General features: G+C 64.0%; 58 protein-coding genes (2 of these 58 only partly in view). 20 read left to right on the top strand and 38 right to left on the bottom strand.

All coding sequences use genetic code 11. From position 1 onward, the window contains the following. The 5 genes from AC0L3C_RS22585 to AC0L3C_RS22565 form a co-directional block, all read right to left on the bottom strand. Positions 1-124: the start of an ABC transporter ATP-binding protein gene (locus AC0L3C_RS22585; RefSeq protein ID WP_473281924.1), read on the bottom strand. The gene continues 662 nt to the left of window position 1, outside the view; 124 of the gene's 786 nt are visible here — the first part of the coding sequence; it begins with the start codon at positions 122-124; the stop codon falls past the left edge of the window. Further along, a complete protein-coding gene (locus AC0L3C_RS22580; protein ID WP_473281922.1) occupies positions 121-894 on the bottom strand; it encodes an ABC transporter permease in 774 nt (257 codons plus the stop codon). Before AC0L3C_RS22580 ends, AC0L3C_RS22585 begins: the two co-directional genes overlap by 4 nt. Positions 895-967: 73 nt before the next feature. Further along, a complete protein-coding gene (locus tag AC0L3C_RS22575) occupies positions 968-1912 on the bottom strand; it encodes an ABC transporter substrate-binding protein (RefSeq protein WP_473281920.1) in 945 nt (314 codons plus the stop codon). A 106-nt stretch (positions 1913-2018) separates the two neighbouring features. Then, the gene (hutC, locus tag AC0L3C_RS22570; RefSeq protein ID WP_473264972.1) at positions 2019-2747 is read right to left on the bottom strand and encodes a histidine utilization repressor; all 729 of its coding nucleotides are present in this window, start codon (positions 2745-2747) and stop codon (positions 2019-2021) included. Beyond that, positions 2744-4102 (bottom strand): formimidoylglutamate deiminase, encoded by a 1359-nt coding sequence (locus AC0L3C_RS22565; protein ID WP_473409014.1) that lies wholly within the window; start codon positions 4100-4102, stop codon positions 2744-2746. Before AC0L3C_RS22565 ends, hutC begins: the two co-directional genes overlap by 4 nt. A 99-nt stretch (positions 4103-4201) precedes the next feature. Here AC0L3C_RS22565 and hutI point away from each other — a divergent pair, with 99 nt between their 5' ends. The 3 genes from hutI to hutU are packed head-to-tail and all read left to right on the top strand — an operon-like array spanning position 4202 to position 8653. Continuing rightward, on the top strand, positions 4202-5416 hold the full coding sequence (hutI, locus tag AC0L3C_RS22560) for an imidazolonepropionase (RefSeq protein ID WP_473409013.1): 1215 nt from the start codon (positions 4202-4204) through the stop codon (positions 5414-5416). Continuing rightward, positions 5413-6972: a histidine ammonia-lyase gene (gene hutH / locus AC0L3C_RS22555; protein ID WP_473409012.1), complete on the top strand. Its 1560-nt coding sequence runs from the start codon at positions 5413-5415 to the stop codon at positions 6970-6972. Before hutI ends, hutH begins: the two co-directional genes overlap by 4 nt. 13 nt (positions 6973-6985) lie before the next feature. Then, on the top strand, positions 6986-8653 hold the full coding sequence (gene hutU, locus AC0L3C_RS22550; protein ID WP_473264968.1) for a urocanate hydratase: 1668 nt from the start codon (positions 6986-6988) through the stop codon (positions 8651-8653). Between the two features lie 7 nt (positions 8654-8660). Here the strand turns inward: hutU and AC0L3C_RS22545 are convergent, their stop codons facing one another. After that, on the bottom strand, positions 8661-10670 hold the full coding sequence (locus AC0L3C_RS22545) for a putative bifunctional diguanylate cyclase/phosphodiesterase (RefSeq protein ID WP_473264967.1): 2010 nt from the start codon (positions 10668-10670) through the stop codon (positions 8661-8663). A 402-nt stretch (positions 10671-11072) separates the two neighbouring features. On the opposite strand from AC0L3C_RS22545, the gene AC0L3C_RS22540 reads away from it, so the two are divergent. Continuing rightward, the gene (locus AC0L3C_RS22540) at positions 11073-12389 is read left to right on the top strand and encodes an alpha/beta hydrolase (RefSeq protein WP_473409011.1); all 1317 of its coding nucleotides are present in this window, start codon (positions 11073-11075) and stop codon (positions 12387-12389) included. A 17-nt stretch (positions 12390-12406) separates the two neighbouring features. On the opposite strand, the gene AC0L3C_RS22535 is transcribed toward AC0L3C_RS22540, so the two are convergent. Together AC0L3C_RS22535 and AC0L3C_RS22530 are read right to left on the bottom strand one after the other, a co-directional pair. Continuing rightward, positions 12407-13474 (bottom strand): hypothetical protein, encoded by a 1068-nt coding sequence (locus AC0L3C_RS22535; RefSeq protein ID WP_473409010.1) that lies wholly within the window; start codon positions 13472-13474, stop codon positions 12407-12409. Positions 13475-13756: 282 nt separating this feature from the next. Beyond that, positions 13757-14029, bottom strand: a complete 273-nt coding sequence (locus AC0L3C_RS22530; protein ID WP_473264964.1) for a hypothetical protein — start codon at positions 14027-14029, stop codon at positions 13757-13759. A 172-nt stretch (positions 14030-14201) separates the two neighbouring features. On the opposite strand from AC0L3C_RS22530, the gene AC0L3C_RS22525 reads away from it, so the two are divergent. Then, a complete protein-coding gene (locus tag AC0L3C_RS22525) occupies positions 14202-15011 on the top strand; it encodes an ABC transporter substrate-binding protein (protein WP_473409009.1) in 810 nt (269 codons plus the stop codon). Here AC0L3C_RS22525 and AC0L3C_RS22520 read toward each other — a convergent pair. Continuing rightward, positions 14985-15683: an ABC transporter permease gene (locus tag AC0L3C_RS22520; RefSeq protein ID WP_473264962.1), complete on the bottom strand. Its 699-nt coding sequence runs from the start codon at positions 15681-15683 to the stop codon at positions 14985-14987. The genes AC0L3C_RS22525 and AC0L3C_RS22520 overlap by 27 nt on opposite strands. Before the next feature lie 175 nt (positions 15684-15858). Further along, positions 15859-16911, bottom strand: coding sequence for a histidinol-phosphate transaminase (gene hisC / locus AC0L3C_RS22515; protein WP_473409008.1), 1053 nt, complete (start codon positions 16909-16911; stop codon positions 15859-15861). Between the two features lie 224 nt (positions 16912-17135). Between hisC and AC0L3C_RS22510 the strand changes: the two genes are divergently transcribed. The 5 genes from AC0L3C_RS22510 to AC0L3C_RS22490 all read left to right on the top strand — a co-directional run bounded on the left by AC0L3C_RS22510 (position 17136) and on the right by AC0L3C_RS22490 (position 23091). Continuing rightward, positions 17136-18614, top strand: coding sequence for an FAD-binding oxidoreductase (locus tag AC0L3C_RS22510; protein ID WP_473264960.1), 1479 nt, complete (start codon positions 17136-17138; stop codon positions 18612-18614). Positions 18615-18874: 260 nt separating this feature from the next. Then, entirely contained in the window at positions 18875-19726 is an 852-nt protein-coding gene (locus tag AC0L3C_RS22505; protein ID WP_473409007.1) for a 3-hydroxybutyryl-CoA dehydrogenase, read from the top strand. 136 nt (positions 19727-19862) lie between these two features. After that, positions 19863-20327, top strand: a complete 465-nt coding sequence (locus AC0L3C_RS22500; protein ID WP_473264959.1) for a group III truncated hemoglobin — start codon at positions 19863-19865, stop codon at positions 20325-20327. Positions 20328-20593: 266 nt separating this feature from the next. After that, on the top strand, positions 20594-21247 hold the full coding sequence (locus AC0L3C_RS22495; protein ID WP_473281893.1) for a QcrA and Rieske domain-containing protein: 654 nt from the start codon (positions 20594-20596) through the stop codon (positions 21245-21247). Between the two features lie 116 nt (positions 21248-21363). Next, the gene (locus AC0L3C_RS22490) at positions 21364-23091 is read left to right on the top strand and encodes a methanol/ethanol family PQQ-dependent dehydrogenase (RefSeq protein ID WP_473264957.1); all 1728 of its coding nucleotides are present in this window, start codon (positions 21364-21366) and stop codon (positions 23089-23091) included. A 297-nt stretch (positions 23092-23388) separates the two neighbouring features. Here AC0L3C_RS22490 and AC0L3C_RS22485 read toward each other — a convergent pair whose 3' ends face one another. The 8 genes from AC0L3C_RS22485 to xoxF5 all read right to left on the bottom strand — a co-directional run bounded on the left by AC0L3C_RS22485 (position 23389) and on the right by xoxF5 (position 31288). Then, complete coding sequence (locus AC0L3C_RS22485) at positions 23389-23649, bottom strand: hypothetical protein (protein ID WP_473409006.1); 261 nt, start codon at positions 23647-23649, stop codon at positions 23389-23391. Between the two features lie 57 nt (positions 23650-23706). Further along, positions 23707-26019, bottom strand: coding sequence for a xanthine dehydrogenase family protein molybdopterin-binding subunit (locus AC0L3C_RS22480; RefSeq protein ID WP_473409005.1), 2313 nt, complete (start codon positions 26017-26019; stop codon positions 23707-23709). Position 26020: 1 nt separating this feature from the next. Further along, positions 26021-26473: a (2Fe-2S)-binding protein gene (locus AC0L3C_RS22475; protein ID WP_473281884.1), complete on the bottom strand. Its 453-nt coding sequence runs from the start codon at positions 26471-26473 to the stop codon at positions 26021-26023. Positions 26474-26506: 33 nt separating this feature from the next. Next, on the bottom strand, positions 26507-26677 hold the full coding sequence (locus AC0L3C_RS22470) for a hypothetical protein (protein ID WP_473264953.1): 171 nt from the start codon (positions 26675-26677) through the stop codon (positions 26507-26509). A gap of 439 nt (positions 26678-27116) precedes the next feature. Next, entirely contained in the window at positions 27117-27680 is a 564-nt protein-coding gene (gene gfa, locus AC0L3C_RS22465) for an S-(hydroxymethyl)glutathione synthase (RefSeq protein ID WP_473281880.1), read from the bottom strand. A 33-nt stretch (positions 27681-27713) separates the two neighbouring features. Further along, the gene (locus AC0L3C_RS22460; RefSeq protein ID WP_027566533.1) at positions 27714-28823 is read right to left on the bottom strand and encodes an S-(hydroxymethyl)glutathione dehydrogenase/class III alcohol dehydrogenase; all 1110 of its coding nucleotides are present in this window, start codon (positions 28821-28823) and stop codon (positions 27714-27716) included. Positions 28824-28884: 61 nt separating this feature from the next. Further along, a complete protein-coding gene (locus AC0L3C_RS22455; RefSeq protein ID WP_473264977.1) occupies positions 28885-29373 on the bottom strand; it encodes a c-type cytochrome, methanol metabolism-related in 489 nt (162 codons plus the stop codon). Positions 29374-29482: 109 nt separating this feature from the next. Further along, positions 29483-31288, bottom strand: coding sequence for a lanthanide-dependent methanol dehydrogenase XoxF5 (gene xoxF5, locus AC0L3C_RS22450; protein ID WP_473264951.1), 1806 nt, complete (start codon positions 31286-31288; stop codon positions 29483-29485). A gap of 512 nt (positions 31289-31800) precedes the next feature. Between xoxF5 and AC0L3C_RS22445 the strand changes: the two genes are divergently transcribed. Further along, positions 31801-32769 (top strand): helix-turn-helix domain-containing protein, encoded by a 969-nt coding sequence (locus AC0L3C_RS22445; RefSeq protein ID WP_007601369.1) that lies wholly within the window; start codon positions 31801-31803, stop codon positions 32767-32769. Positions 32770-32828: 59 nt separating this feature from the next. Here the strand turns inward: AC0L3C_RS22445 and AC0L3C_RS22440 are convergent, their stop codons facing one another. The 6 genes from AC0L3C_RS22440 to AC0L3C_RS22415 all read right to left on the bottom strand — a co-directional run bounded on the left by AC0L3C_RS22440 (position 32829) and on the right by AC0L3C_RS22415 (position 38579). Continuing rightward, positions 32829-33254, bottom strand: a complete 426-nt coding sequence (locus AC0L3C_RS22440) for a hypothetical protein (protein ID WP_473409004.1) — start codon at positions 33252-33254, stop codon at positions 32829-32831. A 130-nt stretch (positions 33255-33384) separates the two neighbouring features. Next, entirely contained in the window at positions 33385-34374 is a 990-nt protein-coding gene (locus tag AC0L3C_RS22435; protein ID WP_473409003.1) for a Bug family tripartite tricarboxylate transporter substrate binding protein, read from the bottom strand. A 109-nt stretch (positions 34375-34483) separates the two neighbouring features. Beyond that, the gene (locus tag AC0L3C_RS22430; protein ID WP_473409002.1) at positions 34484-35494 is read right to left on the bottom strand and encodes an FUSC family protein; all 1011 of its coding nucleotides are present in this window, start codon (positions 35492-35494) and stop codon (positions 34484-34486) included. Between the two features lie 127 nt (positions 35495-35621). Next, on the bottom strand, positions 35622-36551 hold the full coding sequence (locus tag AC0L3C_RS22425; RefSeq protein ID WP_473409001.1) for a substrate-binding periplasmic protein: 930 nt from the start codon (positions 36549-36551) through the stop codon (positions 35622-35624). Further along, positions 36548-36904 carry a c-type cytochrome gene (locus AC0L3C_RS22420; RefSeq protein ID WP_473264945.1) on the bottom strand — a complete coding sequence of 119 codons (357 nt, stop codon included), beginning with the start codon at positions 36902-36904 and terminating at the stop codon, positions 36548-36550. The genes AC0L3C_RS22425 and AC0L3C_RS22420 overlap by 4 nt, the downstream gene beginning before the upstream one ends. A gap of 10 nt (positions 36905-36914) precedes the next feature. Continuing rightward, positions 36915-38579 carry a methanol/ethanol family PQQ-dependent dehydrogenase gene (locus AC0L3C_RS22415; protein ID WP_473264944.1) on the bottom strand — a complete coding sequence of 555 codons (1665 nt, stop codon included), beginning with the start codon at positions 38577-38579 and terminating at the stop codon, positions 36915-36917. A 341-nt stretch (positions 38580-38920) separates the two neighbouring features. On the opposite strand from AC0L3C_RS22415, the gene AC0L3C_RS22410 reads away from it, so the two are divergent. The 4 genes from AC0L3C_RS22410 (at position 38921) to AC0L3C_RS22395 (ending at position 40848) form a co-directional block, all read left to right on the top strand. Next, positions 38921-39313, top strand: coding sequence for an EF-hand domain-containing protein (locus AC0L3C_RS22410; protein ID WP_473281872.1), 393 nt, complete (start codon positions 38921-38923; stop codon positions 39311-39313). A 171-nt stretch (positions 39314-39484) separates the two neighbouring features. Beyond that, complete coding sequence (gene pqqA / locus AC0L3C_RS22405) at positions 39485-39565, top strand: pyrroloquinoline quinone precursor peptide PqqA (protein ID WP_018460299.1); 81 nt, start codon at positions 39485-39487, stop codon at positions 39563-39565. Positions 39566-39601: 36 nt separating this feature from the next. Then, entirely contained in the window at positions 39602-40507 is a 906-nt protein-coding gene (locus tag AC0L3C_RS22400; RefSeq protein ID WP_473409000.1) for a hypothetical protein, read from the top strand. 131 nt (positions 40508-40638) lie between these two features. Continuing rightward, complete coding sequence (locus tag AC0L3C_RS22395; protein WP_027566545.1) at positions 40639-40848, top strand: hypothetical protein; 210 nt, start codon at positions 40639-40641, stop codon at positions 40846-40848. 11 nt (positions 40849-40859) lie between these two features. Here the strand turns inward: AC0L3C_RS22395 and AC0L3C_RS22390 are convergent, their stop codons facing one another. The 4 genes from AC0L3C_RS22390 to AC0L3C_RS22375 are packed head-to-tail and all read right to left on the bottom strand — an operon-like array spanning position 40860 to position 43680. Further along, on the bottom strand, positions 40860-41213 hold the full coding sequence (locus AC0L3C_RS22390) for a hypothetical protein (RefSeq protein WP_085350566.1): 354 nt from the start codon (positions 41211-41213) through the stop codon (positions 40860-40862). Between the two features lie 47 nt (positions 41214-41260). Continuing rightward, on the bottom strand, positions 41261-41971 hold the full coding sequence (locus tag AC0L3C_RS22385; RefSeq protein ID WP_473281870.1) for an ABC transporter ATP-binding protein: 711 nt from the start codon (positions 41969-41971) through the stop codon (positions 41261-41263). Further along, positions 41961-42698, bottom strand: a complete 738-nt coding sequence (locus AC0L3C_RS22380) for an ABC transporter permease (protein WP_473281868.1) — start codon at positions 42696-42698, stop codon at positions 41961-41963. Before AC0L3C_RS22380 ends, AC0L3C_RS22385 begins: the two co-directional genes overlap by 11 nt. A 1-nt stretch (position 42699) precedes the next feature. Continuing rightward, a complete protein-coding gene (locus tag AC0L3C_RS22375; protein WP_473408998.1) occupies positions 42700-43680 on the bottom strand; it encodes an ABC transporter substrate-binding protein in 981 nt (326 codons plus the stop codon). An 87-nt stretch (positions 43681-43767) separates the two neighbouring features. Between AC0L3C_RS22375 and AC0L3C_RS22370 the strand changes: the two genes are divergently transcribed. Together AC0L3C_RS22370 and AC0L3C_RS22365 are read left to right on the top strand one after the other, a co-directional pair. Continuing rightward, entirely contained in the window at positions 43768-44127 is a 360-nt protein-coding gene (locus AC0L3C_RS22370; RefSeq protein WP_007601391.1) for a hypothetical protein, read from the top strand. A gap of 90 nt (positions 44128-44217) precedes the next feature. Next, positions 44218-45225, top strand: coding sequence for a transporter (locus tag AC0L3C_RS22365; protein ID WP_473408997.1), 1008 nt, complete (start codon positions 44218-44220; stop codon positions 45223-45225). Between the two features lie 19 nt (positions 45226-45244). Here AC0L3C_RS22365 and AC0L3C_RS22360 read toward each other — a convergent pair whose 3' ends face one another. Further along, complete coding sequence (locus AC0L3C_RS22360) at positions 45245-46063, bottom strand: quinoprotein dehydrogenase-associated SoxYZ-like carrier (RefSeq protein WP_473408996.1); 819 nt, start codon at positions 46061-46063, stop codon at positions 45245-45247. A gap of 50 nt (positions 46064-46113) precedes the next feature. Beyond that, positions 46114-47040, bottom strand: coding sequence for a quinoprotein relay system zinc metallohydrolase 2 (locus AC0L3C_RS22355; protein ID WP_473408995.1), 927 nt, complete (start codon positions 47038-47040; stop codon positions 46114-46116). A gap of 130 nt (positions 47041-47170) precedes the next feature. Between AC0L3C_RS22355 and AC0L3C_RS22350 the strand changes: the two genes are divergently transcribed. Beyond that, positions 47171-48052 (top strand): substrate-binding domain-containing protein, encoded by an 882-nt coding sequence (locus AC0L3C_RS22350; RefSeq protein ID WP_473408994.1) that lies wholly within the window; start codon positions 47171-47173, stop codon positions 48050-48052. Between the two features lies 1 nt (position 48053). After that, positions 48054-48611 (top strand): PQQ-dependent catabolism-associated CXXCW motif protein, encoded by a 558-nt coding sequence (locus tag AC0L3C_RS22345; RefSeq protein ID WP_473264935.1) that lies wholly within the window; start codon positions 48054-48056, stop codon positions 48609-48611. A gap of 180 nt (positions 48612-48791) precedes the next feature. On the opposite strand, the gene AC0L3C_RS22340 is transcribed toward AC0L3C_RS22345, so the two are convergent. The 6 genes from AC0L3C_RS22340 to AC0L3C_RS22315 all read right to left on the bottom strand — a co-directional run bounded on the left by AC0L3C_RS22340 (position 48792) and on the right by AC0L3C_RS22315 (position 53660). After that, positions 48792-49091 (bottom strand): copper-binding protein, encoded by a 300-nt coding sequence (locus AC0L3C_RS22340; RefSeq protein WP_063995428.1) that lies wholly within the window; start codon positions 49089-49091, stop codon positions 48792-48794. Positions 49092-49228: 137 nt separating this feature from the next. After that, entirely contained in the window at positions 49229-49843 is a 615-nt protein-coding gene (locus AC0L3C_RS22335; protein ID WP_473264934.1) for a hypothetical protein, read from the bottom strand. Continuing rightward, positions 49840-50688 carry an ABC transporter permease gene (locus AC0L3C_RS22330; protein WP_473264933.1) on the bottom strand — a complete coding sequence of 283 codons (849 nt, stop codon included), beginning with the start codon at positions 50686-50688 and terminating at the stop codon, positions 49840-49842. Before AC0L3C_RS22330 ends, AC0L3C_RS22335 begins: the two co-directional genes overlap by 4 nt. Next, positions 50685-51491 (bottom strand): ABC transporter ATP-binding protein, encoded by an 807-nt coding sequence (locus tag AC0L3C_RS22325; RefSeq protein ID WP_473408993.1) that lies wholly within the window; start codon positions 51489-51491, stop codon positions 50685-50687. The genes AC0L3C_RS22330 and AC0L3C_RS22325 overlap by 4 nt, the downstream gene beginning before the upstream one ends. After that, complete coding sequence (locus tag AC0L3C_RS22320) at positions 51488-52468, bottom strand: YVTN family beta-propeller repeat protein (protein WP_473408992.1); 981 nt, start codon at positions 52466-52468, stop codon at positions 51488-51490. Before AC0L3C_RS22320 ends, AC0L3C_RS22325 begins: the two co-directional genes overlap by 4 nt. 10 nt (positions 52469-52478) lie before the next feature. Beyond that, a complete protein-coding gene (locus AC0L3C_RS22315) occupies positions 52479-53660 on the bottom strand; it encodes an ABC transporter substrate-binding protein (protein WP_473281852.1) in 1182 nt (393 codons plus the stop codon). 126 nt (positions 53661-53786) lie between these two features. On the opposite strand from AC0L3C_RS22315, the gene AC0L3C_RS22310 reads away from it, so the two are divergent. After that, on the top strand, positions 53787-54290 hold the full coding sequence (locus AC0L3C_RS22310) for a DUF3280 domain-containing protein (protein ID WP_473264930.1): 504 nt from the start codon (positions 53787-53789) through the stop codon (positions 54288-54290). A 26-nt stretch (positions 54291-54316) separates the two neighbouring features. On the opposite strand, the gene fghA is transcribed toward AC0L3C_RS22310, so the two are convergent. Together fghA and AC0L3C_RS22300 are read right to left on the bottom strand one after the other, a co-directional pair. Next, entirely contained in the window at positions 54317-55162 is an 846-nt protein-coding gene (fghA, locus tag AC0L3C_RS22305; RefSeq protein WP_473408991.1) for an S-formylglutathione hydrolase, read from the bottom strand. A gap of 69 nt (positions 55163-55231) precedes the next feature. Beyond that, positions 55232-55574 carry the 3' portion of a response regulator gene (locus tag AC0L3C_RS22300; protein WP_473281848.1) on the bottom strand. It continues 278 nt past the right edge of the window, so the window shows 343 of its 621 coding nt (coding positions 279-621); its start codon lies off the right edge, out of view — the gene reads right to left on this strand; the stop codon is at positions 55232-55234.

Here is a 55574-nt window from a genome sequence, read left to right as displayed (position 1 = left end):
CGAGGATGGTGACGAAGTCGTTGTTGCCGATCACGAGATCGGTCGGCTCCAGCGCCCTCGTCGGGGCGTTGCCGTGACGCGCGGGGAAGGTCCGCGAGACTTGTTCGATCTTGAGGATCGTCATGCGAGCCTCCAGGGAAACAGCCACGCGTTGAACGCCTTGAACAGGAAGTCCGAGGCGAGGCCGATCAGCCCGATCACGATGATGCCGAAGATGATCTGGCCGGTGTTGAGCAGCGCCTGGCTGTCGGTGATCATGTGCCCGATGCCGGAGGAGGAGCCGATCAGTTCGGCGACGATGACATAGGTCCAGGCCCAGCCCAGCACCAGCCGCAGGATCTCGGCGATCTCCGGGGCGGAAGAGGGCAACAGCACGCGGCGGATGATGCCGCGGTCGCTGGCACCCAGCGTATAGGCCGCCTCGACCAGGTCGCGCCGCGTGGTGCCGACGGTGACCGCGATCATCAGGATGATCTGGAACACCGAGCCGATGAAGATGACGAGCAGCTTCTGCAGTTCGCCGATGCCAGCCCACAGGATCAGGAGGGGAATGAAGGCGGACGCCGGCAAATAGCGCGCAAAGGAGACGAACGGTTCGAGGAACGCCTCGACCGGCTTGTATGCGCCCATCAGCACGCCGAACGGCACGGCGATGATGGCGGCCAGCACGAAGCCGCCGACGACGCGCCAGATCGTCATGCCGATGTCGAATAGGAAGCCCTGTTTGATGATCAGATCGACGCCTTCCTGCACCATGGTCAGCGGATTGGCGAGGAACACCTTCGACACGTGGCCGCCGAAGGTCGCCCAGGACCACAGGGCAACGAACACCACGAAGAACGCAAGGCCGTAAGCCACGCGCTGCCTTGACGTCACGGGATCGAGGGGACGCATCTAAATGTCTATCCGGACGGTGAACAAGTTTACCGGCCCCGTCGCGAGACGGGGCCGGCGGCTCCTGGGAGATTTACTTGATGTAGCTCGCGTCGAAGAGATCCTCGACCTTCGGCGCGGCCTTGATGATGCCGATCTCCAGCAGGAGGTCGGTGGCTTCCTTGTTGAAGGTCAGGAAATCGCCGGCGAAGAATTTCTGGTTGGCGGCCTTGTCCTGCCAGCGCAGATACTTCGCCGAGTTGCCGAACGCCTCGCCGGTCTGCTTCACGTCGGCGCCCATGATCTCGTAGGCCTTGGCTTGGTCCTTGGCGATCATGTCGAGGGCCTCGAAATAGCTGTCGGCGAGCGCCTTGGCGGCCTTCGGGTTCTCGGTGAGGAATTTCGGCGTGCAGCCGAACGTGTCCATGACCATCGGATAGTCGAGCGTGGTCGCGATGATCTTGCCCTTGTCGGGTGCGGCACGAACCGTCGACAGATACGGCTCATAGGTCATCGCGGCATCGTTCTGGCCGGAGACGAAGGCCTGTGCGGCCGCCGCCGGCTCGAGGTTCACGACGGTGACGTCCTTCACCGACAGGCCGTTCTTCTTGAGCATCCAGGCCAGCGCGAAATAGGGCGAGGTGCCGGGCGCGGAAGCCGCAACCGTCTTGCCCTTCAGATCCTTGATCGAGGCGAGCTCGTTGCGCACGGCCATGCCGTCGGCGCCGTAGCTCTTGTCGAGCTGGAAGATCTGCTTGGTCGCGACGCCGTTGGCGTTCCAGGAGATCCAGGTCTCCACGGTCGTTGCCGCGCACTGGACGTCACCGGACGCGATCGCGAGATGGCGATCCTTCTGCGGTATCTTCTTGATGGTGACGTCGAGGCCGTTCTTCTTGAAGATGCCGGCTTCCTTCGCCAGCGTCAGCGGCGCAAAGCCGGTCCATCCGGAGATGCCGACGCCGACCTTGACGTCGTCGGCGAGCACGGGGGTGGAGACCGTAAGCGCAATGACTGCCGCAAATACTTTCGAACTACGCATGATAGTCGTCCTCTTGCCGATCGATGGATTGACGTCCTGTTGATCTTGGTCGGTCCTCATGGACCGTTGCCCGAAGCGTTGCACGATTTGTGCCGACATCGTCCTCTCAGCCTCCCTTGAATCGGGCGACAAGGCGGTGAGAGTCACCGGGATAGAGCAGCCGCACCGCGGTGATCGTGCGCGTGCTGCGCCAGGTATAGCGGTCGATCACGAGGCAGGGTGCGCCGACGGCGATGTCGAGCGCTTCCGCCGTGCGATCGTCCGCGACGATAGCGCTGATCGTATGCTCGGCCTCGGTCCATGGAACATGGTGAAGCAGCCACGAGCCGGGCGGCTCACGCGAAAAATCCGCGGTCGCCGCATCCGGCACCGACGCGAGATCGATCAACCTGTCCTCGACTGCGAAAGGCACGTTGTCGGCGCTGTGGCGGCAGGTGATCGCGATCACCTTGCCGGCCTTCTTGACGCCGAGGCGGTCGCGGTCGGCAGCGGTTGCGGTGCGGAGCTTGCGGCCGATCAGCTCGTAGCCGTAAGCGCGCCCGAGCCCGGTGATCTCGGCGCGCATGTCGGCGATCTTGAGCACGGCCGACTGGTGTTGCGGCCGGCGGACGAAGGAGCCGGCACGTCGCCGCCGCTCGATCAGGTCGGCTTGCGCGAGCTCCGACAGGGCCTTGTTCACGGTCATGCGCGAGCAGCCGTAACGCGCAACCAGCTCGTGCTCGAATGGGATGCGATGCCCGGGCGGCCACTCGCCGGTCAGAATGCGGTTCTCGATATCGGCGCGGATTCGCTTGTACAGCGTCGGCTGGTCGGTCGTATCAGTGGCGAGACTCATGCAACGAGCCTCCGCACTGATGCGTTGAAGCGTTCGCGCGCGGCCTGGCGCAGTCTGTGCTGGCCGCCTTCGACCACCTTGTCGCCGCCGACCCAGACGCAATCGATCGCACCGCTGCCCGCAGCAAAGATCCAGCCGTCGATGACGGAGTCGTGCGCGCGCCCCGCCAGCGAGGGATGCGTGATGTCGAGCGTGACGATGTCGGCGCGCGCACCGGGCGTGAGACTGACTGACGTCTGTGCCAAGGCCCGGGCACCGCCTGCAAGCGCATGATCGAACAGGGCGCGCCCCGTCGAGCGGCCTGGGCCAGCGGAGAGCACGTTCCGCTCGCGGTGCTTGAGCCGTTGGCCATATTCGAGCTGGCGCAGCTCGTCGGCGACGCCAACGAGCACATTGGAATCCGTGCCGATGCCAAAGGCGCCGCCGGCACCGACGAATTCGCGGGCCGGGAAAATGCCATCGCCAAGGCTTGCCTCGGTGATGGGGCAGAGTCCGGCGATCGCGCCGATCCTGGCGAAGGCAGTGACTTCTTCATCCGTCGTGTGGGTCGCGTGGATGAGGCACCAGCGTCGGTCGACGGGCGCGTGCTCCAGCAACCATTGCACTGGACGTCGTCCGGACCACGCCAGGCAATCCTCCACTTCCTTCACCTGCTCGGCGGCATGAATGTGCACCGGTCCCCCGTCCGCGAGCGGAACGATCGCTGCAAGCTCGTCCGGCGCCACCGCGCGCAAACTGTGCGGCGCGATGCCAATATTCGCGTCCGGCAATCGTGCAATCGCCTTGCGCGAGGCCGCCATCAGCGCGGAAAATTGATCAACCGTACATATGAAGCGGCGCTGGCCGGCGTGCGGCGCCGCGCCGCCGAAGCCGCCATGCGCATAAAAACTCGGCAGCAGCGTCAGCGCGATACCCGAGGCCTCTGCCGCCTGCGCGATGCGTGCGGCCATTTCGCCGATGTCGGCGTAGGGCGAGCCGTCGCGATCATGATGCAGATAATGGAATTCGCCGACGCGGGTAAAACCCTGCTCCAGCATCTCGACATAAAGCAAGGTCGCGACCGCTGCGACGTCGTCAGGCGTCATCGCCAGCGCGAAGCGGTACATCGTCTCGCGCCAGGTCCAGAAGGTGTCGGCGCTATCGCCGCGTAGTTCTGCGAGCCCCGCCATGCCGCGCTGGAACGCATGGCTGTGCAGGCTCGCCAATCCCGGCAGCGCGATCTGGTGGCGTTCGTCGCCGAAGGCCGGGGTCACGCCCGGCGTCACCTCGGCGATCGCGCCGGCGGCGATCACCACCTGCACGTCATTGGCCCAGCCCGAGGGCAGGAGCGCGGAGGCGAAATGCAGTCGTGTCATGTTTCCATGCCGGCTGGACAGAACCGCGACACGATTATATGTCTAGACATATAAGTCAAGCATCCCAGGGCGCAGGGGCATCCACGAAGGGACAGTTGCATGGCAGAGCGCTTCGACCGGATCTGGCATAACGGCCGGCTCGCCACGATGCGGGCCGACCGTCCCGATCTCGGCGAGATCGAGCACGGCGTGATCGCTGCGCGCGGCGGCCGTATCGTCTATGCGGGTTCGCAGGCCGATTTTCCGGCGAGCGCCGATGCAGCCGACCGGATCGATTGCGAGGGGCGTTGGATCACGCCTGGTCTCGTCGATTGTCACACCCATCTGGTCTATGGCGGCAACCGCGCCCATGAATTCGAGCTGCGCCTGAAGGGCGCGAGCTACGAGGAGATCGCGCGCGCCGGCGGCGGCATCGTCTCGACGGTGGCCGCGACACGCAAGGCAAGCGAGGCCGAGCTCGTAGCACACGCGCTGCCGCGGCTCGATGCGCTGATTGGCGAGGGTGCCACCACGGTCGAGATCAAGTCCGGCTACGGCTTGGACACCGAGACCGAGATGCGGCAGCTGGCCGCCGCGCGAAGCCTGGGTCGTCAGCGGTCGGTCGCGATTCGAACCTCGTTTCTTGGTGCGCATGCGCTGCCGCCGGAGGCCGACGGCAACAAGGATCGCTACATCGATCTCGTCTGCAGGGAGATGTTGCCGGCGGTCGCGCAGGCGGGCCTGGCTGATGCCGTCGATGCCTTCATGGAGGGTATCGCATTCTCCGGGGAGCAGACGGCTCGGGTGTTCGAGACGGCGAGCCGGCTTGGACTGCCGGTCAAGCTGCATGCCGACCAGCTCTCGAATCTCGGCGGCGCTGCGCTCGCCGCAAAATTCTCGGCGCTATCGGCCGATCACCTCGAGCACACCGACGAAGCCGGTGCAGCGGCAATGGCAAAAGCTCAAACGGTGGCCGTGCTGCTGCCCGGCGCCTTCTACTTCATCCGCGAGACGCAAAAACCGCCGGTCGAGGCATTCCGCAAGCACGGCGTTGCCATGGCGCTGGCGACCGACTGCAATCCGGGCAGCTCGCCGCTGACATCGCTCCTGCTCGCCATGAACATGGGCGCGACGCTGTTCCGAATGAATGTGACCGAGTGCCTTGCCGGTGTCACTCGTGAAGGCGCGCGAGCGCTCGGCGTGCTCCATGATACCGGCACGCTCGAGGCCGGCAAATGGTGCGACCTTGCGATCTGGGGCATCGAGCGCCCTGCCGAGCTGGTCTACCGCATCGGCTTCAATCCGCTGCACCGCCGGGTGTGGAGGGGACAGTGACGGAGCCGCGCGCGCCGATCGTCGTCAAGCCGGGAACGGTCAGCCTCGATGATCTCGCGTGCGTGCTCGAAGGCACATCTGTCGTTCTCGATCCCTCGTTCTGGCCGCGGGTCGACGCGGCCGCGGAGATCGTGGCAAGGGCCGCGCGAGCGGATGCTCCCGTCTACGGCATCAACACCGGCTTCGGGAAGCTGGCGTCGAAGCGCATCCCGCCCGATCAGACCGCGCTGCTCCAGCGCAATCTCATCGTCTCGCATTGCTGCGGCGTTGGCACGGCGACGCCCGAACCGATCGTCCGTCTGATGATGGCGCTGAAAATCATCTCGCTCGGGCGCGGCGCCTCCGGCGTGCGCCGCGAGGTGATCGAGCAGCTGCAGGCCATGCTGGCGCAGCGCGTCTCACCGCTGGTGCCGCAGCAAGGTTCGGTCGGCGCTTCTGGCGATCTCGCGCCGCTCGCGCATATGACCGCGGTGATGATCGGCGAAGGGCAGGCGATCGTCGACGGCAAGACCGTGTCGGGCAGCGACGCGCTCGCCGCGGCCGGCCTGACTCCACTGACGCTCGGTCCCAAGGAAGGGCTCGCGCTGATCAACGGCACGCAATTCTCCACCGCTTACGCCATCTCCGGCGTGCTGCGCGCATTTCGCCTGGCCCGCGCCGCGCTCGTCACCGGCGCGCTGTCGGTCGATGCGGCGATGGCCTCGACGGCGCCGTTCCGCCCCGAGATCCAGGCGCTGCGCGGCCATTCCGGACAGGCCGCGGCGGCGGCAACCCTGATGGCGCTGCTCGACGGCAGCGACATCCGCCTATCGCATCTCGAAGGCGACGAGCGCGTGCAGGATCCCTATTGCCTGCGCTGCCAGCCGCAGGTTGCGGGCGCGGCGCTCGACCTGATCGTGCAGGCGGCGCGGACGCTTGTCGTCGAGGCCAATGCCGTCACCGACAATCCGCTCGTGCTGGTCGAGACCGGCGAGATCGTCTCCGGCGGCAATTTCCATGCCGAACCGGTGGCCTTTGCCGCGGATACCATCGCGCTCGCGCTCTCGGAGATCGGCGCGATCAGCGAGCGGCGCATCGCGACGCTGGTCGATCCCGCGCTCAATTTCGGCCTGCCGCCGTTCCTCACTCCCGATCCCGGTATCAATTCCGGCTTCATGATCGCCGAGGTGACGGCGGCCGCGCTCTATGCCGAGAACAAGCAGCGCGCGGCCGCCTGTTCGACCGACTCGACGCCGACCAGTGCCAACCAGGAAGACCATGTCTCGATGGCCGCGCATGCTGCACGGCGCCTGTCCGACATGGCGGACAATCTCGCCACAATCCTGGGCATCGAGTTCTTGGTGGCCGCCCAAGGCATCACACTGCGCGCGCCGCATGCGACCAGCGCGCCGCTCGCCGCCGTCATCGCCGCACTGCGCGAGCAGGTGCCGCAGCTCGGCGCCGACCGCTACATGGCCGGCGATCTCGCCAAGGCTGCTGCGCTGGTCGAGGCCGACGCGCTGCCGGCTGCGGTGCTCGCCGTACTTTCAACCGACCCGTTTCCGACGCTTGCCTGACGAGGTGCTCCGCATGAACCGCCGACTGGACAATGAACGCACCATCCGCGCGCCCCGCGGCAGCGAAATCAGCGCCAAGAGCTGGTTGACGGAAGCTCCCTTGCGCATGCTCATGAACAATCTCGATCCCGACGTTGCAGAACGTCCGAGCGAGCTGGTCGTCTATGGCGGCATCGGCCGCGCCGCGCGCGACTGGGAGAGCTTCGACCGGATCGTTGCTTCGCTGCGCGAGCTCGAGGACGACCAGACGCTGCTGGTCCAGTCCGGCAAGCCGGTCGGCGTGTTCCGCACCCATGCCGACGCGCCGCGCGTGCTGATCGCCAACTCCAACATCGTGCCGCACTGGGCGACGCTCGATCATTTCAACGAGCTCGATCGCAAGGGCCTGATGATGTACGGCCAGATGACGGCGGGTTCCTGGATCTATATCGGCAGCCAGGGCATCGTGCAGGGCACCTACGAGACGTTTGTCGAGGTCGGGCGTCGCCATTACGGCGGCAGCCTCGCCGGCAAATGGATTCTGACGGCCGGTCTCGGCGGCATGGGCGGCGCGCAGCCGCTGGCAGCGACCATGGCCGGGGCTTCGATGCTGGCGGTCGAATGCCAGCCGAGCCGCATCGAGATGCGTCTGCGCACCGGGTATCTCGATCGCCAGGCCGCAACGCTCGACGAGGCGCTTGCGATCATGGCGGAGGCGGCGAAGACGAAGAAGGCGGTCTCGGTCGGCCTGCTCGGCAATGCCGCCGAGATATTTCCCGAGCTGGTCCGCCGTCGTGTCAGGCCCGACATCGTCACCGATCAGACCAGCGCGCACGATCCGATCAACGGCTATTTGCCGAAGGGCTGGACGCTTGCGGAGTGGGAGACCAAGCGCGCCGCCGACCCCAAGGCCGTGGAGCGCGCCTCGAAGATCTCGATGGTCGAGCACGTCCAGGCCATGCTGGATTTCCATGCGCAAGGCATTCCGACGCTCGACTACGGCAACAACATCCGCCAGATGGCGCAGGACATGGGCCTGAAGAATGCCTTCGATTTCCCCGGCTTCGTCCCCGCCTATATCCGTCCCTTGTTCTGCCGCGGCGTCGGGCCTTTCCGCTGGGCTGCGCTGTCGGGCGATCCCGAGGACATCTTCAAGACCGATGCCAAGGTCAAGGAGCTGATGCCTGACGACAAGCACCTGCACAATTGGCTCGACATGGCCAAAGAGCGCATCAAGTTCCAGGGCCTGCCGGCGCGGATCTGCTGGGTCGGGCTCGGCGATCGCGATCGCCTGGGCCTTGCCTTCAACGAGATGGTGGCGCGTGGCGAATTGAAGGCACCCATCGTGATCGGCCGCGACCATCTCGACAGCGGCTCGGTGGCGAGCCCCAACCGCGAAACCGAAGCGATGAAGGACGGTTCGGACGCTGTGTCCGACTGGCCCTTGCTCAACGCGCTGCTCAATTGCGCCAGCGGCGCGACCTGGGTGTCGCTGCATCACGGCGGCGGCGTCGGCATCGGCTATTCCCAGCATGCCGGCATGGTGATCGTCGCCGACGGCACGCCGGAAGCGGCGAAGCGGATCGCGCGCGTGCTCTGGAACGATCCTGCCAGCGGCGTCATGCGCCACGCCGACGCGGGCTACGACACCGCGATCGACTGCGCCCGCGACAAAGGGCTCGATCTGCCGAGCCTGCGCTAGGCGCGACTCAGGCCACGACCCTGGCTCCGGCGCCGCTGAGGCGTTGGCGTTCCTTTGCGAGATACTCGTCGATAGCGTCGCCGTGCATGGGCTTTGCGAAGTAGTAGCCCTGGATGAAGTCGCATCCCAGCCGGCGCAAGGTGTCGAGCTGAGCGCGGGTCTCGACGCCCTCGGCGACGCAGGCGATCTCCATGTCGTCACAGAGGCCCGTGAGAGACTTGATGATCTTGTGGCTCACTGGATTGTCGTTGACGTCGGCGATGAAGCTGCGGTCGATCTTGATTTTGTCGAGCGGCAGCCAGTGCACGTGGCTCAGCGAGGAGTAGCCGGTGCCGAAATCGTCCAGCGAAATGCCGCAACCCATCGCCTTCAATGCCGCGATCGACTGTTGCGCGCGTACGAAATCGAAGGTGACGGCGGTCTCGGTGATCTCGAAGTCGATCCGGCGCGGCGGCAGCCCGCTCGTCTCCACGATGGTGATCAGCGGCAGGATGCCCTCGGGCGAGCAGACGTCGTGGGCGGACAGGTTGAACGACAGGCGGATGTGGTCGGGCCAGGTCCTGGCCGTCGCGAGCGCACGTACCAGCAGCGCCTGCGTCAGCGGCCGGATCAGGCCGATGCGCTCGGCGGCCGGAATGAAGTCGGCCGGCGAAACCAGGCCAAGGCGGGCGCTGTGCCAGCGCGCCAGGACCTCGAAGCCGGCGGTGTGCTCGCTCATGGCGTCTACGATCGGCTGGAACACCAGGTCCATCTCGGTGCTGAAATCGGCGGTGCGCAGCAAATTCTCGATGACGCCGCGGCTGCGGATCTCGGCCTCGAGCTCGCTCGAGAAGATCACGGTGCGGCCGCGCAGATGGCGCTTGGCGTGATAGAGCGAATAGTCGGCGCATTCATAGAGCGCTTCCGCCGTCGTTGCCGATTGCGGGAATAGCGCGAAGCCGATCGAGCAGGACAGCCCGGTATGGGCGGTGTCGAGCTGGTAGGGCAGCTTGACCTGGTCACCAACGCGTTCGCCGAGCCGCATCAGATCCGTATCGTCAGGGTCGCCGCACACGACGAGACCAAACTCGTCGCCGCCGAGCCTGGCGAATTCCACCCGCTGCGGACCGAAGCCCTCGCAGACCTCGCGGATGCGCCGGCCCGCCTCGATCAGAACGCGGTCGCCGACGGAGTGGCCGTAATTGTCATTGATCGGCTTGAAGCCATCGAGGTCGATGATCCCGACCGCGACTCGAACGTTCCTGCGCTCGGCATCGGTGAACGCGCTCGACAACTCGGCGAAGAAGCGGCGGCGGTTCGGCAACTCCGTCAGGGAATCGAGGTTGGCGAGGCGGAAGTTCTCGTCCGAAAGGGCCTGGGTGGCGGCCTGCTGCGCCAGCAGCGATTTGCGGCTCGCGACGAGATCGGCGAAGTCCCGATAGTAGATGAACAGCACCGTCACCATCGCCCCCGACACGAGCAGATTGTTGACGGCGATCGCCTTCAGCGTCGGCTCGCCGGTGGCCCAGAAGAACAGCACATAGGGCACGTCGACGACCAGCGTCACGATCAGTGCCGCCGAGCGCAGATGCATCAGCGAGAAAATGCAGCCGATCACGGTCACCGCCATGTAGAAGGCCACCTGACTCTTGGCGAAAGCATCGCCGTAAGGGTAGAGTGCGAAGGACCATGCTGTGAAGCCTGCGCCGATCGGCGCCGCGATCCAGTTGGTAAAGCGCAGATTGCGCAGGATGTCGGCATCGGTGCGCACGACGCGGCGCTGGCGCAGCCACCAGAATGTGCGAAAGCCTGTGATCGCGATCAACAGGGCGGGCACGATCATACTGAGCGAGGGCGGTGCCAGCGGCACATAGGTATAAGCCACCGCGATCGTGTTTGTGATCAGGATGAAATAGAGCAGCGGGATTTGTTTTGAGAACGCGTCGAATTGCGCGCGCATCAGTTCCGGATTGTCGGCCGGCACCCGAAACAGCTCCACAACGGCAGCTAGATGAGACTTCAAGTTGGTGACAGGCATTGCAATTTCAGCCCTGGATTCCTTCGAAACGCGGCCGATCTTGCACGGCGAGGGTAAAGGGCGCGTTAGATTGGAGCCTTTCGCGAGAGGTCCGACGCGCCGCTGATCTTCTCGATACGCGCACCGGTGAGGCTGCGTTAACGATATCCGGCGGCGGAAGTGCGGGGATTGGCTGAAAGAGCCTGCATAAGTAGCGGCTAGGCTCCGCTAACCATGTGCGCCAGCGCAACGTATTGTCGCACCGACGATTTCGTGGCAATGCGCGGAATAACCGTGCCTGTCCGTTTTGACCATGGCGGCCATCGCTGCAACGCGGCCGGCTGAGGTTTGACCGCGCGCAGTCGGCTCGCCATACCTTGCCCCAAGGCGAGCCAGAAAGACTCGTCGGCATCGGGAGCTGAAATGACCAAATCATTCTCCGTCCTTACGGGGACGCTGATTTCCCTCGTCTCCTTCACTTCGATTGCCTTCTCGCAGCCGGCCTGCGTCACCCAGAATATGGCTGTGCCGCCTGGGGCCAACACCGCCGACAAGGCGGGCCCGTTCTTCATCGATACGACGGGTCTCGACTTCAAGACGGCGCCTCCGACGCGCGATCCCTCCAATCCCAATTACCCGCGCGCCACCGAGCTTCCTGACGGAACGCTGCCGCCACCGGGCGCCGAGGGCAATTTCATCATCGGTCCCACCCACAATCCTGCGCCGGAGACGATCGCGAAGGAGGGCGTGCCGCGTGGGACGACAAAGTCCTTCACGTTGTCGTCGAAGGAGAGCACCATCTACAATCCGGGCCTGATCCGTGACGATCTTGCCGGTTGCACCAATTCCTCGATCATGACGACCATCACGGCGCCGAACGACAAGTCGCACATGATCGTCACCACCAGCCATCCAGGGATCTGGTCGCGCACCATCGACGTCTACGTGCCGGCGCAATATGTGCGCGGCACCGAGGCGCCGTTCATCGTGGTCGGCGACGGCGGCTCCAATGCCTACAAGGATCTCACCGTCACGCTCGACAATCTGATCGCGCAGCGCCGCGTGCCGCCGATGATCGCGATCCAGATCGGCAATGGCGGGCAGGACGCGCAGGGCAGTCAGCGCGGCCGCGAATATGACGCGGTGTCAGGCGCCTACGCGCAATTCGTCGAGCGTGAAGTGCTGCCGCTGGTCGAAAAGAACGCCGAGGTCAGGCTGACCAAAAATCCCGATGGGCGTGCGACCATGGGGCTGAGTTCGAGCGGCGTGGCAGCCTTCACCATGGCGTGGTTCTATCCCGATCTCTATCACCGCGTGCTGGCGTTCTCGCCGACTATGGTCAACCAGCAATGGCCGCATGACCCGTCGCTGCGCGGTGGCGCCTGGGAATATCACAGCGCATGGACGGGGCCGGCCACACCCAATCTCATCTCCAAGGCGGGCGTGCTCACGCCGGCCGGGCCGCCCGGCGTGCCGCTGATCGTCGCTGCGCCGGCCAAGCCGATCCGCTTCTGGTTCTTCGGCGGCGACCAGGACCTGTTCTATCCGAACCCCACCATTCCCGACGGCATGCACGACTGGACCCTCTCCAACGCGCTGATGGCCAAGGTGCTGGCGGAGAAGGGCTACCACTATCAGTTCCTGTTCGTGCGCAACGCCAAGCACGTCGACCGTCCCACGATCGCGCAGACGCTGCCGTCGGCGCTAGAGTGGGTCTGGAAGGGCTATCCTATCCCTTGAGCGCAGGGAATAAAGGGTCAGGCGAGGGCGGCCTGGCGTTCGCGCATTGGCTCGCGGACACGGTCGGGTTTCCCCGGCTCGGCGAGCCGCGTAAAACTGCGCTGGCTTGCATGCGCGGGTGCTTCGACAATCACGCCTTCGCAAACGATCTGTCCGCCGAGCATCCTGAATTCCAGCTTGTCGTAGCGCGGCATCGTCTCGCCGGGCGCGGGCGGCAGCAGCCCGACGCTCCCCTGGATGTTCAGCGTGGCATCGCCGGCGCCGTGAAGCCGCGGATTCCACATCCTGATCCCGGTCTCCGCCCAACGCTGCCGGATCAGCGTGGCCCGGTCGGCGGGTTCTACGGCTCTCACGCGAGCTTTCGGTGCACTCGGGATCTCCGGAGCGGGAGACACAAGGGCCGGAGCTGGCTCGATAGTTGTGACGACGCCGGGCGTCTCGGTGGAATCTTCCAGTTCGCCGCCGGAGGGATCGCTGTCGATGCTCTCCTCGGGGACATGCTCCAGCGAGATGTCGCGATCCGCGAACGCGACGCACGTGTCGTCGAGAGTCGAGAAAGTATCCACGTCGACGACGGGCGCGATCGCGTCAACCGGGACGACCTCGACATCGACAGACGAGGCCTTCTCCGCGACAACGGGCTCAACGTCGGCCGCGAGTTCGGAAGTTGGATCTCTGTTGATGATGAGTTCGGGGATGTCGATCGCTTCGCGCAGGATGTCGATGGTCGCGACCGAAGCTCCTACGGCGACCGGCTCGACTTCCGCCGCCGTCTCCGGGGATGATTCGCCGCTGCCGCTGACATCGGCTGGCGCTTCCGACGTGCTCTCCGCGACGACAGGGCTGGCGCTGTCGTCTTCGGGGGCTGAAGCTGCGACCGCGGGGTCGCAGTGCGTCGGATCCGCGCCGATGCTGGTGTCGAGAACCTCCGCGGCTTCTGCGAAGTCAGCAACAAGGGCGAGCGAGGCGTCTGCGGTATCAGGCGCGACGTCGATGCTGCCGCCGTGCGGCGCGGGCCGAAGCCGCTTGAACGCCCATTTCACCGCGGGGATGCGGCGCAGCAACGATATCAGTCTCGAAAGCACTGGGAGTTGTCCAAGAGGTACTCGGCTTAAGGCATCGCTGATTCGCCAGCAATGTAAAAATCCCCGGCTGTCACACTGATGTCAATGTAGATGGGACCAATTGCAGAACATCCACGCTTTCAGTTTTGCCGCGTGACTGTAGTCAAGGTGCCGCCCGCCAATACTCTTCGTTCGACAGCAAACCCTTCACGCATAACATCGGTGACGACATACTTGAGCCGCACGAAGGCGTCTGGGGAGAGGGGGGCGATCGCCCCCTCAGAATTTCCGACCGATGCCGGCCTACTTTCCGGAGCCAGCGCCGCCGCCGGCCTGGCTGCCCATGTTATTGGTGTTGCTGCCGCCCGCCGACGGAGTCTGCTTGCCCTTGCTGTCGGCGGCCTCGTTCTGCATGTTCGACGATGCGCCGGTCGTCATGCCCTTGGTCGCGGGGCCCCGCGACGAGGGGCCAACGTCGCCCTGGCCGGATGCGCCTGGGGCGGGTTGTGTCTGCGCAAAGGCGCTGCCGGTCGCCAGCGCCATGATGCATGCGGATGCCAAAATGATCTTCTTCATCTGGTTTCCTCCTGGGTTGACGCGAGGACAACTTGCGCGCGGAGCGGACGTTCCTCACGGGGAGACGTCGCGAGGATCATGACCAAACGCCTTGGGGCGCTTGTCGCGTTCCCTGTAGGGCTCTATCGACGGTAGAGTTTGGAACATCGGGCATCTGGTGTAAGGACGAGGCATGAAAAGGATACTGACTCTCGGAGCGGTTCTGCTCTGGTCCACGATCGCAGTCGCGCAGGAGCGCGCCATCACTGTGGCCTCGACGACGTCGACGGAACAGTCGGGGCTGTTCGGCTATTTGCTGCCGCTGTTCTCGAAGGCCGCGGGCATAGACGTGAAGGTCGTGGCCGTCGGCACGGGCCAGGCGCTCGACATCGGACGGCGCGGCGATGCAGACGTCGTGTTCGTCCATGACAGGCCTGCCGAAGACAAGTTCATGTCCGAAGGCGAGGGTGTGAAGCGCTTCGACGTCATGTACAACGACTTCGTCATTGTCGGGCCGAAGAGCGATCCCGCGAAGATCGCCGGCGGCAAGGACGTGGCCGAGGCGCTGCGCAAGATCGCGGCCGCGAAGGCGCCGTTCATCTCGCGCGGCGACAAGTCCGGCACGCACGCCGCCGAATTGCGTCTTTGGAAGGAGGCTGGCGTCGACCTCCGTGCCGCCAAAGACGGCTGGTATCGCGAGATCGGTCAGGGCATGGGCCCGGCACTGAACATGGCGTCGTCGTCGAATGCCTATCTCCTGTCGGACCGCGGCACCTGGTTGTCATTCAAGAACCGCGGCGAGCTCGCCGTCCTGACCGAAGGCGACAAGCGGCTGTTCAACCAGTACGGCGTCATGCTGGTCAATCCGGCCAAGCATGCAAACGTGAGGGCGCGGGACGGGCAGGCCTTCATCGACTGGCTGATCTCTCCTGGGGGGCAGGAGGCCATCGCCGGCTACAAGGTCGGGGGCGAGCAGCTATTTTTCCCCAACGCGCCCCACTAGCAGGAAGGCGACGGTCGACACTGCGACGCTGAGTGCGAGCAGGATCAGCCCGAGCCCGAGCGCCAGCGGTAGGTCGCCCTTGCTGGTCTCCAGCGCGATCGCGGTCGTCATCGTGCGCGTGAAGCCGCGGATGTTCCCGCCGACGATGAGGATGGCGCCGACCTCGGCGATCGCGCGCCCGAAGGCTGCGAGAAAGGCCGTCAGCAGCGAGGTCCGGCCCAGCGCGAACAGCAAGCCGATGCTGCGTAGCGTTGACAGCCCGTCGATCCGCGCCAGGTCGCCATACTCCGCCCACAGCAGGCTCGCCGGCCGGTGCACCAGTGCGACCACGATCGGTGTCGCGAGCAGCGTCTGCGCAACCACCATGGCCGCCGGCGTGAACAACAGGCCGGCGGGCCCGAGCGGGCCGGAGCGCGACAGCAGGAGATAAAGCGCGAGCCCGACCACCACCGGCGGAAGACCAAGCAAGGCATTGGTGAGGACGATGATGACCTGCCGTCCGCGGAACCGGGTGATCGCAAGCAGGGCTCCGAACGGCGCCCCAATCAGAAGCGCCAGGATGCTGGCGGTCAGGCTGACGCGAACCGACAGTCCGACGATGCGCAGAAGCTCTGCGTCGGCCTCGCCGATCAGCGCGAATGCGGCGCCGATGGATCGCGCGAAGTCGTTCATCCGTGCCCGAGCTTCGGCGCCCGCCGCCATGGCTGGGGTGCGTCGATTCCGGGGCTGCGGAGGTGATTCACGTATATTTCCCTGAGGGCATCGTCGTGCAAGGCGACGGCGGAGCGGTTTGGTAACCCGAATTTGACCGGAATCAAAGCCCCGTGCGGCATGGCACCGTCGAGGCTCAGATCAAGCCGCGCAGCACTTCAACAAGCCGGGCACACTCGGCCTCCGTTCCGACCGTGATGCGGAGGAAGTCCTCGATGCGCGGCTTTCCGAAATGACGGACCACAACGCCACGCTGCCGAAGCGCTGCCGCGAGATCTGCTCCGCTCCGGCTTCGATGGCGTGCGAAGACGAAGTTGGCGAGCGACGGCAACACTTCGAAGCCGAGCTGTCTGAGATCGCGGGCCAAGGTTTCGCGGCTTGCGATGATGCGGGCACGGCTGTCTCGGAACCAGCCGTCATCCTCGATCGCGGCGACGGCGCCGGCGATCGCGAGGCAATCGAGCGGATAGGAGTTGAAGCTGTCCTTCACCCGTTCCAGCGCTTCGATCAGCGGTCGTTGGCCGATGGCAAAACCAACCCGCAGGCCAGCGAGCGAGCGCGACTTCGAGAAGGTCTGGATGACCAGCAGATTGTCGTGGCGTGCAACCAGCGGCACGGCGCTCTCGGCGCCGAAATCGACATAGGCCTCGTCCACCACCACCAGCCGGTCCGGCTGTTCGGCCAGCAGCGATGCGATTGCGTCGCGCTGAAGCGCGATGCCGGTAGGAGCGTTCGGGTTGCAGAGGAGGATGGCACTCGATGGTCGCCTGTAGTCGGAGATATCGATCCTCATCGCAGCATCGAGCGGCACCTCGTCGTGCGTTATTCCATAGAGGCCGCAATAGACGGGGTAGAAGCTGTAGGTGACGTCGGGGAATAGAAGCGGTGGTTCGTGCTTCAGAAGCGCCTGGAAGGTGTGGGCCAGAACCTCGTCGGAGCCGTTGCCGACGAACACTTGCTCGGGCGCCACATCGCAATGGGCCGCGATCGCCTCGCGCAGGCGCGTCGCGCGAGGATCGGGATAAAGGCGCAGCCGCTCCGCGGCCGATGCGATCGCCGCCAGCACGCGCGGCGAGGGCGGGTAGGGATTCTCGTTGGTATTGAGCTTGACGATGCCGTCCTGCTTGGGCTGCTCGCCGGGGACGTACGGCGAAAGCGTGTGGACGACCGGACTCCAGAAGCGGCTCATGATCTCCAATCCGAACTTGATCGGGGCACAGTACGGTATGCGGGACCTCGGCGGAAGTGCGCCTGCATTCAGCATTCCAGGCAAATCCGCACGACGTTTACTGCCGGAGACGTTCCCGCAAGCGCGACCCTTATGCTAGGGTCATCGCACCACCGCCCAGAATGAAAACAAGAACGAAGGCTGGCGCGCCCCAAGGCGCCGAACGGCCGAAAAGAGAGGAACACATGCCGGGTGCAGCCCTTCCCAGCGCTCCCTCGATTCCGACCGCACCCGTCGCCTCAGCCGTTCTCGACCGCTTGCGGGCCATCGTCGGCGACAAAGGCCTGATCCTCGACGAACCAGACAAGCTGCCCTTCGTGACCGACTGGCGCGGCACGCTGGCGGGGCAGGCCGCGGCGGTCGTGCGTCCGGCCAGCACCGCGGAAGTCTCCGCTGTCGTCAAGCTCTGCTACGACAACGGCATTGCCATCGTTCCGCAAGGTGGCAACACCGGCCTGATGGGCGGCGCTACGCCGTGGCCCATGCACCGCGGCATCGTGCTGTCGCTCGGTCGCATGAACCAGGTGCTGGATGTCGATCCCGTCGGCTACGCCATGACGGTGGAGGCAGGCTGCATCCTCGAGACGCTTCAGGACACAGCCGCGCGCCACGACCGCCTCTTTCCGCTCAGCCTCGGTGCTCAGGGCTCGTGCATGATCGGAGGCAATCTGTCCACCAATGCCGGCGGCGTGCAGGTGCTGCGTTATGGCAATGCGCGAAATCTGGTGTTGGGTCTGGAGGTCGTGCTGGCTAATGGCGATGTCTGGGAGGGCCTGCGCGCACTCAAGAAGGACAACACCGGCTATGACCTCAAGCATCTGTTCATGGGCGCCGAAGGGACGCTCGGCATCATCACCAAGGCGGTGCTGAAACTCTGGCCGGCGCCGAAAGACGTATGCACGGCATGGCTTGCAATCCGCGATCCCAAGGCCGCCATCGACCTTCTGTCGGAGGCGCATGCCGCTTCCGATGACAATGTCGGTTCCTGCGAGCTCATCAGCCGTGCGTGCACCGACATGGTGCTGCGCCACATTCCCGGCACCCAGGATCCTCTCAAGGCTGAGACCGAATGGTATCTCCTTCTCGAATGGTCGTCGGCCCGGCCACGGCAGGACGGCGGCACGGGCATGTCGGACAGGATGGAGCAGTTCCTGGCCGACCACCTCGAGGCGGGCCGGGTGCTGGATGCGGTGATCGCGCAAACCGAAGCGCAGTCGCGCAACATGTGGCGAATTCGCGAGAGCGTGGCCGAGGCATCGCGCACAGAAGGGCCGGGCTTGAGCTACGACGTGTCCGTCGCGGTCTCCAGGATCCCCGAGTTTATCGACAGCGGTCTTGATGCCGTGCTCGCCATCCTGCCGACGATCCGCCCCTATCCGCTCGGCCATATCGGAGACGGCAATGTGCACTTCTCCTTCATGGGTCCGAAGGGCATGGACCTCGATACGCTGTCCCAGTATTCCGCGGCAATCACACGGGCCGTCAACGACCTCGTCACCTCCATGGGCGGCTCGATCTCGGCGGAACATGGCATCGGCATCGAGAAGCTCGACGAGCTCCAGCACTATCGCTCCCGGACCGAGCTCGACATCATGCGCACGATCAAGCGAGCGCTCGATCCCAAGAACATCATGAATCCGGGCAAGGTACTTCGTCTCGATTGAGCCGCTACCGCCTCGAGCTCGGTGCTTCCGAACGCTCGGCGCTTCCAGAGACGGGTGCCGCAGATTGGCCGGGCCAAACAGGCCCGGGAGCGCGAATCATGCCGTTTCGCGGCCGAAAGGCAGCTTTATTCCCGCCTTGGATGCTTTAAGGAAGGGACAGGATCAGGTCGCACCCGCCCGGGAGCGGTGCTAGACCCTGATCCAGGAACAATGGGACGGGGCCGGTATGGCACGTCCACAAGGATGAAGGATTTGAGGCAATGATCCAGACCGTTGGCATCATCGGGGCAGGGACCATGGGGAACGGCATCGCGCAGATTTGTGCCGCGGCCGGGCTTTCGGTCGTGATGGTCGATATTTCCGATGCGGCAGTGAACCGCGGGATTTCGACGGTTGGCGGCAGCCTCGAGCGCCTGGTCAAGAAGGAGAAGATGTCGGCGGCCGATCGCGACGCCACGCTCAAGCGCATCACCGGCACCACGGACCGCGCCAAGCTCGTCGATTGCGATCTCGTCATCGAGGCCGCGACCGAGAACGAGGACCTCAAGGTCAAGATCCTGAAGGATCTCTGCGCGACGCTGTCACCGCGCACGCTGCTCGCCACGAACACCTCGTCGATCTCGATCACGAAGCTCGCCGCGGCGACCGACCGCCCCGACCGCTTCATCGGCATGCACTTCTTCAATCCGGTTCCGGTGATGGCGCTGCTGGAGCTCATCCGCGGCTTGCAGACCTCCGACGACACCCACGTCAAGGCGCTCGATTTCGCCAAGCGCGTCGGCAAGGTGGCAATCACGGCCAAGAACAGCCCCGGCTTCGCCGTCAACCGCATCCTGTGCCCGATGATCAACGAGGCGATCTTCGCGCTGCAGGAGGGGATTGCGACGGCGGAAGAGATCGATGCCGGCATGAAGCTCGGCTGCAACCATCCAATCGGGCCGCTGGCGCTCGCCGATCTCGTCGGACTCGACACCATGTTGTCGGTGATGGAGGTCTTTTACAAAGGCTTCAACGACCCCAAATACCGTCCGGCGCCCTTGCTCAAGGAAATGGTCGATGCCGGCCATCTCGGCCGCAAGACGGGGCAGGGCTTTTACACCTATAGCGCCTGACGATGGCGCAGGCGGCGGGCGTTGGTACCTGCCGCCGGACCCCGCGATTTGCGCTGCGACAAAGACGCCGCGCGCAATCGGCCCGACAATGTCGAACGGGCGGCCTGCGGGAACAACGGAACGGATAACAAGGGACATGTCGGATCGACTGAAGGCCGAGCGCGAGGCGGCGGCCGCGCGGCGGAATTTGCTGACCCAGGATGCAATCGAGCGCACGGGGATCACCGAAGAGATGATCGGGGAACTCGTGACCCGTTTCTACGGGCGCGTGCGCGAGGATGAGTTGCTGGGGTCGGTGTTCGTGATCGTTCAGAATTGGGACGAGCATCTGGCCAAGCTCCGGGATTTCTGGTCGTCGGTCGTGCTGATGAGCGGCCGCTACCATGGTTCGCCGATGCGGGCGCATATGCCACTGAACTTGGTCGGGGATCATTTCGACCGCTGGCTAGATCTGTTCGAACAGACCGCGCGCGAGGTCTGCCCGCCGCAGGCAGCCGCGCTGTTCATCGACAGAGCGCGCCGCATCGCCGACAGCTTTGAGATGGCATCGGCAACCTTGGCCGGCCGTATCGCGTCGCCGCGTCACGTGCTCCGCTCCTAGAATACAAAATGCCTGCCTGAGAAACGCGCAAGCCGCACTGATGGCGCTATGGTTCGCGCCGAGCGTCGGCGCATTGCACCAATACCAATAGCATTAACCTGATCTGCAAAATCATCATGCCGGTCGCGCAGCGTGACGTTGCAATTAAAAAAATGCGCGAAAATGCGGGTGTTCGAGTTCAATCAGTGCGAGCATAACCGTGTGATGCACTGCGGGAAAAAATCTTTGCCTTTTTTTCGGCAGAGTTCCAGCGCCTGCTTGTGAACATGTCGCGTGCATCGTTCAACCCATCCTCTTCATCCTCCGACAACACAGCGGAATCCGAAGCTGACGCGTGCACGGAGCAAACCCGGCGGGCGCTGTTGATGAGCGCGCTGGCCACGACGGCGTGCCTCGCCTGTTCCACGCAGGTCCACGCGAGCGAGGATGCGCCCGGCTCCGACGAGCGGCCTCAGAAGGGCGATCTGCTCGTATTCTCCGAAGGCGATCAGGAGGGAAAGCCCGTCACCGCGGCCGCTCTGTCGGCCGGCGGACCGCCGGTGCATGCCTGGCCGAAAGATCCGAAGACATCGGTCGTGCGCAGCGCCTCGCGCCTCAACGAGATCCTGATTATCCGGCTCGACCCCGCGGAGCTCGACGAGCAGACGAAAGCGCGCGCCGTCGACGGCATCATCGCCTATTCGGCAATCTGCTCGCATGCCGGCTGTCCCGTCACGGCGTGGGTGAAGAGCGATGTCGGTGACAAGGAAGTGCTCAAATGCATGTGCCACAACTCCGAATACGATCCTCGCGCGGGCGCACAGGTCGTGTTCGGGCCGGCGCCGCGACGGCTCGCTGCGCTGCCGCTGGCGCTGGCTGACGGCTCGCTCAGCGTCGCCGGAAATTTCGTCGGAAAGGTAGGTGGCGCGCAGCCGGGATGATGGGCGTGCGGGTTGTGCCCGCGTCATGAGAGACCGCATCCGCCGATGGGCGGACGACGGGACGAACGACAAGAATTCAAAACAAGAATTAAAACGAATGAAAAAAGGGGAACGCCATGACCAGGAAGCAGTGGTTACTGTCCGGCTTCGTCGCCTTCACATGTCTTGCCTCGACCGCCGCCATATCAGGCCCGGTCGAGAACTACGCGCCGGTCACGGCGCAGCGGTTGGAAAACCCGGAGCCCGCCAACTGGATGCTTTACCGGCGGACCTATGACGGGCAGGGCTACAGCCCGCTCGACCAGATCAACACCTCGAATGTGAAGAACCTCACCCCGGTCTGGACCTTCGCGACCGGCGTCGTCGAAGGTCACGAAGCGCCGCCGATCGTCAACAACGGCGTGATGTTCGTTGCGACCCCGATGGGGCAGGTGATCGCGCTGAACGCCAAGACCGGTGACGAGTATTGGCGCTACAAGCGGCAGCTCCCCGACGATCTATTCCAGCTGCATCCGACCAGCCGCGGCGTCGGCCTCTGGGAGGACAAGCTCTATCTTGCCACCACCGACGACCATGTCGTCGCGCTCGACGCCAAGACCGGCAAGGTGGTGTGGGACACCAAGGTGCAGGACTACAAGAAGGGCCAGTACATGACCCTGATGCCGCTGATCGTCGACGGCAAGGTCATCGTGGGTGGCTCCGGCGGCGAGTTCGGCGTGCGCGGCTATGTCGCCGCCTATGATGCCAAGGACGGCAAGGAGCTGTGGCGGACCTATACCATTCCCGGCGAAGGCGAACCCGGCCACGACACCTGGCAGGGCGAGGATTGGAAGAACGGCGGCGGCTCGGCCTGGATGACCGGCAATTACGACAAGGACACCAAGACGATCTATTGGGGCGTCGGCAACGCCGCGCCGTGGCCCGGCGAGATGCATCCCGGCGACAATCTCTATACCTCCTCCGTGCTCGCGCTCGATCCGAACACCGGCAAGATCAAGACCTATCACCAGTATCACCAGAACGATTCCTGGGACTGGGACGAGGTCGAAGCGCCGATGTTGATCGACCTGCAACGCGACGGTCGCAACATCAAGAGCCTGGTCCATCCGGGACGCGATGCGATCTTCTGGATACTCGAGCGCACACCGACCAAAATCAACTACGTCGCCGGCTGGCCGTTCGTCTCCACCGACGTCTGGAAGGGCATCGACGCCGAGAGCGGCAGGCCGATCGTCGATCCCGCGCACAAGCCGATGGTCGGCAAGCGCGTGGAGTTCTGTCCGTCGCTGTGGGGCGGCAAGGATTGGCCGTCGGCGGCCTACAGCCAGAAGACCGGCCTCGTCTACGTGCCCGCCAACGAGAATTTCTGCGGCGGGTTCACCGGCGAGAAGGTTCCGCTCAAGCCCGGCGAGCTCTGGCTCGGCACCAAGCCGGAGGACATCGGCCTGAAGACGAAGCCGGGTGCCGATCATTTCGGCGAGCTCCAGGCTTGGGATCCTGCCACGGGCAAGAAGGTGTGGCAGCACAACTTCCCCAAGTCGCAGCTGTTCGGATCGGTGACGGCGACCGCAGGCGATCTCGTCTTCGTGGGCGGCACCAACGACCGCAACTTCCGCGCCTTCAACGCGAAGTCCGGCGAGCTGCTCTGGGAGCAGAAGACCAACTCCGGCATCATGGGCATGCCGGTGTCCTATGAGATCGACGGCACGCAATACATCGCGATCCAGTCGGGATGGGGCGTGGATGCGCAGCGCATCCAGGATGCACTCGTGACCAACGATATCGGCATCGAAGCCAACGTGCCGCAGGGCGGCGTGATCTGGGTGTTCGCGCTGAAGAAATAAGCTCCGCTGGCGGATCGAAAGAAGCGGAGTGTCAGGGGGCAAATGCGGCGGACGGCAACGTCCGCCGCATTTTGCGTCGGCGTTGTCCCTTCTCCCCTTGCGGAGAAGGTGGCGCGAAGCGCCGGATGAGGGGTTCTATCCGCGCATCACAAGGTGCAAGACTCGCGCAGGCATACCCCTCACCCAAGCGTGATCGTGGCCACCGGCGTCGCTGCCCTCTCCCGCAAGCAAGGGGAGAGGGCTCGGCGAAGAACTAGAGCCGATAATCACGGCGTCAAAACGCAGATGCGCAGATCGCTACTTCCCCTCGCGCTCGACCTTGTCCTTTGCCTTCTGGTTCATCTCGCGAACCTTGGGATCGGGATTGTGCTGCCCGGTGGTCTGGCTGGTCGAGGGCGGCGTGGCATTGGTGTTAGGGAGAGAGTTCTGGTCCGGCGTGCTGGGGCGCGTCGCGGTGGTCGGCGGCGCGGTGTTGCTCTGGGCGTATACGCCAGTGGCCGTCAAAAGAAAGGCGCTCGACAGCAACGGGACTGCGAGCGCCTTTGAGATATGGGTCATCGATCTGCTCCTGTCAGATCGATGCAAACGGCGCGAGGCCGCCTTGTGTTCCCGCCTTTACGCTTCCAATTGCTTGCCGAGCGGAAGGCTGCGGACGCGCTTTCCGGTCGCGGCGAAGATGGCGTTCATCAGCGCCGGCGCGAATGGCGGGACGCCGGGCTCGCCCACGCCGCTCGGCGGCGTGTCGGGTCCTGGCGGCACGATGTAGACGTTGGTCACCGCAGGGGATTCGTCGATCCTGAGGACCTGGAAGTCGTCGAAGTTCTTCTGCTGCACCTTGCCGTCCTTGAAGGTGATCTCGCCGTATTTGGCGAGACTGAGCCCCATGATCGCCGCGCCCTCGATCTGGGAGGCGATGCGCTCGGGGTTGACATAGGTGCCGCAGTCGATGGCGGTGTCCACCCGCGGCACCGTCAGCTTGCCCTTGTCGTCGATGGCCACCTCGACGATGGTCGCGATATAGCTGACGAAGCTGCGGTGCACGGCGATGCCGAGGCCATGGCCTGTCGGCACTTGACGGCCCCATTCGCCCTTCTCGGCGACCAGCTCGACCACCTTGCGCAGGCGCGCGGTGTCGATCGGATAGCTGTCCAAGGGCTCGCCGTAGTTCCACATGTCCTTCACAGCAGGCTTGACGATGCGCGGGCTGCCGATCAGCGCGAGCAGCGTCTCCTTCTGGTCGCGGCCGGTCGCATGGGCGATCTCGCCCACCATCGACTGGACCGCGAAGGCGCGCGGGATGTTCGAGACCGAGCGGAACCAGCCGATGCGGGTGAACGCCGCAGCCTCGGGGTTCTCGCAGGAGATGTTGGCGATCTCGAACGGCATGTCCACGAGGCCCATGCCGAGCTCGAAAGGCGCCTGGTGCTTTGCACCTGCCGCAAACGTCGAGCCGATGCTCGGGGCCACGCTGCGATGGCGCCAAGCGATCACTTTTCCGCTCTTGTCGAGCCCCGCCTCGATCCGTTCCACGGAGACCGTGTGCAGGAAATCGTGGCGGACGTCGTCCTCGCGCGTCCACTGCACCTTGACGGGCACGCCGAGCTCCTTCGACAGCAGCGCGGCCTCGAGCGCGAAGTCGCATTTCGACTTGCGGCCGAAGCCGCCGCCGAGCAGCGTGACGTTGACCGTGACGTTGCCCTCGGGAATGCCGAGCGTCTTCGCGACGTCCTCGCGCGTACCGCCCGGGCTCTGCACCGGCGCCCAGATCTCCGCCTTGTCACCCTTGACGTCGGCGACTGCCACCGGCGGCTCCATGCTGACATGGGCAAGATGCGGCAGATAATATTCGCCGACGACGACCTTGTCGGCGCCCTTCAGAGCAGCCTCGGCGTCGCCTTCCTGGCGCACCACAAGACCCGGCTTGCGCGAGGCCTCCTCGAGCTCCTTACGGTAGGCGACGGAATCGTATTTGCCGTTGGCGCCGTCGTCCCAGGTCAGCTTCAGCGCGTCGCGGCCCTTGATCGCCGCGCCGGTGTTGCGCGCGATCACGGCAACGCCGCCGAGCGGCTGGAATTTCGACGGCCACGGCCAGCCGCGCACCTGCATCACCTTCTCGACACCGGGGACCTTCAACGCCGCGTCCGGATCGAACTTGACCAGCTTGCCGCCGGTCACCGGCGGGCGCGCGATCACGGCATACTTCATGCCAGGCAGCCGCACGTCGGCGCCGTAACGCGCCTTGCCGGTGGTGATGTCGTGGAGATCGACGATGCCGATCTGGCCCTTGCCGAGATAGCGGAAGTCCTTGGGGTCCTTCAGCTTGAGCCCTTCGATGCTCGGCACCGATTCCTTGGCGGCATCGGCTGCGAGCTCGCCGAAGCCAAGCTTGCGGCTCGTCGCGCTGTGGACGACCTCGTGATTGACGGCCTTGACCTCGGTTGCCGGCACACCCCAGCGTTTCGCGGCGGCTTGCTCCAGCATGGTGCGGGCGGAGGCACCGATCTGGCGCATCGGCATCAAATAGTGCCGCGTGCTGCGCGAGCCGTCGGTGTCCTGGTTGCCGAACTTGACCTCGTCGCCATGGGCCTGTTCCACCTTGACCCGCGACCAGTCGGCTTCCATCTCCTCGGCCACGATCAGCGGCAGGCTGGTGCGCACGCCGGTGCCCATTTCGGCGCGGTGGGCGAGGATGGTGACGGTGCCGTCGGGTGCGACCGCGACGAATACGCGCGGATCGACCACGACGCCGTGCGGCATCTTGCCGGCGCCGGTCTCGTAGGCGAACGCCTGGCGCGACATCACGGGCGCCGCGAGCACGAAGCCGCCGGTGATGCCGAGCCCCTTCAGGATGCTGCGGCGCGAAACCTTCTCGACCTTGATGTTCTTCTCGAAGCCACGAAGCTTCTTCGGGTTGTCGATGAAATTCATGTCACACTCCCGTCGATGCGAGATGGACCGCATTCTCGATGCGCTGGTAGCAGCCGCACCGGCAGATGTTGCCGGACATCGCTTCGCGGATCTGGTCGTGCGACGGCTTTGGGTTCTCCATCAGCAGCGCAGCCGCCTGCATGATCTGGCCTGCCTGGCAGAAGCCGCATTGAGGAACGTTGACCTGCCGCCAGGCCTTCTGCACCGGGTGATCGCCGTTCGGATGCAGTCCCTCGATCGTCGTGACCTCGCGGCCGGCGACGTCGTTGATCGACGTGATGCAAGCGCGCACGGCTTCCTTGTCGACGATGACGGTGCAGGCGCCGCACAGGGCCTGGCCACAGCCGAACTTGGTGCCGGTCAGCCCGGCCTCATCGCGCAGGAACCAGAGTAGCGGGAGATCCGGGTCGCCGTCCCAGCTCTGTTCCTGGCCGTTGATCTTCACCTTGATCATGATCGTCCCTCGCTCTTCATAAGCTTGTTGATTTCAGATTTTCCAGATGCCGGTCGGTGCAATGTCCGCTGCGCGGCGTCGCATTCCAGCGGTCATCCCGCGCGGGCAGATCCCGGCAGGAATCAGGAATGCCAATGTCATGTCCGGATGTGTTCGATACCTCCCGTCTTGTTCTTGATTATTGAATTCGCGCGGCATCGTCACGTCGCGATCTTAGCAAGGATCGCTTCGGTCTAGCATTCACAGCCAAGTGTTCTCTAGTCAGCTGTTCTCGATGGGAAAAGATTGCAACGAAGGTTTGTCAAAAGCAGGGCGCCGCATCACGCCGCGCGCCTATCGAGATGGGCCCACCAAAAAAAGCTTCGTCCGCCAGAAGACCTGTGCGGACGAAGCAGGATGCCTCAGTCGAGGGAGGGAGAAACGCAGGCGCAGCGGACTTCAAGCAGGAAGCCGGCAGCCCTGCGCAGTCATTCAGAGACCAGGACTGAGGGAGCTCGCGGCCCCCACACAAGCGCAATCGAGAAGCGGCGGCATCGCCGCGATTGTCCCGGGCCGGCTCCGTCCGCTCGCTGGGTGTGGTGGAACCAGCGAGCGGGCGGGGCGCGGCAAACGTCAGGCGGCCTTTTGCCTAGGCGGCCTTTGCTCAGGCGGCCTTGGCCTTCGCTACATGGGTTGCGATCGCGTCCATTAGCGCCGGCGACAGGCAGTCATAGGGCTCAAGTCCGAGCTCTTTGAACCGAGCCCGTATTGCGCCCATCTGCTCCGGCTTCACGCCCGATTCGATCACCGACGAGACGAAGGCGGCGAATTGCGGCGCCTGCGAACCCTGTTCCTGGAACAGTTCAGGGTGGATGAAGTCGAGGCCGTAGAACGGGTGACCCTTGTTCTCAATGCGGCCGTACATGTGCGTGCCGCAGGCCTTGCAGGCGTAGCGCTGGATCACCGCCGACGGATCGACGATCTGGAGCTTGTCGCCGTTCTCGAGCACGGTGACGTTCTGGCGGGGTACCACGGCGACGACGGAGAAATTCGCGCCCTGCGGTTTCCAGCACTTGGTGCAGCCACAGGCATGGTTATGCGCGACGTCGCCCTTGACGGCGACCTTGACCTGATGGTCGCTGCATTTGCAGGCGAGTGTGCCGCCGGCGAAGCTGCCGCTGCCCTGTTTGATGCCGTTATCGATCGAGGGATGGAGTGCAACAGTCATGGGTCGATCCTCCTTGGGGTGACGCTTTTCGAGCTAGAACACGACGACTGAACGGATCGATTTACCCTCATGCATCAAGTCGAAGCCTTTGTTGATGTCTTCGAGCTTGAGCGTGTGGGTAATCATCGGGTCGATCTGGATCTTTCCGTTCATGTACCAGTCGACGATCTTCGGCACGTCGGTGCGGCCCCGCGCGCCGCCGAAGGCGGTGCCGCGCCAGTTTCGTCCGGTGACGAGCTGGAACGGGCGGGTCGCGATCTCCTTGCCGGATTCGGCAACGCCGATGATGATCGAGGTGCCCCAGCCACGATGGCAGGCTTCCAGCGCCTGGCGCATCACTGTGGTGTTGCCGGTGCAGTCGAAGGTGTAGTCGGCGCCGCCGTCGGTCAGGGTCACGAGATGCGGGACGATGTCGCCGGTGATCTTCTTGGGATTGACGAAATCGGTCATGCCGAACCGGCGTCCCCATTCCTCCTTGGAGTCGTTGATGTCGACGCCGATGATCTTGTCCGCGCCAGCCATCTTGGCGCCCTGGATCACGTTCAGGCCGATGCCGCCGAGGCCGAACACGACCACGTTGGAGCCCGGCTCGACCTTGGCGGTGTTGACGACGGCACCGACGCCGGTGGTGACGCCGCAGCCGATGTAGCAGCTCTTGTCGAACGGCGCGTCCTCGCGGATCTTGGCGACCGCGATCTCCGGCAGCACAGTGAAGTTCGAGAAGGTCGAGCAGCCCATGTAGTGGTAGATCGGCTTGCCCTTGTAGGAGAAGCGGCTGGTACCGTCGGGCATCACGCCCTTGCCCTGCGTCGCGCGGATCGCGGTGCAGAGATTGGTCTTCTGGCTAAGACAGCTTTTGCATTGCCGGCATTCCGGCGTGTAGAGCGGGATGACATGGTCGCCCGGCTTCACCGAGGTCACGCCAGGACCGATCTCGCGGATGATGCCCGCGCCCTCATGCCCCAGGATCGACGGGAAAATTCCCTCGCTGTCGAAGCCATCGAGCGTGTAGGCGTCGGTATGGCAGATGCCCGTCGCCTTGATCTCGACCAGGACTTCGCCGACCTTTGGTCCTTCCAGATCGACTTCGACGATCTCGAGCGGCTTCTTGGCTTCGAAAGCGACGGCGGCACGTGTCTTCATCTTAAACTCCTCAAATTCCAGCAGGGCGCCAGGAATCAGGTCCTGGTCGGGCTCCGCACGTTCACTTCTTGCCCATGCACGAATCTTCGTTCTTGGTATAGGCGTCGTTCTTGTCCTCGTGCTTGCCGGGTCTTGTGCGGCCCCAGGCCTCGTTGGAGCGGGCGCGCAGATAGACGTAGAGATCGTCCATGTAGCAGGCGACGTTCGGGTTATCGCCGAAGGCCGGCATCACGTTCTCTGCAGCAGTCGAGATGTTCTTGCGGCCGGAGGCGACGACGCCGAGAAAGTCGGCATAGCTCATCGTCTTCAGCGAATCCTTGAGCGCCGGGGCGTAGGTCGAGCCCATGCCATCCGGGCCGTGACACACATGGCAGTCCGAGTGATAGCGGCGGTATCCGGAATAGGTGTACCAATCGACGGATCCGTCAGTGATCTTGTAGGTCGGGTTGCCTTCCTTGTCGGACCATTCGCCGGTTTCGTTCTGCTTGACGGCGGTCGGGTCACCTGAGCCGTCCGCGACGGCAATTTCCCCGGACGCGACCAAGAACATCGCAGCAATGGCAGAGCAGATTTTACGCAAGAGATTTTCCTCGGAAGGCCTTCGGTGAGACGAGCCGGCGCGTGGAGTTGATCCACGCGCCGGAGCGATGCTGAGAGGTCTAGTTGGGCAGCGAGAACACGGTCAGCGTACCGCCAAGTGCCGTGTAGTTGCTGAGCGCCGCGTAGCCACCGACTGCGCCGAGACCGGCGGTCGGATCGGTCAGGCCTGCGGCCAGACCGATGCCGGCCCAGCCACCCACGCCGGAGAGCACTGCGATATACTGCTTGCCGCCGTTCTCATAGGTGGTGACGTTGCCGATGATGCCGGAGGGAGTCTTGAACTTGTAGAGCTCCTTGCCGGTCTTGGCGTCGACTGCCTTCAGGTAGCCTTCGAGCGTTCCGTAGAACACCACGTTGCCTGCGGTTGCGAGCGCACCCGACCAGACCGAGAACTGCTCCTTGTTCGACCAGACGATCTTGCCGGTCTTGCCGTCCCAAGCGATGAAATTGCCCATGTGGGTTTCACCCTGCGGCGGATACATCGAGAGCGTCGCACCCACATAGGGCTGGCCTGCGGTGTAGCTCACCTTGAACGGTTCGTAGTCCATGCAGACGTGGTTGGTCGGAACGTAGAACAGCTGCGTGTCCGGCGAGTAGGCTGCCGGCTGCTCGTCCTTGGTGCCGAGCGCGGCCGGGCAGATGCCCTTCACGTTGTGGTCCTCGCCCGCCTTGTCGGTCGAAGCTGCGTCGAGCACCTTCGGGCGGCCGTAGGTCGGCGAGTTCTTGTCCATGTCGACGCCGGAGGTCCAGTTCACCTTCGGATCGTACTTTTCAGCGACCAGGAGCTCGCCGGTGACGCGATCGAGCGTGTAGCCGAGGCCGTTACGATCGAAGTGCGTCAGCAGCTTGCGCGGCTGGCCGTTGATGGCCTGGTCCGAGAGGATCATCTCGTTGACGCCGTCATAGTCCCACTCGTCGTGGGGCGTCATCTGATAGACCCACTTGGCAACGCCAGTATCCGGGTTGCGAGCCCAAATCGTCATCGACCATTTGTTGTCGCCGGGACGCTGTTTGGGGTTCCAGGTCGAGGGATTGCCCGATCCGTAGTAGACGAGATTCAGCTCGGGATCGTAGGAGATCCAGCCCCAGGTGGCGCCGCCACCGATCTTCCACTGATCGCCTTGCCAGGTCTTGAGACTGGAGTCCTTGCCGACCGGCTTGCCGAGCGCGGTGGTCTTCTCGGCGTCGACCAGAATCTGGTTATCCGGCCCTTCCGAGTAGCCACGCCACGCCAGCTTGCCGGTTTTGATGTCGTAGGCGGTCATATGCGCCTGAACACCGAACTCGCCGCCAGAGATACCGATCAGCACCTTGTCCTTGACGACCATGGGAGCCGAAGTGCCGGTCTCGCCCTTGCTGGCGTCGCCGTTCTTCGCGGTCCATGCCACCTGACCGCTCTTGGCATCGAGCGCGACGAGCGTGGTGTCGGCCTGATGCAGGAAGATCTTGCCGTCGCCATAGGCCAAACCGCGGTTGACCGTATCGCAGCACATCACCGGGATGACATTCGGATCCTGCTTCGGCTCGTACTTCCAGACGATCTTGTTCTCGTTGGAAAGGTCAATAGCATAGACCTTGTTCGGGAACGGCGTGTGGACGTACATCATGTTGCCGATGATCAGCGGGCCGCCTTCGTGGCCGCGCAGCACGCCAGTCGAGAAGGTCCAGGCCACCTGGAGCTTGCCTACGTTTTGTGCGTTGATCTGGTTCAGCTTGGAATAGCGGGTGTTGGCATAGTCGCCCGTCGGCATCACCCAGTCTTTCGGGTTCTGCGACATCTTGAGCACTTCGTCGTTGGCCGACGCGCTGCCGACGGCGAGAGCCGCCGCGGAGCCGAGATAGGCCGCGAGTAGTACCTTGCGCATAGTCATTCCTCCATTGGTCTCGTTTATTTTTTCCGAAGCATTGCTAATCGCCGGGCTTTTCGTCCGGCGTCTGCTCGTGCAGGGCGGTCACGATTGGGACCAGAAACGATGCTGTGGTGTTTCCTCCTCCTGATGAGAGCCACGGGTCCACGTGCGGAGCGGCCCGTTCTTGTTGTTCCTGATACAATCCCTAACGACTTCGTTATCGGGAAACTTGCCCAAGAGAGAAGCTGGTTTGCTTGACAGCGCACGGGTCGGAAGTTTTTGATTTTGCAGTAGCGAATTCAGCGGCTTCCTCAACGCTTTGGGAGCGCCTTCAACGCTCAGGTTCCCCTTGACGGCGCTGCAACTAAGGCGGAGGATTAACTTTCAAGGGTGGCAATGGAACGATGGCGCTCGTTCTAGAAGATCGCTCAAAATCGAGGTAAACGTCACGCAATCACGGTTCAGGGCTCCGGCAGCGCGGCTCGCGATTCGCGTCAAATCTCCGGATCAAACCAGTGGCTGGATTAATGTCCGACACGATTCACACGCTCTCGACGACGGGAATGACGCCGAAACGTCAGATCCAAAGCTGGATCGACGGGCTGACCAGCCTGTGTGGGCATTTCGACGTCGATCCGCTCGAAGCGTCCTCGCTCGAGGGCCGCATCGACTACACCAGCGTCTCGCGCCTGAAGCTCTGCCAGATCGAGGTCAGCCAGCATCGCATCGCGCACACGCTGGCGCGCGCCAAGGCCAATGAACACCCTTATATCAAGATCCACTTCCAGACTTACGGTGTGTCTTATTTCGAGCAGGAAGGCCGCCACATCGAGCTGAACCCGGGCGACATCATTGCCTATGACGTCTCCTGTCCACATTCGATCATCAGCCCCGCTTTCACGCGCCACGACGTGGTGATCGTGCCGAAGGCGCTGCTGCGCGACCGCGGATTCCCGTCGCAGCGAATGCCCGCCTGCAAATTGACCTCACGCACGGGGACGGGGCGCATCGCCCATGATTTCGTGCATGCGACCTTCGACGAGGCGGCCAAGCTGTCGGCGAACAGTGCGGTCGGCGTGGCCGATTCGCTGATCGACCTCTTGCTGCTGCCGCTGCGTGAGGCCGACACGATGCTCGATCGCGTTGGGCCCGAAGCGACCTATGTGCGCGCGCAGTTCTTCATCCGCGAGCATTTGCGCGATCCGGATCTGTGCATCGACCAGATTTCCGGCGAGCTCGGCTGCTCCAAGCGCTATCTGCACATGCTGTTTTCGGAGCGCGGCACCACGGTGAGCGACTACATCTGGCAGGCGCGTCTTCAGAATTGCCGCCAGGAGCTCGAGGCCCACGCCGGCAAGACCATAACCGACGTCGCGTTCTCCTGGGGCTTCTCCAGCTCATCGCATTTCAGCCGGGTGTTCCGGAAATATTTCGGCGTGGTGCCGTCCTCGATCCACAAGGCGCAACAGGGCGCGGTTGCGGCGGACGAGCACTAGGCAAACGCCAGGTTCGGCGTCGACGACGACGGTTGACCCTCACGCGCCCGCGATGTCTCTCACGCCGATATGGCGATGTAGGGAATGCTTGTCAGGAGAGCGGCGAGCAGCACCGCATTGCCCAGCATTCCGCTCCAATGGAGCCGGCGCAGCCGGCGCGGGGCCTCGGCATCGCCGGCGTCCCTGGCGCTGAGCTGTTCGTCCATCCGTTGCATGAACCTGCGGCGTCCGTAGATCGCCAAGGCTGCAAGGAGGCCGACGCCCATTGCGGCGACCAGACGACCGTCGAGCAGGAAAGCGACCGCTCCGATGATTCCGGCAACGCGCATCACCAGAAAATGGGCATTGAACATTCCGCGCAAAAGCTGGGCGACGGGCTGGATATCTAGCCTCACCAGCAGGAAGGCCGGAGACGCCAGCGTGAAATAGCCCATCGGAAAGAGCAGGATGATCATGACGGCTACGGCGACGCCATCCGGTGTCATGGGATCGGCCTTTCTCGTCCGCGCCGGCGAGACCTTCCCGCCAGCGTCGCACAATCATAGCGGGAAAATACGTTTCCGGCACTAGGCTTTGATCGGATGCCGCGCCGCGAAGGGCGTCTTGCCTCGCGGTTCAGGCGGGTTCAAGGCCGAGCGACCGCGCGCTCTCGATCCAGATCGGCAGCTCGCGCCGATACAGCGCGTTGGTTTCGTTGAAGCCGATCGCGGGTTCGAGCACGAACGTGTTGAGCACCTCCTTCACCTTCGGATCGCCGTTGGCAGCCACGCAAAGCTCTGCCAGGCGGTCGACAACCGGCTGCGGTGTCGCTTTCGGCACGGCCCAACCGGAGAAGCCGCTGACGGTGAAGAATTTCGACGTCGCGCCCTGCTCGGGGAGGGTCTTGATATCAGGGATCGCGTCGACCTTCTTCGAATGCACCGCGAACACGGTGCCACGGTCGCTCTGCAAAACCGATTGCGCTGCCGTGTAGCTGCCCATGGCCACATCGAGCGTACCTTCCAGCATGCCCGTCCACATCGGGGCTTCGCCGCGATAGTGGATCGGCTCGATGGCAAGACCATACTGCTTGTTGAGCTCGTGGACCGTCATATGCGGGGCCGAGCCCGCGCTATAGGTGCCGAAGTTGACCTTGCCGCTCTGGCGCGCGAAGGCGACGAAATCCTCCAGCGTCTTGACGCCGGTTTTCGGGTTCGCCACCAGCAACAGGCCGGCGCCCGGAATGACGCTGACGAGCGTCAAATCCTTGTCCATGTCGTAGCCGGGAGTCTTCATCACCACCCGGTTCATGATGTAGGTGGTCGAGATCGAGCACAGGATGGTGTGGCCGTCGGGCTCCGCGCGGGCGACTTCCGCCGTCCCGATCGCGCCCGCGGCGCCGGGCTTGTTCTCGACGACGACGGTCTTTCTGACCTGCTTGGCAATGAATTCACCATAGGCGCGCGCGAGCAGATCGGTCTGTCCGCCGGCGGGATAGCTGCAAATCATGCGGATCTGCCGCGATGGCCACGCAGCCTGCGCCGAGGCGCCGCGCGAGACGAAAGGCGTCGCGAGTGTGGCGGTGCCGGCGGCAATGAAGTGGCGGCGATCGAGTTTTGGGGACATGATTCTCTCCCGGGTTGTCGCCGACGGTACTGCATCGGGTCGCCTCTGCCATGGGTAGCAGGCGAGACAGATTGGCGCATTCGAAGCCCGCGCTGTGCCTATTCGGGCGTCATCCGGACAATCGCACTTTTCGCATGACACGTAGCCAGACGATTTCGGTCAGCGCTACCGCAAGCAAGCCGAAGGTGCCGCCGATCAGCACGTTGAGGATGCGTTCCTCCGCGATGCCGCTGGCGCTGCCGGCGAAAGAGGCGGCCAGCGCGATGAAGAAGCAGCGCAGGCCGAAGCCGATGATGTAGCGGGAGAACGAGATCAACGTGAGGGTGGCCGCGAGAACCGCGAGGGCATAGCCGACCCGGCTTTGCGGCAGCACCATGCCGGCAAGGAAACCGAGCGGCACGCCGGCGACGGCGCCGATCGCCCGCTGCTTCAGCTTGCCGGTCGAAGCGGCGAGATCGCCGACCACGACGCTTGCGGCCGACCACATCACCCATTGGCCCTGCGCGAGATCGAAGATCTCGACCAGCGCCGCCGCAGTGAACACCGCAAGGGCGGTTGCCCCCGCGGGCGCAAACCACTCGGCCGCGGGTGGTCCGAACGAACTCGCGGCATCGCCGCACCGTCGCCGGTCGTAAATCCGGATGGCGCAGACCAGAGCCAGCGCGATCGGAGAGGACACGATGATCATGCCGGCATGGCGCAGGGCTTCCGAGGCGCTCACGCCCTCCCGCACCTCGCAGGCAAGATACACGGCGGGGATGAACACCCAATTCCCGAGCGTGCGGAAATGTTCGCCATAGCGCGTTACCGCGACCGCAAGGAATCCGGCAAGCGCCGTCAGCACTGCGAATAGCGGCTTGATCGGGCTCGCGAGGAACAGCGCGGCAAAGGTGAGGAGGATGGCGAGATAATGCCACGCGACGACTTTCGGCGGCAGGTGCAGCCTGAGTGCGGGAATGAGCAACGAGACCGCGATCAATCCGACATTCAGCAGCGCCGTCTCGCGCGCGATGAAATAGGCGGCGACCATCGGGCCGACGACGATCAGCGCCCGCACCAGCTCGCCGGTCTTGATTTCCCGGGCGAGGAGGTCGCGCAGGCTTGCGGCGGAAGGATTCACGATGCCACCAAAGGACCGTATGAAAACGGCGGCATCATAGGGTGCAGAATGTCGCCGAGCCAGCCATGGTTGTAGCGGGCCCATCGCCGACCACTTTATCCGTCATTCCGGGAGCCGGACGCTCCGGTCACCGCTGAATGATCTTCATCCAGACGTCGCCGAGGATCGCAGGCTCACGCGGCGGCAGATAGGTCAGCCCCGCCTGCCTGCCGAATTCGGCGATCTTGCCCTCGGCGGTAAGCCCGCTCAGCGCCTTGTTGACGGCGTCGATCAGCGCGGGATCGCTGACCAGCCCGACATAGCCGCGATTGGCCCCGATCGGATAGTAGTAGCCAGACGCGGTGATCGCCGTATCGGGGTGCGTAGCGCGATGGGCGTCGAGGCGGCCGAGGTCGATCAGCGCCGCGTCATAGTCGCCGCGGGCAAGTGCACCGAGGAGATCATCGCGGCCGGGGACGAGATGCGTGATGTCGTCGATCAGGCGCCCCTTGTCGAAGGTCATGAGGATCGCATCGCCGAGCGAGCCGCTCTCGATCACGAGGCGCAGGCCGGCGAGGTCGCCAATGTCGTCGATCTTGCGACCCCGCGCCTTCGGTCCGAGCACGACCGTCATCGGCGAGTAGACATAGGGCTGGCTTGGCGCGAGCACGCCGAGCGCGACGCGGCGGCGCCTGTCGTCGCGCGTGGCGCCGGCAAAATCCGGCAGGCGCGCCGTTTTCATGCCGGGCTTGACGAGGGAGTCCGTCGTCAGTGCGTAGCCGCCGACGAGCGAGCAGCGCCCGTCGGACAGCAGCGCATTGGCCTCGAGCTGCGGGCTCGAATCCTCGTCCAGCTTGCTCTCGAACCACTGGATCGTCAGCGGCCGTCCGAGCCGATCGGCGATCGCCTGCGCCAGCAGCACGTCGAAACCCGAGTCCGGCTTGCCCTTGTGGTGCACCGACAGCGGTGGCCGGTCCTCGTCGAGACAAATCTTCAGCGGGTCGTCAGTCGCGCGCGCGGTCGTAGTCGCCGCCGCGAGGATCGCGGCAATGCCCCACACGGCCAGCCAGCGCCTCATGGTTTTCTCCGGCTCGAGATGAAGGCCCAGAGATTCCCGATCTCCTCGTCGCTGAGAATGTCGGCCCAGGGCGGCATCCTGTTGTTCTTGCCGTTCTTCACGGTGGTGACGAAGCGCGTCTTGTCGTCGGGGAAGGCGCGCAGGTCCGGCGTGATGGTGCCGGGGTTCATCATGTTGGGGCCGTGGCAGTGCGAGCATTTCTCCGCATAGGTCGACTTGCCGTGGTCGATCTGCGCCTGCACGGGATTGCCGGTTGAATCATCGGCGGCACGAACGGTCGCCGCAAGCGCGACCGTCAGCACCGCGACGGTGGCGAGGATCGCCACCGTCTTGTGAGATAGCTTTCTCAGCATCGTGCCGTGGTTATTGCTTGACCGCAAAAACCCAAAGCGAGCCGCCGGGCGGGACTTTGGCCAGCCGTTCGTCGCCGGAGAACAGCGAGTAGACGCCGCCATAGCCGCTCGTCACCGCGACATACTGCACGCCGTCCTGCTGCCAGGTCACCGGTTGTCCCTCGATGCCCGAGCCGGTCTGGAATTGCCAGAGCTTCTTGCCGGTGTCGGCATCGAAGGCCTCGAACTCGCCGGTCAGCGCCCCCGAGAACACGACGCCGCCCGCGGTCGACAGCACGCCGGAGAAGCGCGGGATGTCGCTTGGTGCTTCCCACTTCGCCTTGCCGGTCATGGGATCGATCGCCTTCAGATGACCGCGCGGGCCGTCGCCCCATTCCCAGAGATCGGTGAGGTCCATGCCGAGATACCATTCACCCTGCTTGAAGGTGGCGGGTTCAGTCTTGTACCTGCCGCCGAAGGCGAGCGTGTTGGCGTAGGCGAGGCCGGTCTGCGGATTGAACGACATCGGCTCCCAGTTCTTGCCGCCGAGGATCGACGGATAGACTGTCACCTTCTTGCCCTCACGGGCGTCCTTCGAGACGTCGGTCTCGATGGGCCGTCCGGTCTTCATGTCGATTCCGGTCGCCCAGTTGACCTTCACGTAGGGATTGGCCGCGAGCAGCTTTCCGTTGGTGCGGTCGAGCACGTAGAAAAAGCCGTTGCGGTTGGCGTCCATCAACACCTTGGTCGGCTTGCCCTCGACGTTCATGTCGGCGAGGACCATCTCGGCCACGCTGTCATAGTCGAACGGATTGTTCGGCGAGAACTGGTAGTGCCACTTGATCTTGCCGGTCTTGGGATCCATCGCCAGCACGGAGCAGGTGTAGAGGTTGTCGCCCGGGCGCACCGCCGAGTTGAACGGTCCGGGATTGCCGATACCCCAATAGACCGTGTTCAGCTCGGGATCGTAGGAGCCCGTAATCCAGGTCGAGCCACCGCCGAGCTTCCAGGTGTCGCCCTTCCAAGTGTCGCCGCCGGGCTCATCGGGGGAGGGGATCGAATGGGTGCGCCACAGGTGCTTGCCCGTCGCGGGGTCCCAGCCGTCGATGAAGCCGCGGGTGCCGAACTCGGCGCCGGAGATGCCGGTGATCACCACGCCGTCGGCGACCAGCGGCGCCACCGTCATCGAATAGCCTTCCTTGATGTCGGCTGCCTTCTGCCGCCACAGCTCCTTGCCGTCCTTGGCGTCGAGCGCGACCACGTTGGCGTCGAGCGTGGTGCGGAACACCTTGCCCTCATAGAGCGCCGCGCCGCGATTGATGATGCCGCAGCAGACGATGCGCGGCGTTTCGGCGGGATATTCGACCTTGGATTTCCAGATCTGCTTGCCGGTCTTGGCGTCGACCGCCATGGTCGCGTTGTGCGACGTCACGTAGATCACGCCCTGGTAGACCAGCGGTTGGGATTCCTCGCTGCGATCGTCGTTGAAAGAGTAGTTCCAGACCGGGACAAGGTTCTTGACGCTGTCCTTGTTGATCTGGTTCAGCGTCGAGAAACGCTGAAGATTGTAGCCCATCCCGTAGTTGAGAACGTTCGATGTATCGGTCGCACCCTTGACCAGCTGCTCGCTGGTTTGTGCACTTGCACAAGTCGACGTAAGCATGACGAGGCTCGCGGCCATCGCAAAGCGTTTCATCCGTTCCTCCCAGTATGCGCGCCTATTGACGCTGCGACAGCAACACTCCGCCCGAATGCAAAACGCGTCAATACGAAAGTCGTAATTGCGACGCCGATATAGTGGGCGCCGGATGCCGTCATCTGACGGTGACCTGGCAAGCCACGCTCACTTGTGCGCAGGCGCTGAAGAAATTCCGCGGCATGGAGCAGGGCGCGTGCGCGACGGCAGCGGTCGGGGCGACGGGTTCCGCAAGTTGTGCGGTGCGCAGGCTGCAATTCGGGGCTTGAACGGAGGCTCGCTTGTGGACTTATGTCGTTTCGATCCGGCTCGAATCGGAGCCCTTGGTCAAGGAGGTTTTCATGATATCGCGTCGCTCTGCTGCACTTGCGCTCACGATTGCGCTGATGTCCGGTCCGGCATGTTCGGCCTCCGGCAACGCAGTCAAGACGTTCGATACCGATAATGACGGCACGCTTGATCTTGCCGAGGTGAAGAAGGCGGCGGCTGCGTTGTTCGCCAAGCTCGATCCCGATCACGACGGCACGCTCGACGCCCGCGAATTGCGCGGACGGTTAACGGCGAAAGAACTCGCCGCCGCCGATCCCGATCGCGACGGGACTCTCACGCTGGACGAATATCTCTCGGTGGTGGAGCAGCGCTTCAACGCGGCGAATCCCGACAAGGATGGAACGCTGGATGCGAAGGAGCTGAACTCGCGCGCCGGCCGCGCGCTGCTGCGCTTGTTGCGGTGAGAACCGGGCCGCTTGACTGGGAGCGAAGGCGAGTTGCCCCAGAGAGAAATTTGCAAGCGCGATGCGACAGTTCGCTGTGTCAACGGCGCGATTCCAGACTTGCGCTGTGTCTGACGCAGCCCTAGGTTTTGGCCGGCGCGATGTCGCGCTCAATCCCTTGGGAGTCCCCGAATGGCCTGGAAAGCTCCGAAGATCGTGGAAGTGCCGGTCGGCATGGAAATCAACATGTACGCCTGCGCTTTGCGCAAATAAGACTGCAAGTAAGACTGACGATCTGCCGCGGCTTCGATGGCAACCACCGTCGAAGCCGTGGTAGTGTCGGGGATGCGCGCGAGAGCCCTTACATTCTGGACCATAGCCGCCTGCACTGTCGCGCTCGCGCCGGCATGCGTCAGCGCCGAAGAGGGCTTTGATACCGAGCACATCTTCGGCTTCATGATCGGCACCGATGTCGGCAATCCCGGCGAGCGCGAATTCCAGACTCAGACGACAGGACGATTCGGCAAAGGTGGCGGGACCTATCGCGCGCTGTCGCAGGAGGTCGAGATCGAGATCGTGCCGCTGCCGAACTTCCGCATCGAGGTCGGCGGCACGGCCACGCTGCACGACATCACCGGCGTCCCCGATATCGGCGACCGCCGCCAGTTCAATTTTCAGGGCGCTTCGCTCGACCTGCGTTATCGCCTGCTCGATCGCGAGCGCGCGCCATTCGGATTGACTGTCGCCGCCGAACTCCATGGCGACCGCATCGACGAGACTTCTGGCGCAAAAGGCCGGATGTACGGTACCGATTTCACGCTCGCCTTCGATCGCGAGCTGATCCCGAACTTCGCCATCGGGGCGCTCAACCTGATCTATCAACCCGAATGGGCGCGTTTCGAGATGGCGGGACTGTCCGAAAAGAGTTCGACCATTGGCGCGGCCTTCGCCGGCCTGGTGCGCGTGCGGCCCGACGTGCTGCTCGGCGGCGAGGTCCGCTACTTCCGGCAATACGAGGGCATCGGCCTGGGCGAGTTCGCGGGCCAGGCACTCTTCGTCGGTCCGACCGCTTATTTCCAGCTTTCCGAGCGCTCGCGCCTGACCATGAGCTGGAGCATGCAGGCCTGGGGCCGTCCGGCCGGATCGGGCGGCAATCTCGACCTCGTCAATTTCGAGCGCCACCAGGCGAGGCTGGTCTTTGGAATTAATTTCTAGCGCTCGCGCCTCGGTTGCGGAGAGAGTTGACCGGCAATTCCCGCTTATTTCACGCGACCGGATTGAAACTTCCCGCTCCTCGGAACGTAATCTTTTGTGCTATTCTTCATCGCCTCTGCGAGGATCCCGGCATGAACCCGATCGACCTGGTGGTGACTGTGTGTGCGGTGCTCTCGCCCGCGACGTGCGAGGAGCAGCATCTGGTGTTCAACTATGCGGGGTCGCCGACGCAATGCGCGATGGCCGCGCCGCCCTATATCGCGCAATGGGTCGGCGACCATCCGAAGTGGCAGGCGGTGCGATGGCGCTGCGAATATCCGCACCCGAACGACAAGGCGTGAAGCCGCCGGCGTTACTTAGTGCAGTCCTTCAGATCCTTGTCGGCGATCGAGAACACCGCATCCGCCTTGATCTCGATGTCGCGCACGATGCACTGCCGTGCATTGGGATAGCTGACCCTGGCGTCGTAGCGGCCGGGCTCGACGCCGGTGATGCGCAGCCGCTCGTCGTGATCGACCTCCTTGTCCTTGTCGTTCAAGCACTGGTTCGGCCCCCACTCGGTCTTCCCGGCCGGCGAGAGCTGGAAGCCGGAGATCGTCTCCGTCGTCAGATTCCAGAGCCGGATACCCTTGCCTTTGGCCTGCGCGAGCGCCGCGCCCGGCATCGCAACCAACAGGATGCCGATCGCAATCAGCGTACGCCGCATGGTGATCCTCCCGCGAAGATGTCGTTGGTCCAATTGACCATGAGTTCTCATTTCGATTCAAGCTGCAACGCGGCGAGCTCGGCCCTGATCTTGCCGAGTTCGGCCTCGCTGCGCTCCGCGCGCGGGATGGCAATCGGCACCTCCCGCACGATGCGCGCCGGTCGCGGCGACAGCAAGAACAGGCGGTCGCCGAGCCGGATCGCGTCGTCTAGGCTGTGGGTGACAAGCAACGTCATCACCGGACGGCGCGCCACCAGCGTCGCGATCTCGTCGCGCAAACGGCCGGCGAGAGCATCGTCGAGCGAGGCGAGGGGCTCATCGAGCACGAGCAGGTCAGGCTCGACGGCAAAGGCGCGGGCGAGCGCGACGCGCCGGGCGAGGCCCAGTGACAATTCGCCCGGAAAATGGCTGCGATGCGCATCCAGCTCCAGGATCCTGAACAGCTCGGCGAGCTTGGCGTCGGTGACATCGGGTGCCGCAAGCCGCACATTCTGCTCGACCGAGCGCCATGGCAGCAGTCTCGGCTCCTGGAAAACCATGCCGATCCGCGCTTCCGGTGGGCGCGAGACGCGCCCCTCGAAATCGCAGTCGAGCCCGAGGATGATGCGCAGCATCGTGCTCTTGCCGCAGCCGGAGGGACCGATCAGCACGCCGACCTCGCCGGATTGAAGCGCGAAGCTGATCGGCGCGAGCACCTCCTGCGTTCCGCCCGCGGCACTCCTGAAGCTCTTGCCTGTGATATCGACCTCAAGCCGCACGGGGTCGCCACCGTGTTGCGCGGGCTTCGAACGGTTGCACCAGCGCGGTTTCGATCACGAGCACAACGGCGGCGAATGTCAGGGAATAGGCGAGCAGCCGTGGCGTATCGAACAGCTGGAAGGCGACGCCGATCTCGAAGCCGACGCCGTTGGGTCGCCCCAGGAGTTCGGCGACCAGCACGATCTTCCACACCAGCGACAATCCGGAGCGGGCTGAGGCCGCGATATAGGGCGCCAGTTGCGGCAGCACGACGTGGCGGAAGGTGCGCCAGGGCGGCATCGCGAACACGCTCGCCATGTCGTCCAGCGAGCGGTCGAGCGCGCGCGCGCCCTCGCGCAGGGTGACGATGGCGGTCGGCAGCTTGTTGATGGCGATCGCCGCGATCGCTGCGGCCTCGGTGAGCCCGGCCCAGATATAGGCCAGCACGATCACGACCAGCGCGGGCAGGTTCAAGAGCAGGATCAGCCAGGGATCGCCGAGGCGGTCGGCGAGCTTCACCCGTCCCATCAGATAGCCGATGGCGCTCCCGAGTGACATCGCCAGCACGAAGGCGAGGCTTACGCGGGCGAGCGTGGCGCCGAGATGCAGGAACAGCGCGCCGCTCGATGCTTCCGCGATGACGACGTCGAGCACGGCGGGCGGAGAGGGCAGCTTTGCGGCGCCGACGAACAGGGCGGCAATCCACCAGATCGCAAGCAACAGGGCAAACGACAGAAGACGCAGCACCTCAGTCTCCGGCAACTGCGTGATAGAACGTGCCGGGATCGAGCTCGGCGGCCGGGCCCACGAGGTCGCGTCCGCCGGTCTCGGCCAGTACGCGGTAGAGCACGCGCGCGTCCTTTTCTTCGTCGTCGATGCTCCGGCGCGGAATGCCGTCGCGATAGCGCTCGCGATAGGTCTTCAGCATGGTGGCATCGCTCGTGCCGGTGAGCGGCGCGATCTTGTCCCAGGCGGCATCCGAGGTCACCAGCAGCTGCTTGGCCTTGCGGGTCATCGCGATGAAGCGCGCCACCGCCTCGCGATGATTTGCTGCCCAGCTTTCGTCGAAGACATAGCCGACTGCAGAGACCGCGCCCTTGGCGCCGAGTTTCGGCAATATGTCCTCGATGCCGGCAAGGCGGCGGAAACCCTTGGCCTCCAGCTGTGCGCAGAAATTCCAGAAATTGAGGCTCGCATCCATCTCGCCGTCCAGCGCCTTGGCGGCGATCAGAGGCGGAGCACCATAGACGATCGTCGCCTCGGACTTCAGGTCGATGCCGTCCTGCTTCATGCGCGCCTGGAGCAGCAGCCAGCTCTTGTCGATGGGACCACCGCCGACGGCGAGCTTGCGGCCCTTCAAATCGGCGAGCGACTTGATCGGCGAGGAGGCCGGCACCATCACCGCGCCCAGCGCGCTGGAATAGGGATAGAAAGTGAGCTTGGCGCCGAGCGTGCGCTCGCGCGACACCCACAGCCAATCGGACAGGATGATGTCGGCATTGCCGGCGCGCAGGGCGATCTTGCCGGCCTCGGGGCTCGCAAGCTCGGTGACGTCGAGCGACAGGTCGGCCTCCTTGTCGAGGCCGCCGGCGCGGATCGCGGCCAGCTCCCAGGAAAATGTTCCGGTCTTCTGCACCGCAAGGCGGATCGTATCCGCGGCGCGGCCGGGCCCGGCTAGTGTCAGCGCCAGCGTCACCGCGAGCGCCAATGATCGACCAAATACTCTCATCACCTTGTGAGCCGTTTCCTCTGATAGGGTGCTTTTCAGGACAATACGCATAGCATAGCTTCCGTCGCAACCAGCGGGAGGACGCTCATGAATCTGGCCGGACAGCTACGACCGATTGTCGCCGCATTGGCGGTGTGGGCTGCGACCGCGCTCGCTGCGCAGGCTGAAGAGGCCAATGATTATCCGACGTCGGCGCGTGCCGAGTATGTCTATGGCTGCATGAAGGCCAATGGCGAGAGCCGGCAGGCGATCGAGCAATGTTCCTGCTCGATCGACGTGGTGGCCTCGATCGTGCCCTATGAGCGCTACGTCACCGCGGAGACGGCGCTCAGCATGTCCCAGGTCCGCGGTAATCTCGGCGTCCAGTTCCGCACGTCAGAGCAGGCGAATTCCGCGGTGAATGACCTCAGGCGCGCGCAGGCGGAAGCCGAGGTGAGGTGTTTTTGACCGCTGCCGCGCTGCTTCGCTTCCCTCGTCAAGGTCGCCGGCGTAGCTTCGATGGTATGATCCGACGGGCTTGCTTGGTAGGATATCTCGATGGACCGGCGCGGCGTTGGAGTGCACCGGGCGGTTGGTGATGCGCCCATCATCGATGATGCAAACGCCGATGCGCCTCAAGCGCGTCGCGCAAGACGGTTCCCGCTTGGCCCGGCATTGGGAATAATCGCCGCATTGTCGGCGGTCTCGAATGCGAGCGCGCAGGAGGCAGAGCCGCGATCGTATTCGAATACGCCTGTCGGATTGAATTTCCTGATCTCGGGCTACGTTTACGCCCAAGGCAAGCTCGCGTTCGATCCCAGCACCGCGATCGCCGATGCCACATTCCGCTCCGATACCGGCGTAGTGGCCTATGTTCGGTCCTTCGACGTCGCTGGCCAGTCGGCCAAGTTCGATGCGATCGTGCCGGCATCGTCGTTTGCCGCGCATGGGCTCGTCAACGGCGAGCCGCGCGAACGGGAGATGTCCGGTCTGGGCGATCCGCGATTTCGTGTCTCGGTCAACCTGTTTGGGGCTCCCGCGCTCTCGGCGAAGGACTTCGCCAGCTACCACCAGGATCTGATCGTGGGCGTAAGCCTTCAGGTCTCCGCGCCCCTCGGGCAATATGACAGCACCAAGCTGCTCAACCTCGGCGGCAACCGTTGGTCCTTCCGGCCCGAGCTCGGAATTTCAAAGGCATGGGGACCATGGACGGTCGAACTCGCCCCCAGCGTGACCTTCTTCAGCGACAACACCGACTTCTTCGGCGGCAAGACGTTCTCGCAGGCTCCGATCTATGCGGTGCAGGGACATGTCATCTACACGTTCCAGTCCGGCATATGGATGGCGCTGGACGGACTGTATTTCGCCGGCGGCAGCACGACCCTCAACGGCATCAAAAACGACAACGAGCAGGCCATCTCGCGCGCGGGCGTGACGGTTGCGTTTCCGATCGATCGACAAAACTCAGTCAAGCTCTCTGCCAGCACCGGCATCACCAGCCGCACGGGAAGCGAACTGACAGCTGTCGGTATCGCATGGCAGTATCGTTGGGGCGAGGGATATTGAGGGACGATGATGGATGCCCTCACGTCCCCGGCTTCTCCACATCCCACTCGTTGCGGAACACGTGTCCGTCCGTATCCTTGGCTTCTGCGCGAAAACGCCTGGCGCCGTTGGAAACATAGGTGAAGCGCAGATTGGGATCTTCCGAGATCGAGATGCCGCCTTCCATCGAGAGCACGGGGCTGTCGTCCTGGGTCAGCTTGAGCTGATTGATGAAAAAGGCGGGAATGTAGAGCTGCGTGACCTGGTCCATCTGCAGGCCGGAATTGTTGGGGTGGCCGATCATGATCTGCGCCTCCCGCATGCGGCTCGCCGGGGCCTCCTCGCGCGCGAATTGCCGGTAGCGCATCTGCCCGAGCCGGTTCTGGGCTTCCTCGGCATTCTTGCCAGCTGGTGCCGAGCAGCCGCCGGAGGCTTTCACATAGACTTTCGAGACGTAGAGCTGTCCGTCGCTGAGCTCGGCCACCGCATGGACGTCGGTGTAGTTGTTGACGCGCACGCGCGTCGAGATTTCAGTGACGTTGGCATCCGGTCCGAGCTCGAACTTCGCCGCCATCGGTGCCGGGTTACGATCGATCACCAACGTGATCGAACGGATGCGGCGGGCATCGCCGGGCGAGAGCTTGCTGCGCAGGGTCACAGGCACGATGGCCGCGTCCTCGGCGCGATAGGGCATCTCGATGCCAATGACATTGCCGCCGTCATTCATCGGACGATTGCTGAAGATGTCCTGCACCAGTCCCGGCCAGGGATCGTAAGCTTCTTCAGCCTGCACCGGCACGGCGAATGCAATGCCGAGGAGCAGGGCGATCAGAGGCAGCCGGCGCGTGCATCCCGTCATGGTCATGGTCCTGCGGACGAAGCAACGTTTCGCGCATCGTAGCGCGTCCGCTACTCCCATTCAATTTCCGAAAATGCTGCGGTTGCGTTGCGGGCGTTGTAGTCTTCGAACAGCTCCCAGTGCGGCCGTTCCGAGGCGGCGGCCTTGTCTGCGGCGGTTCGGATCGGTTCGCCCTTCTTGTTCGATGCCCGAACGTCCGCCAGCAGTGCCGTCAGATAGCGCCGTTCATCGGCCAGCGCCGCAGGCCATTTGCTCACGGGCCCGTGACCGGGAACGACGCGCAGCGCCGGAATGCTCTCGAGTTCCGCGAGGGTGCCGAGCCAGCCGCGAATGCTGCCGTCCATCACGGGAATATGGCGGAGGAAGACGAGGTCGCCAGTGAACAGCGTCTTCGTCATCTCATCGAACACGGTCAAATCATTGTCGCTGTGCCCGGCCGGCCAAGCCCGCAAGCTCAGGCGGCGCCCGCCAAGATCGAGCGTCATTGTGTCCGTGACAAGCATTGTGGGCGGCACGATCTTCACGGGGGATATCAATTCGTCGCCCATGATCCGTCTGAAATTGTCGAGATAATACGGCCCGCGCGCAGCGAGCGCCCGCGGCAGCCTGCTGTGACCGACGAAAATGGTGTCCCCGAGGGCGAAGGCCGCATTGCCGAAAACATGGTCGGGATGGCCGTGGGTATTGATGACGTAGCGGATCGGCTTGCTGGTGCGGGCCCGCACCGCCGCCAGCAGCGCCTCGCCCTCGCGAACGCTACCGCCGGTATCAATCACGGCCACCGCATCCTCGCCCACGATGAAGCCAACATTGGCGATGTCGCCCTCGTTCTCGCGGGTCATCAGGGCGATGGTCCCGGAGTGTACGAAGATTCCCGGCGCGACTTCGCTCACAGGCAATTCGGCCGCTGCGGCGCATGCTAGCGTCGCTTTCACCAGCAGGGACAAGGCTGCGATCACGAGAGCGATGCGAGACACTTTTCCGCCTCAGTTCAAAGGGTTTGCGCGCATTGCACTGCAACAAAGAAAAGCCAGCACACAGTCTGGCAAAACATGGCGCGTCATGCGTTGCATGGCTAGCATTCAAACAAGCCTAGGAGGAAGCGCGATGACGGAGGCCGGACGACATCGTCGCTGGTTGTTTTCACTGAGTATCCTGGTTGCGTCTTGCGCGTTCGGCGACGTCGCCATCGCGCAGACCAACGAGACGGGTGACCTCTCGTTCGAGCTGGTCGATCCCAAGGTGCTGCGCGTCTGTTCCGACCCGCGCAATCTGCCGTTCTCGAACGAGAAGGGCGAGGGATTCGAGAACAAGCTTGCCGAGCTGTTTGCGGACAAGCTCCAGAAGAAGCTCGACTATGTCTTTTTTCCGCAAGCCACCGGCTTCGTGCGCATGACGCTCGGCTCGCATCGCTGCGACGTCATCATGGGCTTCCCCCAAGGCGACGACCTCGTGCAAGGCACCAATCCCTATTACCGCACGAGCTATGCCCTCGTCGCGAAAGCAGGCAGCGGGCTGGAGGAGGTCGACACGCTCGAGGATACCAGATTGAAGGGCAAGCATGTCGGCATCGTCGCCGGCACGCCGCCTGCGACCAACATGGCCATCGCGGGATTGATGGGTGATGCAAAGCCCTATCCGCTGATGATCGACACGCGCTACGACAATTCGGCGCAGGCCATGATCGATGACCTTACGGCCGGCAAGATCGATGCCGGCGTGCTGTGGGGACCGATGGCGGGGTTCTACGCGAAGAAGGCGGGCTCGCTTCATGTCACGCCGCTGGTCAAGGAAACCACCGGGCCAAAACTGGTCTATCGCATCGGCATGGGCGTACGTGGCGCCGATCAGAACTGGAAGCGACAGCTGAACAAGCTGATCCAGGAGAACCAGGGCGAGATCAACAAGATCCTGCTCGACTTCGGCGTGCCGCTGCTGGACGAGAACGATCGGCCGCTCGGCGCGGAGACGGCCAAGAAGGCACCATGACATGAGGCGGCGCGTTGTCGCTGCGCTGGTCGCCGCCATGCTGGTGGCGCCGGTCGTCGCGCAGCAGCAGGAGCCGTTCGAGCCCGAGGGCTATCGCACCGATAATTACCGCGCGCCTGTGCCGGCGACGCTCGGCGGCGCGCGCGTACTGTCGACGTCAGAAGCCGAGGCGATCTGGCACGCGAAGAGCGGCGCCTTCGTCGACGTGCTGCCGCGCGCGCCGAAGCCGAAGAATCTTCCAGCCGGTACCGTCTGGCGCGAGGCGCCGCGCAAAAATGTTCCGGGAAGCATCTGGCTGCCGGATACCGGCTACGGCATGCTGCCGCCCGCCATGGACGACTACTTTCAGCGCGGCCTCGCGCGTGCATCACACGGCGACAAGACCGCGCTGCTCGTGATTTATTGCCTGGCCGATTGCTGGATGTCCTGGAACGCCGCCAAGCGCGCGCTCGGGTACGGCTACTCCAACGTCGCCTGGTATCCCGATGGCACCGACGGCTGGGAGCGTGCAAAGCTACCCACTGAGGAGGCGCAGCCCGAGCCGCGGCCGGAGCAGTAGGCAAGCTGCATCACCTAGCGCAGGTGCGCTCCCTCGCCCCGTTCTTACGGGGAGAGGGTTGGGGTGAGGGCCCTTTCTCCTCAGATTGAATTCATCGAGGGACCTGTACCCCCTCACCCGGAATCCGCGCTGCGCGCGATTCCGACCTCTCCCCGCAAGCGGGGAGAGGTGAAGGCAACACTACTGCTTCTGCAACTTCGTCAGCGTGCCCGTGCCGTTATTGTCGGTCGCAGAGTAGCTCACCCGGTCGCCAGCGTGGACGGCGTCGAGCATCGCGGCATCCTTGGCCTTGTACTGCTGGAGCGCGCCGGCGCCGCCTGCGCTGCCACCGACTGTGCCCTTCTGCGTCTGCTGGATCGAGATCGTACTGTTGAGCCGATCGATCCGGGTGACCATTCCGGTCAGATCGTCAGCGAATGCGCTGCTTGCGAGCATGCTGATGGCCGCAGCGCCTGCGAGGATGAATTTCGTGGTTCCCATCGAGGCCTCCCGATGCCTTGGATTACCCATCGACAAGACATCCTAGACCGATTTGGTTCCGGCATATAGCGCGGCGGCGGGTTAACAACCGCAATGGAGGCGCGGGAACCTGCTGCAAGCGGTCAATGAGGCTGACGCTATTCCATTTCCTGCTGGATCACGCGTCCGAGCGCAAACAGCCGCTGGTCGATGGTGGTGGGAACCTCGCAGACGAACCGCACCACCTTGTGCCGGTCCTCGAAAATGCGGGTCTTCCAGATCAGCTCGTTGCTGAGCGCATCGACCTTCGCCTCGTCGCGCGGCGTGGCGCCCTGGAGCGCCTGGAGCTGGACACTCTCCTCGCGGATCTTGTCGGCGGCTTCGCGCTGCTTGCGGCTGACGCGCTCCAGCCCGCTCATGACCTGCGAGCGCTGAGCGTTGAGCGTGTCGAACAGGCCTGCGAACAGCAGTTTCGCATTCGCGGTCTTGTCGGACGCGGAGCCTGCCAAAAACTCCTTCACCAACTTCTCGGCCTCGTCCAGCGGCGTCTTGCGTGCCGACAGTTTCGCGACCAGCGCGCTGACTTTGGCGTCGTCCTTCCACTTGTTCTGCACGTCGTCGAGCGAAGGACCGGCCCAAACGGCTGCGAGCGAAATTTCCGGCACTTTTGCCTGCGTGCAGGGCCAATCCGGATAGCGCGGATCGGCCGCGCGTGCTGCCGTGCTCACGGCTGCGAGCATCAGAGCGGCCATGGCCAGAACCCGAACCGTCATCCTTCGCCTCCCGCAGGGCCCCGTCGCGCCAGCCCGCGCGAGGGATCATAGGCATAGATCGCGCCGATCATGAAGACGATTGTGCAGGTCGCGACCACCGCCAGCGAGATCCAGTTGATTTGCCCGTAGAATGCAAAACGTATCAGCTCGACCGCATGGGTGAACGGATTGGCCTCGCAGACATAGTAGAGATAGGGGCTGCCCTCCTGCACCCGCCAGAGCGGGTAAAGCGCCGACGAAGCGAAGAACATCGGGAAAATGACAAAATTCATCACCCCGGCAAAGTTCTCCAGCTGCTTGATGCCGGAGGAGATCAGCATGCCGAGCGAGCCCAGCATCAGTCCGGACAGGATCAGTGCCGGCAGCACGGTGAGATAGCCTGATAGAGGAGGGGTGATGTCCCAGAACCAGGCGATCAGCAGGAACGCGTAGACCTGGAGCAGCGACACCGCGGTGCCCGCGAGCAGCTTGCAGAACAAGAGGTAGCCGCGCGGCAGGGGGCTTACCAGCAGCGTGCGCATGTTCCCCATCTCGCGGTCGTAGACCATCGAGAGCGAGGACTGCATGCCGTTGAAGAGCTGGATCATGGCCATCAGCCCGGGCGCGATGAAGACCTCGTAGAGGATGTAGGTCTCGTAGGGCGGGATGATGGAGATGCCGAGCACCTGACGGAAACCGGCGGCGAAGATGAACAGCCACACCAGCGGCCGCACCAGCGCCGAGACGAACCGCTCGCGCTGGTGCAGGAAGCGCAGTCCCTCGCGCCAGACGATGCCCGTGAGGCAGGTCATATATTCGGCGGCCGAGAAGCCGCGTGGCGCCTCGCGCGTGGTGATGCTGCTCATGCGCCGCCGCCCGGCAAGGTCTGCGCGCCGGTCAGGCGCATGAAGGCGGTGTTGACGTCCTGCGCGCCGGCTTGCGCGACGACGCGACTCATCGGTCCCTGCGCCAGCACCTTGCCCTGATGCAGCACCACGAGATCGTCACCAGCCATAATTTCGTCGAACAGATGCGTGGCCCAGAGCACGCCGATGCCTTGCTCGCTCACGAGCTGGCGCACATGGCTGATGATGTCGGCGCGCGCCTTGACGTCGAGGCCGACGGTGGGCTCGTCCAGCAACAGCAGGCGTGGCCGATGCAGCAGCGCACGGGCGATCTCCAGCCGCCGCATCTGCCCGCCCGAGAGATCGCGCACCTTGTTGCCGGCGCGCTCGGTAAGCCCGATGCGATCGAGCAGCTCGGCGGCTCGCGCCCGAGCCTCGCGGCGGCTGATGCCGTGGAGTGCGGCGTGATAGAGCAGGTTTTGCGTCAGCGACAGGTCCAGATCGAGCGTGCGCGGCTGGAACACGACTCCGAGCAACCGCAGCGCTTCGCCGGGACTCCTGCTGATGTCATGGCCGAAAATGCCGACGCGGCCGGACTGGATGCCGAACAGGCGCGTGATCAGCGAGAACAGCGTGCTCTTGCCTGCGCCGTTGAGGCCGAGCAGGGCCGTGAAGCTCGCGGGCTGGACGTTGAAGGACACGTCCATCAGCGCGCGGCGCGGGCCATAGGCGTGGCTGACGCTGTCGATCGACAGCGCGGGCACGGCCGCCGGATCGGGCCTTGGTGTTTCGCGTTGTTCGGTGATGGGAGCAGGGCTGGTCATGGCGCGATCGTGATACCCCAGGGCAGTTCGCCCACCTGAATGGTCTTGATCACTTTTTGAGCGGCGACGTCGATGACGGAGACATCGTTGGACACGCCGTTGGTGGTCAGCAGAAATTTCTCGTCCGGCGTGAAGGCCATGTGCCAGACCCGTTGTCCCACCAGCAGATATTTCGTCACCTTGCGCGAGGCGGTATCGACCACGGCGATGCGGTTGGCGGGACCGAGCGCGATGAAGGCGGTCTTGTCGTCCTTGGTCATGCCGATGCCGACGGGCTGGATCGCCTCTTTCCTCAACCCCGGAATCTCGAAATTGATCTTGCCGGTCACCTCGTGCTTTCCAGGATCGATGATCGAGACGGTGCCGCCGATCTCCGAGGACACCCACAATTCCGAAGCGTCGTGCTTGAATTCGGCAAAGCGCGGCCGCGCGTCGACCAGCACGTTGGCAACAATCTGGCGCGACGACGTGTCGATGAAATGCGCCATGTTGGTGGTCTCGGACGTGTTGATCAGCGTCTTGCCGTCCGGGCTGATGGTCATGCCCTCGGGCTCGACGCCGACCTGGATGTCGCCTATGCGCGCGCGCTTCTCGAGGTCGATCACGGTCACCGTGTTGTCGTTCTCGTTGGCGACATAGAGGACCTTGCCGGCGGCATCCTGGGCGAACAATTCAGGGTCGGGCCCGGAGGGCAGGCTGTCCACCACGGTTTGCGTCTTGGCGTCGATCATCTGGATGGTGTCGTCGTCGCCGACCGCGACCATCACGAACTTGCCGTCGCGCGTGAAGTCGATGCCGCGCGGGCGCTGGCCGACCTTGATGGTCTTGGTCACCGTCCAGCTGTCGGTGTCGATCACCGACACCGTGTTGCTCTTCTCGTTCGAGACATAGGCGATGAACGCATGCGCCGGCGCCGCCGCCAGTGCCAATCCGGACAGCAACCCAACGCGCCACGCGCGCAACGTCCAGGTCCTCACTTTGATGTCCTCACTTCAGCTTGCATTTGCTCTCCGGGCGGTCATAGCCGAGGGTGTCGAGCTCGGAGACCTGGTGCAGGAAACCTTCCTGCGGCGACACCGACACCACCATGCGACCGTCGACCAGCAGGATCGGCTGGCGCAGCTGCAGGTTCCAGTCGCGCAGGGTCAGCTTTGTGCCCTTGAAGGCGGCGACCGAGAAATCCGGCCCCTTGATGAAATCGGTGACCTTCTTGACGTCGCCGGAATTGGTGCGCGAGGTGGCCTCTCCGATCATGCGCACCGCCGTCCATGCCTGCATGTCGAGTGCGGTCATCCGCCGCGCGTTGAGCTTGACGAAGCGGTTCTGCATCTGGATCGCGCCCCACTGGTCCTGCGCGGCGTCCCAGCTCCGCGGCACGAGGCCGGCAGAGCCCGCGACAGGCCGTGGATCCCAGGTGCGATAGGGCAGGTAGGCGCCGAACACCTCGCTCTCGTCGGCGGCGACCAGCACATCGTAGGCCGGCGCCTGTTGCGTGAACACCGGGATCTGGCGCTGGATCAGCGTCACGCCCGAGTCCGTGCGGCGCGCGCCGCCTTTGTCTTCGAAGCTGCGTTCCTGCACGATCTTGGCGCCGAACCGCGTCGCGGTGCGCCGGAGCGCATCGGCGAACAATCTGTCCTCGTCATGCGAGCCGACCACGAGGAGCCAGCGCTTCCACTGCTTCCACACCAGATATTGGCCGAGCGCATCGGCCAGCATTGCGCGCGTCGGCGCGGTGTGGATGACGTTGGCACGGCAATCGGCCTCGCGCAGCCGCTCGTCGATCGCGCCGGCGTTGAACAGCAGCGTGCCGCGCTCGCGCAGGGCGTCGGCGACCTTCAGCAGCGCGTCGGCCGGCAGGTCGGCGATGATGAAGCCGTTGCGTGCGGCGAGGTCGGTCGCGGCCTGCACGGCATCCTCGCCCTCCTTGATACGCCGCTCCTCCAGCGCAAATCGCTGGTTGAGGAATTTGCCGGTGGTGTTGTTGTCCTCGATGGCGAGGCGCGCGCCGGCGACGCCGTCATTCTCCGCGGGCTGCTCGACCAGCGACAGCGTCGATCTGGTGCCGGCAATTCCGAGATAGCCGACGCCGATCATGACAGGGTCGGCCGCGAGCGCGCTCGTCGCAGCAAAACCCAGGCCGATCAGGCCGACCAACCATCGGATCATGTTTCCTCCGTACAACTCCCCGGCTTGACCGCCGATGGAGAATTGTCTCTGCTAAAGCATGACCGATTTGTCAGGGCATGCAACCCCGCATTTCGTCCTCACGTTGCCACGCCGGGAATCACGATCATGCGAGCGCTGATATGTTTCGCCGCTTTGCTGTTGACGGGCTCGGTCGCGCTCGCCGATCCGCCGAAGCTCGCGGTGTTCGATTTCGAACTGATCGACACCAGCCTGCCCGGCGAGTTCTACGGATCCAAGCCCGAGGAGGCGCGGCTCGACCTGATCAGCGAGCAGTTGCGCAAGGCACTGGTTGAGTCAGGCAGGTTCCAGCTGCTCGATATCGCGCCGATCCGGGATGCGGCCCGTCACGCCAATCTGCAGGCCTGCGGCGGCTGCGACCTCAAGCTTGCCGGGCAGTTGGGTGCCGATTTGGAAATCACCGGCATGGTGCAGAAGGTCTCGAACTTGATCATCAATCTGAACATCTACCTGCGCGACGTGAAGACCGGCAACATGATCACGGCTGCCAGCGCCGACATGCGCGGCAACACGGATGAATCCTGGACGCGCACGATGAGCTATCTGATCCGTAACCGGTTGCTGGCACCGAATTACGGCAAGCCGGAGTAGAGTCTTCCAAGGGAGAGGCAGAAAGCTCACCCCTTCAATCTCTCCGCATGCCAGTGCAGGTGATCGCCCATGAAGGTCGAGATGAAGTAGTAGCTGTGATCATACCCCGCCTGTCGTCGCAGCGTCAGTGGGATGTTCGCCTTGTTGCAGGCGGCTTGCAGCAGCTCCGGCTTGAGCTGCTCCTTCAGGAAATTATCGGCCTCGCCGACGTCGACGAGGAAGCCTGAAAACTTCGCGCCGTCCTCGATCAGCGCCACGGTGTCGTGGCTGCGCCACATATCCTTGTTCGGCCCGAGATAGCCGGTCAGCGCCTTGATGCCCCAGGGCACGAGCGACGGCGCCACGATCGGCGCAAAGGCGCTGGCCGCGCGAAAACGATGCGGGTTGCGCAGCGCGACCGTCAGCGCGCCATGGCCGCCCATCGAATGGCCCATCACCGATTGGCGCTTCGCATCGACCGGAAAATTCTCCGCCACGAGTTTCGGCAGTTCGTCGGTGACGTAGCTCCACATGCGATAATTGCGCGAAAACGGCGCTTCCGTCGCATCGACATAGAAGCCGGCGCCTAGGCCGAAATCATAGGCATTGTTGGCATCGCCCGGGACGTCGGACCCGCGCGGGCTGGTGTCGGGCGCCACGAAGATCAGGCCGAGCTCGGCGCAGGCTTTGCGGAATTCGCCCTTCTCGGTGACATTGGCGTGCGTGCAGGTGAGGCCGGAGAAATACCAGACCACGGGCAGCTTGGCGCCCTGCGCGTGCGGGGGAACATAGACCGAGAACGTCATGTCGGTTCCGGTCGCCTGGCTGGCATGGCGATACACGCCCTGCACGCCGCCATAGGATGTATTGGTCGAGACAGTCTGGATCGTCATGCCATTATGCTCCGTGGCATCAAACCACATCAGGATTGCAACGCTTGTGTGACCGAATTCGTGGCGCCGTCAGGCCACGCCGCTGTCGATCGCCAGCCGCACCAGCTCGACAGAGGTTTTCACTCCGAGCTTCTGGCGCATGATGGACGAGGTGTTGGCGACAGTCTTGTAGGACGACTGCACCAGCCAGGCGATCTCGGAAAGGCTCTTTCCGGCACTGAGCAACCGCAAAATCTCCATCTCGCGCGCGTTCAGCTTCGATAGCGGGCTTTGCGCCAGCGCGGGTCCGGCAAAGGCGATGCTGCGCGCGATCGCGCTCGGCAGATAGGTGCCGCCGCCGCCGACGATGCGAATCGCCTCGACGAGATCGTCGGGGTCGCCGGTCTTGGACACGTAGCCCTTGGCGCCGCAC

It is taken from the genome of Bradyrhizobium sp. WSM4872, assembly GCF_055811715.1.
Note: the sequence above shows the minus strand (reverse complement) of the source record. Positions and strands in the feature narration are given on the sequence as shown.

Excerpts from the sequence above, each read along its gene's own strand:
- hisC (WP_473409008.1), bottom strand. The coding sequence starts at position 16,911 with ATGAGCCGCTTCTGGAGTCCGGTCGTCCACACGCTTTCGCCGTACGTC.
- pqqA (WP_018460299.1), top strand. The coding sequence starts at position 39,485 with ATGGCCTGGAAAGCTCCGAAGATCGTGGAAGTGCCGGTCGGCATGGAA.
- AC0L3C_RS22505 (WP_473409007.1), top strand. The coding sequence starts at position 18,875 with ATGATCCAGACCGTTGGCATCATCGGGGCAGGGACCATGGGGAACGGC.
- AC0L3C_RS22520 (WP_473264962.1), bottom strand. The coding sequence starts at position 15,683 with ATGAACGACTTCGCGCGATCCATCGGCGCCGCATTCGCGCTGATCGGC.
- hutU (WP_473264968.1), top strand. The coding sequence starts at position 6,986 with ATGAACCGCCGACTGGACAATGAACGCACCATCCGCGCGCCCCGCGGC.
- AC0L3C_RS22435 (WP_473409003.1), bottom strand. The coding sequence starts at position 34,374 with ATGTCCCCAAAACTCGATCGCCGCCACTTCATTGCCGCCGGCACCGCC.
- AC0L3C_RS22530 (WP_473264964.1), bottom strand. The coding sequence starts at position 14,029 with ATGAAGAAGATCATTTTGGCATCCGCATGCATCATGGCGCTGGCGACC.
- AC0L3C_RS22460 (WP_027566533.1), bottom strand. The coding sequence starts at position 28,823 with ATGAAGACACGTGCCGCCGTCGCTTTCGAAGCCAAGAAGCCGCTCGAG.
- AC0L3C_RS22525 (WP_473409009.1), top strand. The coding sequence starts at position 14,202 with ATGAAAAGGATACTGACTCTCGGAGCGGTTCTGCTCTGGTCCACGATC.
- AC0L3C_RS22540 (WP_473409011.1), top strand. The coding sequence starts at position 11,073 with ATGACCAAATCATTCTCCGTCCTTACGGGGACGCTGATTTCCCTCGTC.
- xoxF5 (WP_473264951.1), bottom strand. The coding sequence starts at position 31,288 with ATGCGCAAGGTACTACTCGCGGCCTATCTCGGCTCCGCGGCGGCTCTC.
- AC0L3C_RS22360 (WP_473408996.1), bottom strand. The coding sequence starts at position 46,063 with ATGACGGGATGCACGCGCCGGCTGCCTCTGATCGCCCTGCTCCTCGGC.
- AC0L3C_RS22325 (WP_473408993.1), bottom strand. The coding sequence starts at position 51,491 with ATGACCAGCCCTGCTCCCATCACCGAACAACGCGAAACACCAAGGCCC.
- AC0L3C_RS22370 (WP_007601391.1), top strand. The coding sequence starts at position 43,768 with ATGAATCTGGCCGGACAGCTACGACCGATTGTCGCCGCATTGGCGGTG.
- AC0L3C_RS22495 (WP_473281893.1), top strand. The coding sequence starts at position 20,594 with ATGTCGCGTGCATCGTTCAACCCATCCTCTTCATCCTCCGACAACACA.
- AC0L3C_RS22310 (WP_473264930.1), top strand. The coding sequence starts at position 53,787 with ATGCGAGCGCTGATATGTTTCGCCGCTTTGCTGTTGACGGGCTCGGTC.
- AC0L3C_RS22390 (WP_085350566.1), bottom strand. The coding sequence starts at position 41,213 with ATGCGGCGTACGCTGATTGCGATCGGCATCCTGTTGGTTGCGATGCCG.
- AC0L3C_RS22490 (WP_473264957.1), top strand. The coding sequence starts at position 21,364 with ATGACCAGGAAGCAGTGGTTACTGTCCGGCTTCGTCGCCTTCACATGT.
- AC0L3C_RS22510 (WP_473264960.1), top strand. The coding sequence starts at position 17,136 with ATGCCGGGTGCAGCCCTTCCCAGCGCTCCCTCGATTCCGACCGCACCC.
- AC0L3C_RS22575 (WP_473281920.1), bottom strand. The coding sequence starts at position 1,912 with ATGCGTAGTTCGAAAGTATTTGCGGCAGTCATTGCGCTTACGGTCTCC.
- AC0L3C_RS22395 (WP_027566545.1), top strand. The coding sequence starts at position 40,639 with ATGAACCCGATCGACCTGGTGGTGACTGTGTGTGCGGTGCTCTCGCCC.
- hutC (WP_473264972.1), bottom strand. The coding sequence starts at position 2,747 with ATGAGTCTCGCCACTGATACGACCGACCAGCCGACGCTGTACAAGCGA.
- AC0L3C_RS22335 (WP_473264934.1), bottom strand. The coding sequence starts at position 49,843 with ATGACGGTTCGGGTTCTGGCCATGGCCGCTCTGATGCTCGCAGCCGTG.
- AC0L3C_RS22545 (WP_473264967.1), bottom strand. The coding sequence starts at position 10,670 with ATGCCTGTCACCAACTTGAAGTCTCATCTAGCTGCCGTTGTGGAGCTG.
- fghA (WP_473408991.1), bottom strand. The coding sequence starts at position 55,162 with ATGACGATCCAGACTGTCTCGACCAATACATCCTATGGCGGCGTGCAG.
- AC0L3C_RS22420 (WP_473264945.1), bottom strand. The coding sequence starts at position 36,904 with ATGCTGAGAAAGCTATCTCACAAGACGGTGGCGATCCTCGCCACCGTC.
- AC0L3C_RS22345 (WP_473264935.1), top strand. The coding sequence starts at position 48,054 with ATGAGGCGGCGCGTTGTCGCTGCGCTGGTCGCCGCCATGCTGGTGGCG.
- AC0L3C_RS22410 (WP_473281872.1), top strand. The coding sequence starts at position 38,921 with ATGATATCGCGTCGCTCTGCTGCACTTGCGCTCACGATTGCGCTGATG.
- AC0L3C_RS22315 (WP_473281852.1), bottom strand. The coding sequence starts at position 53,660 with ATGATCCGATGGTTGGTCGGCCTGATCGGCCTGGGTTTTGCTGCGACG.
- AC0L3C_RS22580 (WP_473281922.1), bottom strand. The coding sequence starts at position 894 with ATGCGTCCCCTCGATCCCGTGACGTCAAGGCAGCGCGTGGCTTACGGC.
- AC0L3C_RS22565 (WP_473409014.1), bottom strand. The coding sequence starts at position 4,102 with ATGACACGACTGCATTTCGCCTCCGCGCTCCTGCCCTCGGGCTGGGCC.
- AC0L3C_RS22440 (WP_473409004.1), bottom strand. The coding sequence starts at position 33,254 with ATGACACCGGATGGCGTCGCCGTAGCCGTCATGATCATCCTGCTCTTT.
- AC0L3C_RS22455 (WP_473264977.1), bottom strand. The coding sequence starts at position 29,373 with ATGTTCTTGGTCGCGTCCGGGGAAATTGCCGTCGCGGACGGCTCAGGT.
- AC0L3C_RS22365 (WP_473408997.1), top strand. The coding sequence starts at position 44,218 with ATGGACCGGCGCGGCGTTGGAGTGCACCGGGCGGTTGGTGATGCGCCC.
- AC0L3C_RS22425 (WP_473409001.1), bottom strand. The coding sequence starts at position 36,551 with ATGAGGCGCTGGCTGGCCGTGTGGGGCATTGCCGCGATCCTCGCGGCG.
- AC0L3C_RS22480 (WP_473409005.1), bottom strand. The coding sequence starts at position 26,019 with ATGAATTTCATCGACAACCCGAAGAAGCTTCGTGGCTTCGAGAAGAAC.
- AC0L3C_RS22500 (WP_473264959.1), top strand. The coding sequence starts at position 19,863 with ATGTCGGATCGACTGAAGGCCGAGCGCGAGGCGGCGGCCGCGCGGCGG.
- AC0L3C_RS22400 (WP_473409000.1), top strand. The coding sequence starts at position 39,602 with ATGGCAACCACCGTCGAAGCCGTGGTAGTGTCGGGGATGCGCGCGAGA.
- hutI (WP_473409013.1), top strand. The coding sequence starts at position 4,202 with ATGGCAGAGCGCTTCGACCGGATCTGGCATAACGGCCGGCTCGCCACG.
- AC0L3C_RS22375 (WP_473408998.1), bottom strand. The coding sequence starts at position 43,680 with ATGAGAGTATTTGGTCGATCATTGGCGCTCGCGGTGACGCTGGCGCTG.
- AC0L3C_RS22475 (WP_473281884.1), bottom strand. The coding sequence starts at position 26,473 with ATGATCAAGGTGAAGATCAACGGCCAGGAACAGAGCTGGGACGGCGAC.
- AC0L3C_RS22445 (WP_007601369.1), top strand. The coding sequence starts at position 31,801 with ATGTCCGACACGATTCACACGCTCTCGACGACGGGAATGACGCCGAAA.
- gfa (WP_473281880.1), bottom strand. The coding sequence starts at position 27,680 with ATGACTGTTGCACTCCATCCCTCGATCGATAACGGCATCAAACAGGGC.
- AC0L3C_RS22415 (WP_473264944.1), bottom strand. The coding sequence starts at position 38,579 with ATGAAACGCTTTGCGATGGCCGCGAGCCTCGTCATGCTTACGTCGACT.
- AC0L3C_RS22485 (WP_473409006.1), bottom strand. The coding sequence starts at position 23,649 with ATGACCCATATCTCAAAGGCGCTCGCAGTCCCGTTGCTGTCGAGCGCC.
- AC0L3C_RS22330 (WP_473264933.1), bottom strand. The coding sequence starts at position 50,688 with ATGAGCAGCATCACCACGCGCGAGGCGCCACGCGGCTTCTCGGCCGCC.
- AC0L3C_RS22340 (WP_063995428.1), bottom strand. The coding sequence starts at position 49,091 with ATGGGAACCACGAAATTCATCCTCGCAGGCGCTGCGGCCATCAGCATG.
- AC0L3C_RS22350 (WP_473408994.1), top strand. The coding sequence starts at position 47,171 with ATGACGGAGGCCGGACGACATCGTCGCTGGTTGTTTTCACTGAGTATC.